A 56313-nucleotide genomic window follows, 5' to 3' on the forward strand; every position below is an offset into this window, starting at 1 on the left:
TCGGCCAGGTGCGCACCGGCCACGGTGATGGCGCCCGCATCGATGCTTTCCAGTCCGTTGATGCAACGTAGCAGCGTGCTCTTGCCCGAGCCACTCTTGCCGATAATGGCGATGACTTCGCCAGGTTCGACAGAGAGCGAGACGCCCTTCAGCACCTCGTTGCTGCCAAACGACTTGCGAACCTGATCAATGGCGATAAGCGGCATGGAATTTCCTCTCCAGCATCTTGCTGTATTGCGAAAGCGGCCAGCACAGCGCGAAGTACATCAGCGCCACGGCGGCATATACGGTAAAGGGTTGGAATGTGGCGTTCACAATCATCGTGCCCGCCTTGGACAGCTCGGTGAAGCCGATGATCGACGCCAGCGCCGTGCCCTTGATGACCTGGACGCCAAAGCCAACGGTCGGTGCCACGGCAATGCGCAAGGCCTGCGGCAGGATCACGTAACGCATCTGCTGCACGTAGTTCATGGCCAGGCTGCCTGAGGCTTCCCACTGGCCGCGCGGTATGGCTTCCACGCAGCCACGCCAGATTTCGGCCAGGAAGGCCGCTGTCCACAGCGTCAGCGCAAGCCCGGCGGCCAGCCACGCTGGCACCTCGATGCCAAACAGTGCCAGTCCGAAGAATGCGAGGAACAACTGCATCAGGAGCGGCGTACCCTGGAACAGCTCGATATACGCCTGCGCCAGGCGTCTTGCTGCCGGGCGCTTGCCGGTACGTATCAACAGCACGAGGAGGCCAACGACGCCACCACCGACAAACGCAACCAATGACAGCAGCACCGTCCAGCGTGCTGCCAACAGCAGGTTGCGGACGATATCCCACAACGTGAACTCGATCATCCCGCCCTCCGCGCAAAAAGCTGCCGGCCAATGCCGCGCAGCAACTGCCGCAGCACGAGAGCCAGAAGAAGATAGATCGCTGTGCTGACGAGATAGACCTCAAAAGCGCGGAAGTTTCGCCCCTGGATGAAATTGGCCGCATACGTCAGGTCTTGCGCCGCGATCTGCGAACAGACAGCCGATCCGAGCATCACGATCACAATCTGGCTCGACAGCGCGGGCCAGATCCTTTGCAATGCCGGGCGCAGCACGACGTGCCGGAACACCTGGAATGGTGACATGGCCAGGCTCGCGCCGGCTTCGAACTGCCCGCGCGGGGTGGCAGCCAGACCGGCGCGAACGATCTCTGTACCGTAGGCGCCCAGGTTGATCACCATGGCCAGCGATGCCGCCACCATTTCAGGGAGATGCACACCAAGGCTGGGCAGCCCGAAGAAGATGAAGAACAGCTGGATCAGGAACGGCGTGTTCCGGATCAGCTCCACATAGGTGCTGACCACGGGGCGAAGCCAGGCGGGTCCCTGGGTCTTGGCCCAGGCACCCGCCAACGCCACGGCCACGCCAAGCACACCGCCCGTCAGCGTGAGCTGCGCCGTGACCGCGATGCCCTTGAGCAGCACGTCGGTGTAATCCAGCACCGACACGAAATCGAACGCGTAAGCCATGCTTCTGCCTCGGCGGTGCGTATCAGAGCTGCGCCGGCAGCGGACGCAGCAGCCACTTGATCGACAGCGTGTTCAGTGAGCCGTCCTTCTTGGCTTCGGCCAGGATGGCGTTGACCTTGTCCTGCAGCGCCTTCTCACCCTTGTTCATGCCGATGAAGCACGGCGAATTCTTGATCAGGAACTTGGTCTCGGGCGCCTTGGGCGGATGCTTGGCGATCAGCGTCGAGGCCACCACGTTGCCGGTGGCAATCAGTTGCACCTGTCCCGACAGAAAAGCCGAGATCGTGGCGTTGTTGTCTTCATAGCGCTTGATGTTCGCGCTGGCCGGAGCGATCTTGCTCAGTTCCAGGTCTTCCACGGCACCGCGCGTGACGCCAACAGTCTTGCCTGCCAGATCGGCCGCGCTTTTCACGGCAAGATCCGCCGGCCCGAACACGCCATTGAAGAACGGCGCATAGGCCTCGGAGAAATCGAGCACCTTTTCGCGCTCGGGATTCTTGCCCAGGCTCGAAATCACCAGGTCTACCTTGCGCGTCTGCAGATACGGCACCCGGTTGGTGCTGGTCACCGGCACCAACTGCAGCTTTACGCCCATCTTCTTGGCCATCAGCGCGGCCACGTCGATATCGAGACCCTGCGGAGCCATATCGGCGCCCACCGAGCCGAACGGCGGGAAATCCTGTGGCACGGCCACGCGCAGTACGCCGGCCTTGGTGATATCGGCGAGCGTATCNGCCTGCGCCGGCAGCACGGCCGCGCAAAGACCGGCCAGCAATGCACACATCAGGCCGCGGCGGGACAATCTGGATTGGGACAGGGCTTGGAACATCGCGTGTTTCCTCAGGTTGGGGATGGAAATGGGTTGTCCGCGGAATTCTCCGCGGCGGGTGATGCGGAATGCGGAACGCGTGCAGGACCTACCGGTGTCAGCGCCTGGCGCAGGTGTGCGAGCGGGTCGGCGGGGCCAACGGCATCAAGACTCGTATGCACCTCGCTAAGGTGTTCGGCCATCAGGCGCGCGGCCAGCACGCCATCGCCTTGCGCAAGCGCGTTGACGATACCTTCGTGCTGGCCGCACGAACGACCAGCATCGGCAGCGGACTGGTTTCGACTGGCGACCAGTGTCGTGCGCGCGGTCAGGTCGCGCAGCGTATCCACCAGCAGGCCATACCCCAGTGATGCGCACAGGCAAACGTGAAAATCGCCCAGCAGGAAACTGCGCATGCTGGCGTCGTCGCCCTCGAGCGCGGCCTTTTCGCGTGCGATATGGAGCTTGAGCGAATGAATGGCCTGCGCATTCGCCGGCCGATCCGGGCTGACCTCACGTAGCAACCCAGTTTCGATAATGCGGCGGGCGTCGAACGCTGAGCGGATGTCGTCAGTGCCGGGTTCCACAAGGAACCAGCCGCGTCGCGCGCTGACGGTTACCATGCCGCGCGCCGCCAGCCGCGACAATGCCTCACGCACCAGCGTGCGGCTCACGCCGAACAATGTGGCAAGTTCCTGCTCGCCCAGTCGGGAGCCGGGAAGCAGCTTCTGGCCAAGCATGGCCTCGGTGATGCGATTGGCAATGTCAGCGGGGGAGTTTTCGGTCGTTGCGTTCACGGCAACCAGTTGAGCAATTGGTATGCCATGCTTGTATGCAAGATTTGTCGCCAAAAAGTGGCGGGAACGCTAGGCGAGGGTGGCAACTGCGCCGAGCGACTCCCCGAAACGGGGCATGTCGCGCGACGATGGTGCGCGATGATGGGCTCAGCCTAGTCGCACTGAAACCGCTTCACCGCACTCTCGTCCCACTCAATGCCTGAGCCGGGCCTGTTCGGCACCACCAGTTGTCCCTCTACAAGCGCAAAGGGCTCCTTCAGCACGGGATAGGCCCAGTCCTGCCATTCCAGCCAGTGCGCGGTTTCGGTGATGCGCAACAGGTGTGCGCAGAATTCCGGATACAGATGCGTGGAGACAGGGATTCCCGCCGCCGAAGCAATCGGCGCCGACCTCAACCACCCCGACACGCCGCCGATCCGCATCATGTCCAGCATGACGCAGTCACACGCCCCGGCCTGCACTGCCTTCAATAACTCGCGCGGACCATAGAAGTTCTCGCCAAGCTGGATCGGCGTCCTGATCTCGCGGGCCAGTTCCGCATGGCCGCGCGTGTTGTTGTATGCGAGCGGCTCCTCAAACCAGTACAGCCGCTCGTTGTCGAGGGCATGGCAGCGGCGCAGACCGTCATCAAACGACAGCCCCTGGTTGAAATCCACCATTAGCTTGATCTCGTCGCCAGCCGCTTCGCGCACCGCGCGAAGGGCATCGAGGTCGTCTTGCAGCTTTTCGCGGCCCAGCCGCAACTTCAGCGCGCTGAAGGCTCCCTCTGCAACGAGCGAACCAGCTTCTTCGGCAAGTCCATCCACGTGGCTCAGCCACAGCCCATTACTGTTGTACGCCTGCACGCTGCCCACTGTTCCGCCAAGCAATTCGGCAAGAGGCAGGCCCGCGGCCTTGCCGAGCGCATCCCACGCCGCCATGTCGAGCCCTGCGATGGCGATCATCGTGATGCCTTCGTAGCCCAGGAGATGCGTTGAACCTCTGGCGTTCTGGAAGTCGTCCAGCGGTGCGAGCCTGCTACCGGCCCGTGAGGCTGCAAGATCCCGGATCGCGGGCACGATGTACCTCGGCGCCTGGATCAGATATGGTTCAAGATAACTTCGACCGACAATGCCTTCCCGAGTGTGAAGGTCGATCCGGATCAGCGGCCACTGGTCGAATGCGCCGACCTTCGAAATGATGGGTCGCCTTAACGGGATGAGAACCGCACGGGCCTCAACGCTTTGGTAAGTGAGCGGTTCGAAATCCATGGCGGCACCTCCCTGACGGCCAGGACAACCTGCACGCACCGGACAAAGAACCGCTTACCGGAGCTCCTCGAGTCTGGCCAGCACGTCGAACAGCACCGCAACGCCTTGGGCGCCGAGCGCATGCTCCACGCGTCGTTGCGCCTGTGTCCAAAGCGGAGCCGCCTGCTCCAGCAGCCGGCACGCCCGCGGCGACAGCAATACGGTGTGCTCGCGCAGGTCGTTACCCTCTGACAAGCGGACCAAGCCTTTGCGCTGAAGCACGCCGACGTTACGCCCGAGCGTGGAGCGGTCTAGCGCCATTTCGCGAGCCAGCTCGGTCAGGCTGGGCGACCCCATTCGCGCGATGGTCCGCAGCAGCGAAAACTGCGTGACTTTCAGGCCGATGGGCTTCAGCGAGTCATCGTACACATCGGTAAGGGCGCGCGCTGCACGGCGCAGCCTGGTGCAGGCGCAATGCGTGTGGATCATGTCGATTGCGGGTATATACCCCCAATATAGTTCGCGCCGCGGCAGTTGCAACATGGAAGCGGCGTCTGGAAATCCGGTCTCGCGCCGGCGAAGACATGTCATCGCCGCAAGGACGCTTTGCCCTGCAGGCGCAGCGCCAACAGGAGGAACCCGAGGCAGAAGTCCGCCTGCTCCAGGGTGACCACTGTGTACGTCAAATGACACACATGACACCTTGCCTTGCGGGTCCCGCGGAAGTTGTATAGCATTGCAACTACGATATATCAAGTCTTAGTATGCTATGTCCCAAATCAGTACAGGCGTTGAATACAGCCTCCACTGCCTGCTGTACCTGACACATTCGCAGGCGGCCGTGGAAGAAGCGAGTGTCCGTGATCTGGCTGAGCTTCAGGGCGTTCCACACGACTTCCTGGCCAAGCTGTTCACCAAATTGGCCAAGGCCAAGCTGGTGGTAGCCACGGAGGGCATCAAGGGCGGATTCCGGCTCGCGCGGTCCGCCAAGCACATTACCGTTCATGATGTCGTGGTCGCGATCGATGGCGATAAGCCGCTCTTCGACTGCCTCGAGATCCGCGGGCGCTGTGCTGTCTTCAATGATGACGCGCCGGGCTGGGCGACGCGTGGCGTTTGCTCGGTTCACGCTGTCATGCAGGCTGCAGAAAAGGCCATGCGAGCGGAGCTGAAACGGCATACCCTGGCCGACCTTTCTCAGCGCGTGAATGATAAGACGCCGGCCAGCTATGGCGTGCAGGTTGTCAACTGGCTGTCGGATCGTGCGGCCAATCGACGAGGCGAAAGAACTGCGCCTACGCGCTCGGGTTCACGCAAGAGCGCCTGAGGTCGGTGGCGGGCTGCGCCCCTGGGGCGCCGGGTTCGGGCCTATTGCTCCCGTTGTGCTGGTTCGGCCAGCGGCGGATACGGGACCAGCTTTAGTGCCTGTTCCGATTCGAGCGGAAGAATTGCGGGGGGGCGGATGCGATCCGGTGCACTTTGTGCGAAAGCCGTCATGCAGAGTAGGGCAGCCGCGTAGACTGACACGTGTCTCAGGGCATGATTTTTCTCCTTTCCTTTTGGAGAAGGGTTTCGGCGACGCGCGAGGCGGTGTCGGTCCGTGCGTAGGTACAGAGCAGTCGCTTGCTCAGCCGGCGACAGTACTTGCACTGCACGCCGCGATTGGTTGAATCCGTAATCGCAATCAGTCGCCACCCATACGCTGACGAGACGCCGTTCGCTGCCGAAATCCGCTTGGGTCCACACCATGCTGTTTGTGGAACGCCTGCGAGAAATTGCTGCGACTGGAGAAACCAACGGCGTGCGCCACCTGGGAAATCTGCAGGCTTGTAGTCGCCAGCAATTCCGCGGCCTTGTGCAACCGCACCGCTCGCAGCATGGCCATCGGCGTCTGGCCGAACGCTCGTTCGAAGTGAGAAGCGAACGCTGAACGGCTCATTCCAGCCAGATCGGCCAACCGCTGCACCGACAGTGGCGCTTCGGGTTGTTCGAAGAGCTTCTCCAACGCGAGCAGCAGCCGCGGATCGGCAACGGCCGCCGTCCACGACAGTTCCGCGTCATCGCTTTCCATCTGACGCCGCAGCAGCATGACGAGGCATTGTTTGAGCAATGCCTCGATCAGCACTCTGGAACCCAGGCCGGGCTGTGCGGATTCCGCCAACAGCATGACGAACTGGTCTTTCAGTCCCGCGGGGCCGTCGAACCGCGTCACGATCGGATGCCGCAGCATCCTGAAGGGATCGGCGGTGCGCGTCGCAAAGCGCAACTCCCCACACGCCATCTCAACCCCCACAGCCGCCTCGCCCACCTTCACCGTCGGCGCCGTTTCGCGCGCGGACCATGAGCCAAGCCTAGCCCGATCCACCGACATGGCCGGCGACCCGAACGCGCATTCCAGCCGGTAGGAAACGCCCGGCGGCATCAGGACGAAACTGTGCGGCTGCAAGGCGATGCGGTGGCCGTTGCCGGGGTCTAGGGTTCCGCGGCCGTCCAGGCAGTAGTGAAGGCTGGCCGTCTCGCACGCTTCGAAGCGCACGCTCCACCCATCGCGAATGTCGCATCGTGTGATGTGCGTGACACCAATGTCGAGCGTGGCAAGGAAATGCTCGAGCACGCGATGTGCGGAAGGGGAGGATGCCATCGTTGGACGAATTGAAACCAAACTGAGACCAAGTGGAACCTTGCCATTCCTATCATACGTACTCCAATCCCAACCTTGATGGAGTTTTCCATGTTCGATATGAAGGATCTTGCCCGTTTGAAGAAGCTGGACGAAAACGCTCCTGAAGCAATGCAGAGCTTCCGTGCCTTTGACCGCGCAGCATTTGTGGATGGCGCGCTTTCGGTGCAGCAGAAGCAGATTATTGCGGTGGCTGTGGCGCTGACGACGCAGTGCCCATATTGCATCGCCCTGCATACCAAGGCCGCCCACGATGCCGGCGCCAGCAATGCGCAACTTGCGGAAGCCGCGCTCGTGGCCGCCGCAATCCGGGCGGGCGGTGCCGTAACGCATGCCACGCACCTGTTCCGCGACTGAACGCCATCCAACGCACCTTGCCGCGTGCCGCGAGCCGCGAAGTCAGTAGGGCGATTGTCCATTCCTGTAAGGACGCGCCTGATACGCCCCGGGTGCAAGCATTGTCTTCGATTCGCCGGTTCCGGCACAGCAGGAGCCGGTCGCGCCGGAACGCGCGCATGCGCATCGTCGCGATGACAGGAAAGGAGGTCTGCGCCACCCGGGCGTGCTCCTCCACCACAGCACATATCCGTTGAGGAGTAACTATGCAACCCATCACACCCGTCGCCACAACGCGGATCAGCGAAGCCATCCCCAATCACGAGGCGTTGCTGCGCTGGTCTCTGGTTGTCGTCTTTCTCTGGTTCGGCGGCATGAAATTTACCGGCTACGAAGCGCACGGTATTGCGCCGTTCATCGAGAATAGCCCCTTCATGGCTTGGCTTATCGATGCGTTGGGTGTACGTGGCGCCAGCGCTGTCATTGGCGTGCTGGAACTGTCCACCGCGGTAACACTGACCGTCGGCGCATTCCATCACCGGGTGTCGGTACTTGGTGCAGCCATGTCATGCGCAACATACGCCATCACGCTGACGTTCTTTGTCACCACGCCCGGCGTTGCAGAGCCGACTGCAGGCGGGTTCCCGGCGATCTCTGCGCCGATCGGCCAGTTCCTGCTGAAGGACCTCGTACTGTTGGCTGCGTCGGCTTCCCTGCTGCGCACGTCGCTGGCACGTTGCCAGGCATCGCGTTCCTGACTTTTCGGGAGCTTGTGGTGCCGGCTTTGCCGGCATGTGGTGAACGAGGGCGATCCGATGGATCGCCCTCGTTGCATCTGACGGATGCGATGCACGGGCCGCTATTCGCCAGGGGATTCGCCGAACAGTTCCTGGGTAACCGATCGCAGCCAGCGATTGCCCGGGTCGTCATGCTGACAGCGGTGCCAATGCTGCCTGAGATCAAAGGCGGGAATCGGGAACGGCGGCTCAAGGACCTGTACATCGGCGATGCGCGCGAACAACTCGCCCACGGGCAGCGGCACCGTGACGACCAGATCGGTCGATGCGACCACGAGCGGAATACTGAGGAAATGCGGAGAACGCAGCATCTCGCACCGCGCGATCCCGTGCTGGCGCAGATACGCCTCGACCAGTTCCTGGCTGCGGCTTTCGCTCTGAATCACCGCATGAGGCAGTTCACGGAACTGTTCCACGGTGATGCGGCCGCGTGCGACCGGATGATTCTTGCGCGCCAGGCACACGAAGCCGTGCCGGAACAGGCGCTGCTGGAATACATCCGAGCCGCCGAGGTCCGGATAGTAGCCAATGGCCAGATCGATCCGCACCTGGTGCGCCGGCGAGATGCTGCTGCTGTCAGGGCGCATGCTGACCGGACGCGATGCCGCGCACAAGCGGATCGACGACATGCTTGCGCGTGGCGAGCCCTTGCCGGTGGACTTCCGCAATCGCATGATCTATTACGTCGGGCCCGTCGATCCTGTGCGTGACGAGGTCGTAGGCCCTTGTGGCCCGACCACATCCACACGAATGGACAAGTTTGCCGGGCGCATGCTGGCTTTCACCGGCTTGCTCGGCATGATCGGCAAGGCCGAACGCGGGCCGGCTGCGATCAGCGCCATCGTGAAGAACGGCTGCGTCTACCTGGCGGCTACCGGTGGGGCCGCCTATCTGATCTCCAAGGCGGTCCGGTCATCCCGCGTCCTGGCGTTTGGCGACCTCGGCATGGAAGCCATCTACGAGTTCGATGTGGAGAATCTGCCCGTGGTTGTCGCCGTGGATGCCGGCGGCAACAGTGTCCACGAAACCGGTCCGCGCACCTGGCGCATCGCGGCGGCATGATGCTGAGCGGCGACACCACACTACGCATCTGCAGCGGCGGATAGTCTTGGCCTGGCCGCTCAGCAGCTGGCGTCGAAGGTGTCCCAGTGGCGTCTCGAAATCGGCGTCGGCGAGGCAGGGCCAGTGAGCTGGCCTTGTCCCGCGACGGATGGCCCGGTCATGCGTCGCTCTGGTTCTCGACTTGCGGCGCACGGCGGAAGCTGATGGCGAGGCGGTTGAATGCATTCATCAGGCTGATCGCCATGGTCAGGTCAGCGAGTTCTTTTTCACTGAAGGCGGCAGATGCCGCTCGAAAAGCGTCATCCGGGACATGTGTCTCGGAAACGCGGGTCACGGTCTCGGCCCACGCCAGTGCGGCCTTCTCGCGGTCGCTGAAGAGGGCGCCCGCTTCGTGCCAGACCTGCACGAGCGCGAGCTTGCCGACCGACACGCCCCTCTTCACCAGGTCTCGCGTGTGCATGTCAAGGCAGTAGGCGCAGCCGTTGATCTGGCTGACACGCAGGTAGACCAGTTCCACCAGGACATCATCGAGTCCGGACTGCATGATGTAGCCGTAGACACTGCCGAATGCCTTCACGCCCCCCGGGGCAGCCTTGGTGTAGTCCAGTCTCATTTCGCGTTCCTTTCATAAGTGGTCAGGTCCTTTTCGCCGCTGTCCACGATAAACACGGCCAGCAGCTTGGCGGGCTGTGACTTGCTCGCGTTGCGGCTGACGGAATGGTGCGAGCCCGGCTCTTCATGGAAGCTCTCGCCCGCCTTGTAGACCCGTTCCGGTCCGTCATCGACCTTGCTGGCGATACTGCCCGAGACGACATAGGCATAGATGAATGCCGACTTGGCGTGGTAGTGAGGCAAGGACGAGGCGCCGGGCGCGTAATCCACTTCCAGCGCGATAAGCGACTTACCGGGGAGGTTGGGGATGGCCCGGGAGAAGTTCTCCATGACCATGTCATCGGTTCCATGTGCGGCTGCGGCGACGGGAAATGCCATCACGGTGGCGGCGAGAAAGGGCAAAAGAAGGTGTAGGGCTTTCATGTCTGTTTCCTTGCAAAGCGCGTGAAGCGGGTAGAGCGTGGATGCCGGTCTGCGGTTTCCAGTAGGGAACGCGTTTTCGTCACGAGAGGCACAGCCTCAGGCGAGCCGTGGCAGCGATTTGTTGGGTGGCCCCGAAGCCTTGCTGGCTTCAACCCCCGCGCCGGTTTCGCCGGCGCGGCTTGGCGTGGCGGAGACGCCGCTCAGGTCCTCGCCGGCGATCAGCGTATCGCGGAGGCCGCGGCTGTGACCCGGTTGCGCCGATACGCTTTTCAGGTCGTGCCCGGCAGTCATGGGGCGGCTGGCCGCCCAGGCCAGGTCGGAAGCGAATGCCCATGCCGTCACGCCGGTGGACAGGATCGCGGTGGCGCAAAGTGCGCTGATCCATTGGATCGGTTTCATAGTGAACTCCGGTTGCTTTAACTACGATCATTGTAGTCGTAGTAAAGATAGTCGATCATCCATCGAAGTGCAAGCGAGCACATGGACTGCGCCGAAACAAGCATCGGGAAAAGATCTTGCAGCTCTGCCTCCCGTCAAGTGCCAGTCATGAACAGTCCACGGTTTGCTCCAAGGTCTCCACCGATACCTACGACTTGATAAGTCGCCGTTCACGCCTATACCAGCAGGAATGCGCGCGCGTAGATGCCGGGCGCCACGTGGCCTTGCACGAAGACAAGGTCGCCACCGTGATCCGCTGTGGGCGCGCGCCAGAAATGGTTGAAGCCGACGTCATAGAGTGTGGCCGCGGAGGCAAACGAGGCGATATGCCCGCCGACATTCGAAGTCTTGGCGGCCCGCACCACCATCGCCATGGCATTCCACCGGGTATAGGCGCGAATGCGTCGCTCGATCTCGCGGTCGCCTGGCATGCGTGGTTGCTGGTCGACGGTAATGGTGTTGACGTAAGGCGTGCCGCAAGAGTGCGGCTGCAATTGCCCGCGCAGCCGCGCATGGGCGATCTGCCGCTCGATGAGATAGTGCGCACGTGCCGGCCCGACGTTGCCGAGGACGCCCTCCAGGGCTTCCAGCCATTCGGCTGTCTCCTGCGGGTCGTCGTCCCGCGGATCCATTGTCAATGCGATTTCGTCGGGTTGCGTGGCGGTCACGGCAAGTCTCCGTTAAGGAATTCGGTGAAAACCAGTGTCGACTCGATGCCAGGCAACTCGACAACTATCGGCGTGAAGTCGGCGGGGAAGGACTGTCCTCCTACCCCCACCCGTGGCTGATGCCCGATTTCTGGCAGTTTCCCACCGTTTCGATGGGCCTCGGCCCCTTGATGGCGATCTACCAGACCCGTTTCATGAAGTACCTGCAGGCGCGCGACATCGCGAAGACCGATGACCGGAAGGTATGGGTCTTCCTTGGCGACGGCGAAATGGACGAGCCCGAGTCCCTGGCGCGATCGGCATGGCGGCCAGGGAGCGCCTGGGCAACCTTGTGTTCGTCGTCAACACCAATCTTCAGCGCCTGGACGGACCGGTGCGCGGCAACGGAAAGATCGTGCAGGAACTGGAAAGCATCTTCCTGGGCGCCGGCTGGCGGGTGATCAAGGTGCTATGGGGTGGCCGCTGGGACGACCTGTTCGCACGCGACAAGAGTGGGGCGCTGGCACGGCGTATGATGGAGGTCGTCGACGGCGAATACCAGACCTACCGATCGAAATCCGGGGCATACCTGCGCGAGCATTTCTTCAATACGCCTGAGTTGAAGGCGCTGGTGGCCGACTACACCGACGACGACCTCTGGAGCCTGGACCGCGGCGGCCACGATCCGGTGAAGGTCTTTACCGCGTTCGCTGAGGCCGCGAGCGGCAGCGACGTGCCGACCGTGATCCTGGGCAAGACCATCAAGGGCTATGGCATGGGCGACCAGGACCAGGCCTCCAACGTCAACCACCAGCAGAAGAAGGTGCAGCGGGAGGCCCTGCTGGCCTTGCGCGACAAGTATGCATTTCCCGTTGCGGATGCGGAAATCGAAGACGTCCCGTATATCAGCTTGCCCGAGGGATCGAAAGAGCTCACCTACATGCGCGGACGCCGCGAGGCGCTGGGCGGCTACCTGCCCGCGCGACGCCAGAAAGCCGCATCGCTGCCGGCGCCCGCCTTGTCGGCATTCGACGCGCTGCTCAGGGCCACGCCCGAAGGGCGCGGCATGTCTACCACGATGGCCTTCGTCCGCATCCTGGGCACGCTGCTGAGGGACAAGGAACTGGGCCGGCGCATCGTGCCGATCGTACCGGACGAGTCCCACACGTTTGGCATGGAAGGCCTGTTCCGGCAGATCGGCATCTGGAACCAGGACGGCCAGCGCTACACCCCGCAGGATGCCGAGACGCTGACATCCTACAAGGAGTTGACGACCGGCCAATTCCTGCAGGAGGGTATCAATGAAGCGGGAGGCATGGCCGACTGGATCGCTGCCGCGACATCGTACTCCACGCATGGCGAGCCCATGGTGCCGTTCTATATCTTCTACTCCATGTTCGGCTTCCAGCGCGTGGGCGATCTTGCCTGGGCGGCGGCCGATATGCGGGCGCGCGGTTTTCTGCTGGGCGGAATCTCCGGACGGACCACGATCAACGGCGAAGGCCTGCAGCACGAGGATGGCCATTCGCTGCTGTGGGCCTCGTCAGTGCCGAACTGCATCAGCTATGACCCGTCGTTTGCGTACGAGTTGGCTGTGATCGTGCAGGACGGCCTGCGCCGCATGGTGCAGGAGCAGGAAGACGTCTACTACTACGTCACCGTCATGAACGAGACCTATGCGCAGCCGGCCATGCCGACCGGCCCGACCGTCGCGCAGGATATCCTCAAGGGCATGTACGCCTTCAGCAAGGCAGAATCTGCCGAATCCTGTCCGCGCGTGCAACTGATGGGCGCTGGCACCATCTTCAATGAGGTCATCGCCGCAGCTGCATTGCTGCAGCAGGACTGGGACGTCGCTGCGGATGTGTGGGGCGTGCCAGGCCTGACGGAACTCGCACGCGACGGCCGTGCGGCCGAACGGCACAACCTGCTGCACCCCGAGGCGCCGCCGCGCGTTCCGCACGTGACCCGGCTGCTGCGGGATGCGCCGGGTGCATGCCTGAACGAATGGACGATCGGGCACGCCGCCGGCTCGATAGCCGGCCGGCGGCCGCGCAATACTGCCGCCGTCAGAGCTGCGAGGCAAGCAGCGAAACCATCCGGTCGCGCGGTTCTTGGTCGAGGGACGGCCGACTCGCTGCACGGATCGAACCTTATCGGGTGCGATCGCTTCAAGTTCTCGAAGATCCGGCTTTTGCTGCAAATCCGGCCTTCTTTTGCCCGCAGCAGCACTGGGCGATTTGAAGCCTGCTCCTGAAGCCGACTTCGGGAGGCCTGCTCCTATCTCGGTCACAGCACCACGAACTCACGTTCGTGTTCGCGACACACTGCGCTTCGCTACGTTGGCTGTGATCAACTTACGAAGGGACTTGCATACGCAAGAGTGCGCCTATGCTGGGCGCACAAAGGCAGAAAGGGCGATCCCGCAGATCGCCCCATCCTTTTTGCGTCGCGCCCTCAGGCCACGACGATGAACCGTGGGTCAGCCAAGGCAAGCGCTTCTTCACGATTCGCGCTCGGAGGATAAATCCACTCGGTATTGATCCGCGTCTTCAGCGCCTTGGCCACGCCGCCCGTCATCTTCACCTGGCGGTTCCAGCCCTCCGTGTAGACAGCGCCCCAGGGCCCAAGGTCCAGGCAGGTCACGTACTTCGGCTGGCTGTAAGGGATTGGCGCCGCGCCCACCAAGTCTGCTGCCACGTTGTGGCCGGCCGAGCGGCCCAGATTCATGGCGTGCTGGCAAGACATGGCGGCGAAGTTGCCTTCGTCATCGGTCGCGGCATACGCGCAGTCGCCGGTGGCGAACACTGCCTCGACCCCCTTGACCTTCAGGTTGCGGTCAACATGCAGCCGGCCAAGGTTGTCCCGCTCTGCCGGGATCTGTGCGGTGAGTTCGCTGGCCCGGGCACCCGCCGTCCAGATCACGGTCTCTGCCTCGATGCGCTCACCGTTCTCGAGCGTGACGCCTTTCGCATCGACAGCAGCGACACCCGCGCCCAGCTTCCAAGTCACCCCAAGCTCGGTCAGCGCCTGCGTGATGACCGGCCGCGGACCCTCGCCCAGGTCAGGGCCGATCGCCGCATTTCGCTCGACCATGATCACGCTCACGGCAGCGTCCTCGCCGAGGACTTCGCGCAGGCGAGCCGGCATTTCGGCAGCCGTCTCGATACCGGTAAAGCCGGCACCCGCGATGACCACCGTATTGCGGCCGGCGCTCTCCCGGCGGTCGGCCAGGCCATGGATATGGGCTTCAAGCTCCGCGGCGTCAGCGACCTGGTCGACATTGAAGGCATGCTGGTCCAGCCCTGGAATCTGCGGCCGGAACAGGCGGCTTCCTGCAGCAAGCACCAGACGGTCATAGCTGATGAGCTGGCGCGGCGTATCAGCGCCAACGCCTGCAACGCTCACCGCCTGGTTTGCGACATCGATGTGCTCCACCTTGCCCTGAATGAACCTGACACCAACGGCCTGGAAGATGTCCTGCAACGGTGCCTTCATCCCGTTCGGATTCTGCTCGTAGAGGCGAGGGCGGACGTGCAGTTCCGGCTTCGGTGCGACAAGGGCGATCTCCACATCGGTGCGCCCAACCTGGTCAAGCAAACGGGCCGAAGCCAGCGCGCTCCACATGCCGGCAAAGCCGGCGCCAATGACAAGAATCCGTTTGGACATCTTTTATGCTCCTGAACCAAATCTCAAGTAACAGGCCGACTCCGCTGCGGCGTAGCGCGCCCGATCGAAACAGCGAGCGCTCGTTCGCATCGCTTAACTACGATCATAGGAGTCGTAGTTAAGCGATGCAAGCTTTTTTTTGCCAACTGGGCCAGATCAATGGCTGCGCGTACTGCCAGGACAATGGTCCGCAACTTTATGGACCAATCAAGCCATTGGTTCGGGCAACCGCGGAACCCGGGTCGTCGGCGCTTTGATCCATGAGCGAAGAGGAAGCGCCGTGCGCTTATGAATGTTCGCCGTCGTGCGGCGGTCGATCATGAGACTGGAATCAAAAAAAATGATGCCGCTAGTATTTCGGCAGACCACGGGCAATGTCCATGATGGCGTCAGCACCCGCCTCGCCTAGCAACGTCCTCGCTGTTGCTTGGGCGGAAGCCCACGCGGGCGCGGCATTGCGAAGCAGGGCCTGACCAGCCTTCGTGATGGCCAGCGGCCGCGTCCGGCCATCGTCGTCCGGCGCAGCTTCGGCTATCCAGCCATGTGTCAGTAGCGGCTGCAGGTTTCGGGTCAATGTCGAACGATCATGATGGTTATGTCGGCCAAGGGCCGCACGGCCTATTGGACCGAGTTCCTGGATCATCACAAGCAGGGTGAGCTGGGGCGCGTTGATCCCGAATGGCCGCAGCGCATCGTCATAGATCGCTGTCAGCACACGGGAGATTTGTCGGGTACGGGTAATAACGCAGCTCCGCAGGATTTCACTGCCTGCACTGTCTTTCCTGGCGGTGCTGGAGTCGGATGTCTTCATAGTGGAAGGCTGCATATGCAACCATTCGGCGGCCAGCCTGCCGATATGCGTTGCATTTCAGCACACTTCGAACTGCGCGCTGTGGGACAGTTTGGATGCCAACGTGTCGATGACCGCTGCAGATACAAACGCATACATTTGGGCTCGCCATTCACTACAGTGCAGATACAAAGCCGTTCTTCAATGCTGCATATGCAACAGACGCCCGCCGCGTTGGTTCGGGTACTTGCGGTCAGGGAAATGGAGGGAAACATGACGACGAAAACCACAGTTCGCAGCGCGCTTCGATTGGTAGGTGCTACGGCTTCTACAGCCGCACTGGCAGCCACACTCCTCACAGGCAACGCTCACGCGGCAACGCCGGACTCGACACCCGAGATCGGTTGCGTGCAGGTCAATCCGGACATCAAGGTGAGGCGGCTTGTTGTGCACAATGCGCGCCACAAGGGTACGGTTTTGTTTTTGCACGGATTTCCTGAAACGCTTTATGCGTGGAAAGACGTGGCATCGTCCCTGGGCCAGGACTACGAGGTCCATGCATTTGACTGGCCGGGCTATGGCGAATCATCTAGACCCGCCGTGGAAAGATTTTCCTATGCACCGCGGGACTATGCCAAGGTGCTGGCGGACTACATTTCGGCGACCGGGATCGACAAGAAACGACTGGTGATCTACGCAACCGATATTGGGGCGCTGCCAGCGCTAATAGCAGCCATCAACGACCCAGCCATCGCCAAGCGGATCATTGTTGGCGATTTCGCCCCATTCAATCGTCCGCAGTTCATGCAGGAGCGACTGCAAGGTCTGAAGGATCCCGCCACCGCCGATGCAGTGCATGCGGCGTTGAACCGGACGCGCGACGAAATCCTGCAGAACGCATTCACGCGCGGCCTCCCCGCATCCTCACACTATGAAGTCTCGCCGGCGTTCAAGGCCGACATGGCCCGTGGATGGCAAAACGGTGCGCTGACTTCTGCCGATGCGTTTTACCAGTATTACGCGCTGTTCACACGAGACCAAGACTATTTCGAAGCGAATCTCGCCAATTTGAAGACGCCCGTTACGGTGATCTGGGGTGAGAAGGACATCTACATTCGCAAGGAGATGGGCGAGGAACTGGCAAGCCGCGCTCGACTGGCACTGAAGCTGCTGCCCGGCATTGGCCATTACCCGCATTTGCAGGACAAGTCCGCCACGATTTCAGAGGTGCGCACTGCGTTGGAAGCGGAATAGGCAAAGCTCTTCCGGCCGTACAAGCAAGGAAAGGGAAATGAATATCGTCTGAATCTCGATGGGTGTCGCGGACGAGATAGAGGGCGAAAAACCGGCGTCGCGGGCAATAATTCGGCGGTAAAAGAGGATCACCCGTGCATAGCGGCAGCATTACGGCTTGAGGAGAGCCCGTGCTTGTCAGTTCCGCCATAGCCCCGGAGCCACCATCAACCCGCTTGGGGTTCTGTCTCAGACCAAGGACGTGGCCAGCAGCATTTGCGGCCGTTGGCGCGAAGGATTTTTATCCAGAGGCGCATCGATGACACCGATACGCCGTGCGCCACAAGCATATAGAACGGTTCGGCATCGATCGTGAGCTCTTTCACGCCCGTGGCAGCGGCCAGGCCAGACGCATGCCGCTGCAGTGTCCGGGCCGATGCCCCGGCCCATGCAGTCCGGCACAATCCACAGATGCTCAAGCGGCCAGCCCGACATCGCGTCCGTCGCGCGGACTGTATAGAACCCAGCGATCCTTCCATTGATTTCCGCAACGAAGGTGAAGGTTTGCGCGACATATGCGGCAGAGACCGTAAGACCTTCGCGCCATGCATCGAGTTGGGCCGCGGTGTATGGGCCGGTGCGCCTTGGCCTGGAACGCTATGGCTGTGAGGATGGAGGCGTCGGTTTCGAGGCCGCGTCGGATGTTCATGGGTGGATATGAGAAAGACCGTGCTTGTGCTGGCCATGACCAACTTATTCTTCACGGCCCCGTCCGCCTTGGGAACAAGCCTTGCCGGTATTTCATGATGTTCAAGACGATTCCAAAACGCGTCGCGCCACGGCCATTTCAGTTGGCCGTGCAGTCTGCCGGGGGTTCCGCAGTCTGTGGACCCCGGGGCTGACAAAGTGCGGAAGCAATGCGACGACTTCTGAAAAATACTGACATTGCCGGAGAGACCGGGGAGGGGAGGGCGTCGAAGCACTACGCCGCCTACTCGCCCGCACGGTTCCAGCTCATGGCCCACCCGTACAGCCCAATGCACCCGGCGATCATCACGGTCGGTCCGAGTACGAAGGACAGCAACGGCATCATCAGCAACGAACAGCTTGAAAGGATGTACAGATTCAGCGCCATCTGCAACGGCATGGCGACCACCGCGAACGCCAGTCTCAGCAGCGTCAACGATACCTTTTTCCATCACGCAAAGCCGAAGATGTAGTACGTCAGCGCGTGCGCTCACGGCAACAGCCAGAGCAGGCCGCACGAGGTCCTGAGGCCGTTGTCCGGGTAGCTACTCCCGCTATACGGATAACTGTCCGGTGCCACCGCAAAGAACAGCAGCGCGGTAAGCCGGCAGCCATCATCAGCCGTCGGACCGTTTCCTTCGCCACAGTGAGCCCGTGTGCTTCGCGCAGCTTCTCGGCCGCCAGGGTCGGGCCGAAGTCGGCGTAGGAATCGCGGACCAGGTCACGCACCCGGGATTCCAGGCCGGCGGTAATTGCCGGTTACTCGGGCGACCACGCTTGCGAGAAACTAATCCGCTGGGCCCGTCCTCCAACAGTCGCAGAACAAGCCGCCTGACGTGCCTAGCGCTGATGCCCAGGCGCTCGGCCGCTCCCCAGCGCGCCAAATGGCCATCGGCCACTGCCTGGATCACCTTCATGCGGTCAACTTCGCGCATGCTCATGGTCACCAATCCCTGGTCGTGCATGGCTGCCTCCCGTAGCATCCACCGCCGAACGGTGAGAATACGGGGCCGCAGCATGAGGCGACATCTCTAATCATCCCAAAGGTGACATTACTAATAAACCCCAACATGTGCTGTCTAGGCTAAATTCAAATGTCCGAGGCTCAGCTAAGCTGAAATGTCCGATTTGGAGGGTGTTGGTGTTGAGGTTCGGTCTTTGTCTTTCTATAGTTTCCCGTAAGGCAGTGGTGCATTGAAGGTCTTTTCGATGGCCGCCTGCAGGTCTGCGGGGCTGAGCTGTCTCTGAGGTTTTTTGCCCGGTGCTGCCTTGCTAGGCCGCGGTGGCGTGCCGGCAGTGGTCCGGGCGGGTGCGCCGGCGCTGCGCCGGCTATCGCGCTTGGCCTGCATCTCCTGTGCCACGCGCAGACGTGACCGAGCCGCTTGTTGTCGACGATCGCGCCCTGGTCGATTTCGGCCAGACGGTCATAGGTGGTGTAGGGCAGGGAAGCGCCATCGGCCCATAGCTCAATCCGCCCGTTCGGATATTCGGCGACCTCGATGTAGCGGTGAATCACAGCGCGATGCTCGGGCTGGTCTGCCAGCAGGTATAGCGTCTTGTCGTACTGTAGCGTGAGGCTGGCCGACACCTTGCGCCATTCGCGCCAGGTGAAGATCCGCGCGAGGTCCTCATCGGCTCGCACTGGGCGATGCGCGTTAAAATCGCTCCTGGGCGTTTTGGCAAAGCGGCCGTTGAAGTCCGCCACAAAGACCGCCACGAAGGCGTTGGCGTCGGCCTGAGACGAGATCCCGCGCAGCCGCAGCTCCTTAACCAGCCGGTCCTGCAGCGTGCCGTTCATCCGCTCGATGCGGCCCTTGGCCGGGCTCGAATTGGCGCACAGGCTGTCGATATTGAGCTCGTACAGCGCGCGCCCGAACTGGGTGTAGCCGTCGCCGCCGGTGGCATTGGGCCGGTTGACCCGGAACACACTGGCCTTGTCGCTATAGAACGCGATCGGCTTGCCGTGGCACTCAAGGTAAGCCCGTGTCGCCTCGAAATACGCAAAAGCGGATTCAGTCGGCACGAAGCGCAATGCCATCAGCCGGCTGGTGGCGTCATCGACAAAGACCAGCAACGTGCACGCCGGCGCCCGGTCCTCGAACCACGCGTGGTCGGATCCGTCGATCTGCACCAGCTCGCCCAGGCAGGCGCGGCGGTTCCTCGGCTGGTGCACCTTGGGCGGACGCTGCTTACGCGGCACCCAGAAGCCGGCGTCGATCATGAGCCGGCGCACCGTCTCCTTGGCCAGATCGATGCCATGNCGCTCGCGCAGNTTCTCGGCGGCCAGCGTCGGGCCGAAGTCGGCATAGTTGTCGCGGATCAGCCCGAGCACCCGCGCTGCAAGGCCTGGTGGTGTCCGGTTGTTGGCTGGCTGACCCTGGTGACGATGGGCGTTAGTCCCAGCCTGGATGCGGCAATCCCGGTCTTGAGATGGCCGTCTGCCAGCGCTTGAACGACCTTGAGCCGGTCGATCTGCCGCATCGTCATGGTAATGGCTCCTGCTGGCATGACGGGCTCCCGCGCGCTGGAAGCCGCCAAGCTTACGCCAGCCAAACTCGGACATTTGAACTTAGCCAGAACCGGACATTACCGCTTAGCTGCTACATGTGCGTTTCGCATAATGTATATTATGTCAAATCGTGGGCGTCTTTGGCTGGCGCTACAGAAGGCGCTCGGAGCAATCCAGGCACGCCCGGACGGGCTGCAAGTCCAGCACCTCTCGCTTCGAAACGCTTGCATCCAACAGGCGTTTTTTCTGCACTGGGCGCGAACGCTCTAATTGCAGGGCGTACCAGGGAGCGGCGTTCCGTAGCTGGTTATCCCATGACAGGTATCGCCTGGCTTGAGGGGGCCGTCCCCGCTCGCTTCCGGGTCGATGGGGAATTTACCGACCTTGGTGCAGCAGAAACGGAATTCCGTCGCAGGCGCCGGGGAATTCACCACTGCGGGGGGAGCCAAGGCGGATCGCTCAGCCGGCATAGCGTGCTCAGGGGCTGGAACGCTTTTCGTCATTTGCGCAGCCTTGGGAGGCGGCACGGGCGGCGGAACGTTTCTTGTTGCCGGGGAAATCCGGGTGGGCTGTTCAGATTTAGGGATGCTCTTTGGGGCCGCAGGAGGCTTGATGCCTGGATCGACGATCCGGTCCTGTGTGCCGGGAGAAACACACTGACTGTTCTCGCAGATGCGCTCCCCTTTGCACTGCATATCGTATTGGCAACCGACAGCTCCGGCGTAAGGCGCAAATCCGGCCGCCATCGATATGCCCAGAAGCACGCGTAGCGCTTTCATCTGGCTGTGGCTCCTTAGCGGTTTGGGCGCCCTTCCCGCTTGCCCAGCTCGGGCGCACTCGCGCGGGCCTGAGCCCCCGATCCAAGAGAGAGCACCAATTCTAGTATGGGAGGCGCGCGTGCTGAACGCCACCCTGGGTACCGTTTATTACCAACCCGATCGGAGCAGTCATCGCCGGCGTTGCGCCGTCCGGTGCCGGATCCGGCATCGCTGAAACCCGCTCAGCCGGCGCTGCGCTCGATTGTCACGGGGCCGCCGTCAGCGGGAGCCGCGCAGCAAGTCGGCGGCCTCTCTGCGGTTTGAGCCGGCCCGACGGTATGGAGAAAAGCCGGCCTGTCTTTCTGGCAGGTTCGGCATGCCACTATCGGATCCGCTTCAGTTCATCGATGCGCAGACGATAGCTTTGTAGCAGGCAAGCCTTATCGCTACACTTGTTGCGGGAATTACGCAGCCATGCGCGCTGATCCTCCCGTAAGCGCTTCTTGTCGGCCGATGCTTGTAGCTTCTGATCATAGATTCCTGCCAGTGTCTTATCGACCCGGGCAAGCTCTGTGTCCCCGCAAATAAGTTGCGCCTGAACGGATATGAGCTTGCTGCAGTCGTAGCTGTGCATCAGCGCAGCCTTGGTATCGTACCGGCCTTCGAGCAGGCCTGGCCGGCACAGGCCTTCCAATGACTTGCAGGCGACCTCGCGCCCGACCCATGCCATGTCTCGCGCACCATATTGCTTGACGAAGCGATTGATGGCTGCATGGCTGACTCCCCTTTGCATTGCGTTTGCGGCGATGATCTCGTTGCACAGCGAGTCCGCGGCGTATCTCTGGCCACCGCCGCGCCGGTAGCAGCTGTGAAAGCCGAGCATGCCAGTGCCAACGACGCTGCGGCGCTCGCCTGAAGCGAACAGGATCGAGGCACAAGCGGACGCGCACCTGGCGTTGTCCGGAACGGCCGTATAGACGCGAACCTTGTCCATGGCGTCGACAACCCGGAAAGCGGCCTCGACATTTCCGCCTGGACTGTTCAGGACAAGGATGACGAGCCCCTCCTTATCGCGGTCGGCCAGCCGGGCGATCGCCTGGAACTTCCTTGCATCTCCGTCCTGAATGGTGCCCTCCCCGATCACCATTCTCAGATTGGTTTGCGGCTGGTGGTAGATCTTGAAGTCCATCCCGAGCAACGCGCCGGGATAAAGGAGCACCGTGAAACCAAGCCACAACATCACCCCCCGTTGTCTCAGGCTTCGCGCCGCATCGAGGCGCTGAAGCCAAAACGGCGCCACGGGTGCGAGTCCGCCCGGCGAGGCAATGACCTTGCCGTCAGAATGCGGTCGGGGACAGATCCAGGCCGCCACTCGAATCGATGGAAATGCGATAACGGACCGTCGAAGCCGGGGGAAGCCTTACCTCCCGCTCCTTCAAGCCACCGAGGCACATTGCCGAAGTCTGGGCGCCAAGAATGATCGCTCCCGGTTTGGCGTAGAACCGGGCGACCTCCCCGGATCTGAGCCGGCCCACTTCCTTGCCGTCAACCGACAGCACGGTATCGCAGGCGCTGCCGTAAAAGCCCTCATCGCGGGTCACGACCAGCGTGGCAAACTCGCCAGGTGGCGGCGTTTGCAATCCGCTAAGTCTCTCCGAAGGTGTTGGCGCTGCCTTGCTCGCCGGTACGGGCGTGCTTGAACATGCGCAAACCAGCATCGTCATCACGCAGGAAGAAAGGATTTTTCTCTGGATTAGCACGTGGCCCTCCGGAAGGCTTCAATGCAATGAATACACAGGGCGATGATTGCGAGGCGGCTCAGAACTTGTGCCGGACTCCCAAGGCAACGCCGAACATGTTGCTCTGCCCGTTGCCCAGGACATAGCTGTTACCCAGCGACAGGCTGTTGGCAAAGACGGTCGCCAGCGAATCGAGCATCAGCCCGGCGTTCTTGGCATAGGCAGTGGTCACGTAGACGTCGGTACGCTTGGACAGCGAGTAATCGGCCACGAAGGAGACCTGCCACGGATTGGCCACGCTCGTGTTGCCGTAAAGGTTCTTGAGGTTGTCGTAGTTGTACTCGAGCGTGAGTGCCAGCGCCGGCGTGACCTGGTAATTGGCGCCAATCCAGTAGAAGTCATCGCGCTGGATCAGCGCATCGGCCGCATTCCTGTTCTGGCCCCAACGGTAGCCGCCCATGATCTTCGCCGGGCCGAAGGCATAGCTGGCGCCTACCACGGCCTTCTTGACGGTGCCGGTGCCGGTGCCGATGGTGGGATTCCACTGGTCATAGCCGGCTGTCGCGGCGAACGGGCCGAACGTGTAAGCCAGCGCCCCGCCATAGGCGGTGTCGCGCCGGAACTGCCCCGGGACTTCGCCATTGCCGCCGATCGGAATGGGGAAGCCTACCGAGGCGGGCAAGGCCACCCCGACGCCGAAGGACCAGTGCGCAATCGCCGTCAGTCCGCCGAACTTGCCTGAGTACTTGACGGTGTTGTCCGCGCGGTAGTTGGGGCCGGATTGCATGACGACGGGCTCGTACTGCGTGGCATAGGCGGTCGGAGAGAAATTGGCCAGCGCCTCGAACATCGAGGTGTATTGCCGGCCAAGGCTGACCTGGCCAAAGCGGTCGCTTTGGATGCCCACGTATGCCTGCCGGCCGAACAGACGGCCGCTTTGCTGCGACAAGCCATTGTCGATGCCGAAGCCGCTTTCCAGCACGAACAGAGCCTTGAGGCCGCCCCCCAGGTCCTCGTTGCCGCGCAAACCCCAGCGGGAGCCGGAAAGCCCTCCCGAAGTCAGCCGGAAAACATCATTGCCCGGTCCCGGATTAAAGCCGTTGGCGGCCGTCGGCACCACACCCGCATGGTTGACGTATTCCACGTTGGCGTCGATCACGCCGTACAACGTGACGCTTGACTGCGCAACGGCTGCCAGCGGCCATCCCAGCAGTGATGCCAAGGTCATTCCTTTCAGTGCCATGCCCGCTCTCCTCTTTTCTTTTTTTTGGTGGTTCAACCAGGGCTTCGTTCGTTGCATGGCTGGCCTTACAGCATGTCTGCCAGGCAGCAACCTGTTCGAGCATAGGAGCGTAGCGCGTTCGCCGCCAACAACCGGTGACGGGAAGCGCTCGAAACGCAAAACAGTGTCGGCAGGTCGCAACAGTCGCCAGCGAAGCGCTCTCCGTATGTAGCGCCTAGAATGCTGGTGAGCGAAGGCTCACCGGAGTTTGATCAGCAGTCGTTTTCGTGTCTGAAATCCAAACACACATAACGTATCGAGGAGAGCGACATGTCCGCATGCAAATTGCCCGCATTTGGTTTCGCAGTCCTGATGGCACTGACTTCCATAGGCGCGGCCGCCCAGACGCCCAAGGGATCCCAACCGGCGGCGGCGCCATCCGACGTTCCGGCAGCGCCCCCGACTACGGCGCAGGCCAAGGCATTTATCGCGGAGCGCTTCAAGGCCGCCGATGCCAACCATAATGGCAAGCTGACTCGTGACGAAGCGCAGGCGGGCATGCCAAAAGTCTACGAAAACTTCGACAAGATCGACGTAAAGAAACAGGGTTACGTCACCGAGCGCCAGATCGGTGCCTACTGGACGAAGAAAACCAAGGACCAGATGCAGAAGGAAGATCCGATCTGGAACTGAAGGCGCTGCGAATTCGTTGCCCCATCATAAATGGGCGGAGCGGGAGAATCCGAGCCGTGTCTCCCGCCCCAGTGGTCCCGCAAGCATCGGGTCGATACGATCAGGTTCGCGAGACCACGCAGAATTATCCCTTCCAGCAATTCCCTTCTTCGCGCCCCGCCGCGAATCATCGCTTCCCCTGCCTGCGGACGCGAAATGACCGCAGCCACCCCCGGCTGACGTTCACCGCGCAAGAATAATGCTGTGACCACTCACGCGTCCGTGTGCGGTGGCACACAGCGCTTCCAAATCTCCCTGTTGCGAAGCTTCCCCTTGACCTGCTTTCCCTCAGCGTCTATAAATTCACCATCCAGATGGATGGTGTGTGGATGTCATACGGAAGGTTTGACTCCAAACGATCACATCGACGCAGATTCTTGGCAATAACAAAACCGATGAGCAAACCAAAGCCCGGTGACACGGAAAAAATCACGATCAACCTCGGCCCGGTGGACCTGGGGCAGATCGACCTGCTGGTGGAAGAAGGCTTTTATTCGAATCGGACCGACCTGATCCGGACCGCCATTCGCAACCAGTTGGCCACGCACGCCCAGGCCATACAGGAAACGGTGACGCGCCGGGCCCTTGTCCTAGGGCTCCAGCATTTCACCCGCCGCGACCTGGAGGTCGCGCGCGCGGCCAACGAGAAGCTCGACATCCATGTCCTCGGACTGGCGAGCATCGCCTCGGATGTCAGCCCGGAACTGGCCCTGGCAACGATTGAATCGATTGTGGTGCTCGGCGCCTTTCATGCCCCCGCGGCAGTCAAGGCTGCGCTCGCCGGGCGAATACGGTAGTAACGCGCACTAGTAACGCGCGGTAGTAACGCGGCAATGCCGCCGCGCCCTGGCTCGCCAGGTTTGCCTGGAAACAAATATGAGAATGAATGATGCCTTCCTCGCTTCGATGCGAGAAGCCATGCACTTGCTGCAGACCGCGGGCCCGCTCGAGGCCACCGAGGCTATCCAGCGTGCACTGCGCGAGCAAGCGTCGATGGGCGCGGCGGTCGCTCCGGCGTCCCCCTCCGCTCCCATGCCCGCACAGGTGGTCGAACGCCTGCTCACCGATGCCCGCGTGCAGGCCCGCCCGGCCAATGCCCCCGGCAGCGCCGACAACGCAACCTCCCCGGCATCCGCGCGCGGCACTCAATCGCTACGCCCGGACGGCAGGCAAGCGTCCCGGCAGGAGGTCGGACATTTCAGCCAGCACACGTTCGTGAACCGGGCGGGATCCCGCGCGTACAAGCTTTACGTGCCCGCTGGCCGTCGGGCCGAGCCGATGCCGTTGGTCGTGATGCTGCACGGTTGCACGCAGGATGCCGACGATTTCGCGGCCGGCACCCAGATGAACACCCTTGCCGACATGCTTGGCTTCGTGGTGCTGTATCCGGTCCAGGCCACCGCGGACAATCCGTCGAAATGCTGGAACTGGTTCCGGCCCGGCGACCAGCAGGCCGGCAAGGGAGAACCGTCGATCATTGCCGGCATGGTGCGCGAGGTGATCGCCAGCCACGGCATCGACGCAAGGCGCGTCTATGTTGCCGGCCTGTCCGCAGGCGGCGCGATGGCCGCGGTGCTGATCCAGCGCTATCCGGAGTTGTTTGCGGCGGCCGGCGTGCATTCCGGCCTGCCCGCCGGGTCCGCGCATGACCTGCCCTCGGCGCTGGGCGCGATGAAGGGCGGCAAGGGGCTAGGCCGGTCAAGGTCAGGCGCGGTGCCGTCTGCCTCCACCGCGCGGCCTCTCATCGTGTTCCACGGCGATGCGGACCATACGGTGCATCCGTCGAACGGCGACCGTCTTGTTGCGCCGTTCAGGAGCGATCACGCGCGCCAGCTGACCGAACGCAGGAACGTCGCCGGCGGCCATGACTACACGCGGCAAAGGATCACCACGCCCGCTGGCGTCAATGTTGAATACTGGGTCATCCATGGCGCCGGGCACGCCTGGGCGGGCGGTAGCCCCCAGGGCAGCTATACCGATCCGAAGGGGCCGGATGCCAGTGCGGAAATGCTGCGGTTCTTTCTCGCCAATCCGCTGCCGGGCTGAGCCGGCGCAAGCCAGCGCGCCGGTTGCCCGGCCGGCCTGTACCTGAACCGGCGTCAGTCGGCCGGCATTCGTGCATTTCTCCGATGCCGGCAATAACCTCAAGGCGGTCATCGACCAAGCCATAAACGATCACGACGCTGTTAATCACGCGCCGTGACGCGCCCAATGCCGTCATCCTGTCTCACGAGCAGTACGACGGTTGGAAAAATCGGCCCGCTCCGAGCTGTCCCGGCACGCATCGAACATGCCCCTGCTAACCTGTAGCGCGCCCACAAGTCCGGCCCTTCTCGCTTAGGGATGCGATCTTGCGGTATTAGCACCGCAAGATCTCAGGACAAAAAACGCCTGCTCGAAGTCCACCATGCTGATGGTGATGTCGGTGTAGCCGGGCGTGCGGTCTTGTTCCTGGGCTAGAGTTGCTCATGCTGCGCTGTGGCATTTGTCGGCGTTGGCGCATGCCGCTCCGGCCGCCAGTCGACCCAGGCCGCCACCCGTTCCATGCGCCCAGCGCGCCGGACGTGAGATCAGCGGCAATCACGCGTACAGCGGCCGCGATGCCGTCTCCGCGCAGCGGGGCGCCCGCACACTGCAGGATCTGCGCTCGCCACGCTCACAACTCCCTACAGCGAGCGGGAGGCAACTCATCGCCATCTCTTGCAGAGCCGTGCCGATTCTGCAGACGGTCATGCATTGACTCGCAGCGGATCAACATCAATCTCGCCGCTTCTTCATCAGCGTTGGACACGCCAGCCGCTGCGGCACTCCGTAGATATACTTGCCGGGAAACGATGGCGGCGACCACGATGAGGCCGCCAACGCCGAAAGTCAGGGCCGCAAATCGAAGGTATCGTGCCATGGAACTTCGCACTGGACTGGAGATGATTTGGTGGCAAGACTACACAAAGGTGCCACGTACCGTAGCTACGCCCATTGCAAAATTGACCCCGCCCTTGGTTTCGCAGTAACGAGGGTTACACTGCGCTCCCGTAACACCACACCGGGCCTGATAAGCATGCCAAAGACAATCGCGCCCCTCCCCCTCGGCCAGTACTGGGCCACGCCACGCGCGCCCTTCCCGCTGGACGGTGCCAACGCTCTTCGTTTTCTATTCGTGAAAATAGGAGTTTCCTGACATCGCTGTCGCATTTCGCGACCTAATATAGACGCACAACCACGGCCGTAGCTAGCCACATATCAAATAAGGGTGTTGAAGAAGTTTTCATCAACCAACCAATCACGATGTCTGACAGTCCCATGAGCAGCTTGTTACCTATGCACGTCGCTACGCATCCATTGTCACAGGTGTCGATACAGCGATGACAGAGGCCGCGGTTCTGATGATCCACAGCGTTTCTGAACTCGCCGAGCAAGTTTCCCGAGACTGCGACGCGGAGGACCGCAGAACTGCTAAGGTGCCATGATCTTCACGCTCATCATCGGACTTCCAGTCGCAATCGGCAATGAGCCGAGAGCGACATGACCAAATGAAGCTTTGGAGACGGCAATGAAATCCCTAGCCCTACTTGCCACCCTCTCGCTAACCGTCGCGGCTTGGGCACAGGGAGGGCGCTACGGCTCTCCCCCAACGCCTGGGACGGACACTGGCAAGCGTGCGGAGAGGCCGAGTCAAGCTGCGGGAGGTGCCTCCGGCGAAAGTGCCAAAAGGGCGAATGGCAAGCTTGACAACAATAAGGGGCATGCCGGCGGCGAAGGGGCATCTGCAGCTGCAACGCAAAGCAGCCCTGCTTCAGCGCCAAAGAGCCGGCCTTGATGTGCTTTTGCATTGCACACCGGCCATGCGCCGGAGCTTGCGTCTAAGCGCTATGGCATACGGCTGCAGCGGCATGTCGACTGAGCCTGATAGATGGATGGACTCAATACGGCTTGTGTTGGCGGAACCGTTGAGTCCGTCGAATGCCGTCGTTGCAACGTTCCTGACCAGGTCGGAATGCTGCCCCATTTACCGCTAGCAACATGAGCGACGTAGCAGCATCCCAAAGCCGCAAGCCTCACGAGTCGAACCACGCGGCAGTACCGAACGTGTTGCAATGCACGAGCCGAGCCAGGCGCCTGAGTGAAAAGTTGTTGGCGGAAGTCACAACAGGTGCTGCCGCCAATCGCGGATGTGCCCTTGGGTACGTGTCGTCCAACGATGACTTTGCGCTTGGCCTCGGCGCCTCCCACTTTGGCGCCATCGTTTGAAGAGGCGAGCAAGCAGTTGCATTGCGCCTGGAATTCAAAGTCGTGTTCCGGAACGAGCGGTCATTTCCGTCGTCCTCAGTTCCGGCAGGGCCTTGGTGATCGCGGTCCCTAATCGCCGTCCACGTATTTCGCATACTTCTTCGGCCATTCCGCCGGCAGGTTGTTCAGGCCCGACGGATTGGCGTCATACCATTACCCTTGATAGACCGCTCGCGAAGAATCAGGTTTAAAGTGATGCACAATTCATTTTCATCGCAACCTGCCCGGCTTCATTTTGGGGGCGGCGCTTGTCGGCCGTTTGAGCCGTTGTATTTCCGATGATGAGCGAATTGGCCGATGAACTGCCGTTCGATCTGTGAGGAAATGACGGCGTTCCGAACCCTGAACTGGCTGCTGAACTGGCACTACTGCACGAGAACTTTATAGAGCCGCCATTTCGAAGTCGGCCTGCGAGCGTCGCCCGGAGACAGGAAAGTGTTTGTCCTCCGGATCCTTATGCGCATATGCTGAAACCACCACTCGCAAGCAACTTCCTGGAGTTCCTCCATGGCCAATGGCCAGTTGCGCGGCAGCGGCGCAGCCAGAAATCCCACCATGCGCTGGATCAAGAACCCGGCTTGGGACCTGGTTTGGGTACTGAATGCGCTGTGGTTAGCCCCCCTGGTCCTTCTGCTGGCCTGGGGCCATGACGACGTGCGCGCCAGCCCTGTGGACGGACTGTTTTTTGCCTTTGCGGTCCCTCTATGGTTCGGCCACCGCGTCTCGTCGGCCTGGTTGGCCTACGCAACCCCGGCCTACCGTCCTCTGCTCACGACTCAGCGGCTACGCTTCGTAGTGGCCCCGTTGACCATCGCCGTGGCCTGCTTCGCCCTGCTTCTGGCGCCTGAGAGGGTGCTGCCGATCCCGGTGACTGAGCGCGTGGTCTGGCTGGCCGTGCTGGACTACCTGCTGGTGAGTCACCATTTCGCCGCGCAGCATTTTGGGCTACTTAGCCTCTACCGCTCGCGCGCGGGACGAGCATCCGACGCGGTCACGCGACGGCTTGACCGGTGGTTCGCGCTCGTCGTGGGCGGCGGCTTGGTTGTGCTGGCAGACGCCTTGGCTGGATTGATAGCCTTCCAGGATCGCTGGGTCGACCCGTTGCTGGGGGTGGGCTGGTCGGACGTGTTCGCGCGCACACTGCACGATGGCGGCATTGCCTTCGTCATGATCCTGACTGGCCTGATGCTATACGTCGAACTGCGCTCGCAGCGTGCATCGTTGCCGCGCGTGGCCTACATCGTCAGCGTCTCGTCCATGGTGCTCTTCGCCTTCCTCGCGCGCGACCCGTTCCTGTTCATCGTGCTGTGGAGCGTACAACATTGGAGCGCGGCAATGGGACTCACCTCGCTCGCAGCTTCCGGTAGGGCTCAGGCGCCCGGCACACATTGGCAGCAACTGCTCGCACCCATCAATCGACGCGGCTGGGCAGTGCTGCTCGTCCTCGCCGTCATCTCCACCTTGCTGCTACCCGTGCTAGAGGTGGAAGCCGTGACCGACGAATACGCCTACGCCGATCGCATCTTCGGCGAGGCGGCGCGCTGGCTGCGCTCCTCGCCTTACGCGCCGGCGCTGCTGGCACTGGGCTTCGCGACAGGCTTCATCCACTACTTGCTGGATCGCGCCGTCTTCCGCTTCTCCTCGCCCGACGTCAGGCAGGCCGCCCGCGGGCTGATCGAATGATCATGCCGCAACCTGCCATTCATCCCTCGCCATTGATCAGCATTGCGCCGGCCGAACGGGCAGCTTCCGATATCAGGCCGCCCGCCAGATGCGGCGGGTAGGCAATGCGGTGGGATGGTATTGGAACGAATCCAGCTCGCGCAGCCGCGCGCCGATCCGATAGGCAAGCACCAGGGGCGATGATCTGCCGCGCAAAGGTCGGCGGCGAGCAAACGCGCAATCGCTGCCTGCGCCGGTCGCGGGGTCGATGCAAGGGTACCGCCGCCAGCATGCGAAGCGGGCCGATCACCTGCTGGAGATAGGCCTTGCCGGCGTCGGGAGCACAGCGTCCTTCCGCCTCTGTCCACCAGTTGAAACGCCAAGCATCTGCTCGACCGCGGCCACCCGCTTGGCGACCGCACTGCCGGTGACGCAGAGGGCTTCGGCGGCGCGCTCGAACGTGCCGTAGCGGGCCGCGGCCTCGAATGCCAACAGCCCATCGAGAGAAGCGACTCGAAGACGAGAAGGCGTCATATTCGATAACGTGATTGGAACGTACCGAAGGTATAGGTCCCATGTGGGACGAATCGCGCGCTCGCCCGGCACATTGGTTCGTCTCCAACCTCGCCTGCGAAGCGGTTCCCAGCAAATCATCACCCGGGTTGCCTGGCTCGCATCCGCGACCGCATTGCGAACCCGGAGCCCGATGGAGGCGCGTTCAGGCTTCGGTGGCCTGGCCGCATACCAGCCGTGCCATCTGCACCTTGCTTGTAATACCGAGCTTGGCGTAGGCCTGCCGCAGATGGTGGCGCACGGTGGCTGGCGAGCTGCCCAGCGCTCGCGCCACTGCCTTGTAACTCTGGCCCATGCCGAAAAGGCGCGCAACCTCGGCCTCGCGCGGGCTGAGCAACGCCAGCGCAGCGTCCTTGGGGCGCCGCAGGTCGAGCGCCGACGCATGCGGCGTTAGCAATTCCAGCAGCGCCTGGTCGCGCGCGCAGTAGGCCGCGGGCTCGCGGCGGTACAGGGCCAGGTGAGTCCACCATGGCGACGCGGATGTGTGCAGCACCACCCCCAGAACACCACCGATGCGGTGGTCCTCGCCGAAAGCCCGCAACGAGGACAGCGGGAGTTCGTCTATCTTCATTGCGATGCCACAGCCGGGGCGCCGCATCGCCGCAGGCGCCACCGGGTCGACATGGCGCACGCGGCGCCAGTCGGCTACGAAATCGGGATCCAGGCCGCGGATGTGGCTATCGTGCGGCGCGAGCAGTCCGGCCTCCAGTGTCGAACGGCCGAACCACGCGGCGTCGAAGCAAATATGGCCGGCTAGCCAACCCAGCAACCGATCGCCTGCTCTCCGCACCTCGGCGTCGGCCGCCAACGCGTAGAGCTCCAGCAGCGATGAGGGCGTCTGCGTGTTGTGCATGTTAGGATCGCGTCAGGAGGTTCCGCATGGCATCGCACACCGATTTGTCCCCGTCCCGTATCTCGGCCGAGCAGCTCGGTGCGCTGTCATGATGGGTGTCTCCGTGTTGTGTCGTTGTGGGAATGCTGCGTAGCCTAGGCCGCGACGCCTTGCGGGAACAGTCGTTCAAATGAACGAACCTGGCCGAGTACAGCAGCCACGACGCGACCGCACTGGCTGAACGCATCCGACGGAAGGAGATCAGCGCCGCTGAGGCACAGCAATGCGCACGCGAAGCCGCGGCCGCGCTTAACCCGCGCATCAATGCCATCATCGAAATGATGCAGGGCCGCTCCGCCGGCTCGGCGCCGGGAAACTGCGTGGCCACCGCGATCCGCAGCTGCCGCGGCGGCGACTGGCAGGGACCGGAGCCCGGCGACCCCTTCCTGATGGCGGCGCCCCCGCAGCCCTATGCGCAGGCCATCCGAGCCACCACCATCGTTGGCATGTGCGATCGGCACGATGCCGGCCGCCACTGCAGCGGCTGCGCCGCCACTGGAGCCCCCCGCGCTATGCGCCGGGTTCCATGGGTTGCGGGTGGCGCCGCCAAACGCGCTCTCGGTGGTGGCACTGAAGCCGAACTCAGGCGTGTGGGTGCGTCCCATCGTGGCGAAGCCGGCGCGGCGAAAACGCCTCATCAGCGCACTGTCGGCTGGCGCAACGATCCGTGTCCCGGCTGCCGCCTGCGGCCTGGTCGGCCTCAAGCCCAGCCGCGGCCGCGTCAGCGCCGGTCCTGACTACGGCCAGCCACTGATGGGCCTGGGCATCGAAGGCGTGGTGTGCCGCAGCGTGCGCGATGCCGCTGCCGCGCTCGATGCGATGCGATGCCGGCAGCCAGATGGCTACCGATCTCGCTGCGCACGCCCTCGGCGTGCAGCACCACGTCCTTGATCAGGAAGGGAACGCCGGCGAAGGCACCCTGCGCGTCATGCGCCAGCGGCGCGTCAAACTGATGCGGTCGAGGCCTCTGCACGCACGCTGGCCGGACTTGGGCATGCAGTGGAATGGGCCACCCCGTCGTACGCACACGAGGCCTTCCTCTCGGCCACGCGCACGCTATGGTCGACCTTCCTGGCCGCCGGCCTGGTTGGGCTGGCGCAGATGCGGCAGATGTCGCTGGACAAGGCCCTGGCCGAAGTGCAGGCTTGCACCCGCGCCACGGTAGAGCACGGACTGCGGCTTAGCGCGCTCGATGTGGAACTGGCAATGGCGCAAATGAACGCCGTGTCGCGCTCCGTCGCACCCTTCTTCGCGCGCTACGACATCCTGATCACGCCCACCTTGCGTACACCCACCGCGCCGCTGGGCTACTTTAACCAAGACGATCCGTCACTCGACGCGCAGAGTTACTTCGACCACTTGTTCGCATACGTCCCCTACCCAGCGCTCTTCAACTTCACCGGCCAGCCCGCAATCTCCCTGCCGTTGGCGATGGCGGGCGATCTGCCGCTCGGCGTGCATTGCGCCGCGCCGATGGGTGACGAAGCCACCTTGCTGCAGTTGGCCGCACAGCTCGAGCAGGCGATGCCGTGGGCCGCGCGGCGCCCCGGGCTGCACGCAGCGGCGATGCTGTAGCAGCGGCTGCGCCACGCGCACGGGGATCATGACCGCTTCGCGTGACTGTCCCCGCGTGCCAATCCCGCCTGCTCGATCAATCGGCCCGGTAGCTCCACCGCAGGGCCGATCCCTCGCTGTTGGCCAAACATGAAGTCCTCCGCCGGCACGCTTCGTACCACGTACCGATCGCCTACCCAAACGCGAATCTTTGGGTCGATAAGCTGCTAAGGGAACCAGGGCACTACCCTTCATTTCCCGACGGTTGGAAATTATCGGGCGATGCACGCCAGCACAAATGCACGTCGGAATATCAAGCTCTTAGGCAGATAATAAGCACTGCTTTTTTTAAAAAAAAGCAGCGAGAGGCGACAAGGATGAAAAGTACGGTGATTCCGTCCATGGCCGCACTGGCTGTCATGGCCCAGTTCTCCGCGGCTTGCTGGGCGCAGTCGAGCGTGACCCTTTACGGCGTGGTGGATCTCAACATTGAGTATGTCAACCATGTCGGGAAAATACCAACGGCTGCAAACCATTTCAATCCAGGGCCGTCCAACAGCGCTTATCGCATTAACTCGGGCGGTGTTGCGGGTTCCCGCTGGGGGATACGTGGTGAAGAGGAAATCCGCAATGGCCTGAAAGTCATCTTTGCGCTTGAAAGCGGCTTCAACCTTGATAACAGCACCATGGCGATGCCAGGGCGAATGTTTGATCGCCAGGCGTTCTTGGGGGTACAGAGCGCGAATTACGGCCGCCTCACCTTTGGACGGCAATATACGTCGCTCATGCTAGCCCTGGCGAACTTTACGCCAATGGCGTTCGCGCCCCAGTACGATCCGGTTCTGGCGATGGTTGGTCCTAACCTTCGCGAGGACAATACTGTCGCGTACAGTGGCACGTTCGGTCCATTGACAGCCATGGCTCACTGGTCATTCGGTACCGGGGTAGCCGTTCCCCCGGCAGACCTCAACGGCATAGCGGTAGGTGGTGATGGTGAAGTCGCCGGGCAGTTTCGTCGCGACACGGGTTACGGCGCGGGATTTAACTACTTCGCCGGAAAGCTAGGCTTATCCGTTGCGTATGACCAGTTCAATCCCTCCACCGGCACCACTGGTGGCACGGTCGGAACTGGCGCCTTCAAGAGGGCAGCGGTTGCAGCAAGTTATGCGATCGGTCCGGTCACTGTGATGGGAAGCTACCGGTGGGGCGAAAACAAGAGCGCCGACGGTCACGTGTTGCAGCGGGATGATCTGTACTCCCTCGGTGCGGTTTGCCACGTTGCTCCTGCCTGGGACCTGGCAGTTGCCTACAACTATCAGGATCTCAAGAACTTCCTGGGGGATACCAGCCGCCCCAATCCCTGGCAGCTTGCGCTGCGCGCGGACTACGCACTTTCGAAACGCACCTCTCTTTACCTGACAACCGCTTACGCAAGGAATGCCGGTTTGATGATGGAATCTGGTCCGGCTGCCTCTTTCATAAGCTCTCTCTATCTTGGCAGCAGTTATGCACTCGGTAATGGCCAGAAGACGATGGCGGGTGTCGGTTTAGGGCTGCGCCACACGTTCTGAGCATCACAGCGCCTTTCATCCCCGGTGCAGCTACCCGGCGCCTGTCACGGACTTCCGCGTGAGCCGGTAAAACTCCACCGACTGCCCCACATTGACCGCCCGCCGCAGCCAGTCCGGTATGTCGCCCTGCCCCTCCCCGTCATCGGCTAAACGAAGCCACACGTCTCCTATCCGTAAGCCTCATCAGGTTGTCTTTCTCCCTCAGATCGGCGTCGAACCCAAATCCCCCGTGCCTCCACGAACAGAACGAAGGCACCTTATACATCATTGCCGAGTAGACGATTGAGGTCCGCGATCTATCGAGGATTACAGATCCTGTCGTAGTCACGAATGCCGATATGGACCTGAATCGCCCAGCCCGTTCCAGCACCATTGGAAGGGGCGCCATGTGCTGCATGCGCGAACGCTACTGCGGGGAACAGGGGGACGGCTGCGATCCTGGGTCGCCCTAGGTCCAGCCATTTGCGAGTGTGCGCGATGAATTCGTGGCTGCTTGGAGGCCATCGGCGAAGGCCGCCTGACTTTAGCAAGTGGGTGTCCAGGCGCCGCGAGCGCCGCACGATTGCCAAAATCGGATACCCATGGCGGCGGCCGCGAGGCCCGATCAGGCCGCACGGGCGCCAACAATGCCTACCCTGGCCCCGCTCGCCACCGCCGGCCCGTCGCACGTACGCCCCGACTCAGTAGATTTCCCGGTACGCCGGTTGCCGATTCCGGCTAACGCTCCGGCCCCGACGCTTCATAGACTGCCTCCATCCCGCTTCCCACAGGAGACAGTCGTGACGCACCCAAGCAGGAACGCACGCCGCACCAACCCGGCGCGGCAGCTTCCACGTTCGGCCACCCCGGCGCTACGCGCAGGGTGCCTTGTCATATCGCTCGCAGCGGTCGCGCTTGGCGCGGGCAGCGCCGCGGCCGAACTGCCGCCCGAGACGTTGACCATGGCCAGGCTGGCGCCGGCCGATGAAAACCGCCTCTACATCTCCGACGTCGCGTTCCGCCACATGGTGGACGGCCGCCTGCACGTGGTCGACGGCAAGCAGATGAAGTACCTCGGGCTGGTGCCGACCGGCTTCGGCGGACAGTCGCTGCTGTCGCCGGACAAGCGCACCATCTATGTGGTGTCTACCTTCTACCCGCGCCTGTCGCGCGGCGAACGGACCGACGTGGTCAGCCTGTACGACGCCGACACGCTGGCCTACCGCAGCGAGATCGTGATCCCGCCGCGCCACGCGCAGTCGCTCAACTACCGGGGCATTATCGCCACGTCCGCGGATGGCCGTTTCCTGTATGTGCAGAATGCCACGCCGGCGACCTCGGTCAGCATCGTCGACCTGAAAGAGAACAAGCTTGCGTCCGAGGTCCAGACACCGGGTTGCTGGGGCATCTTTGCCAGCGCCGCGTCGAGCCAGCGCTTTCACTCGCTGTGCAGCGACGGCGCCATGCTGACCGTCACGCATGATGCCAGCGGCCAGCCTGCCGGCCAGAAGCGCAGCGCGCGCATGTTCGATCCGCAGGAAGACCCGGTCTTCCTGCATGCGGAGCGCATCGGCAACACGCTGTACTTCGTGTCCTTCAACGGCAATGTCTATACCGCCGACCTGTCGGGCGAAGCGCCGTCCTTCGGCAAGCCCTGGCCCATGGTCGATGCCGCCGACGCCCGCGGAGGCTGGAAGCCCGGCGGCTATCAGCTGTTCGCGCTGCACGCCGCCACGCAGCGGCTCTATGTCGGCATGCATCCGAGGAGCCGCGAGGGCTCCCACAAGACGCCCGCGGCGGAGATCTGGACCATCGACCTGGCCCGCCAGAAGCGCGTCGCGCGCGCGCCGGGGCAGAACGCGCTGGCACTGACCGTTACGCAAGGCGCCAGGCCAACGCTGTATGCGCTCGATGCGATGAAGGCCGGCGTGGTCGCGCTGGATCCCGCGGCACGCCTGAAGCCGGTGGCGCGGCTGGACAACGTGACCGAGAACGCCGTGCAGGTGGAGGCCCACCAATGACCGCCGCCATGCTGCTTGCCGATCCGCTCGTCACCGCGGCCTGCAGTGCCGCCGCGGCGCTGGTGCTGCTGATGTCGGTGCTGTCCAAGCTGCGCGACTTCGAGCGTTTCCACGCGGCCTTCGACGCCTACCGGCTGGTGCCCGCCGCGTGGAGCCGTGCCGCGGCCATGGCTTTCGTTGCCGCCGAGGCGGGCGCGGCGGCGTTGCTGGTGGCACGGCCGCTGCACGCGAGTTCGGCGCTCGCCGGCCTTGCCGTCGTCGGCCTGGCCACCGCTGCCATCGGCATCAACCTGGCGCGCGGCCGCCGCGATATCCGCTGCGGCTGCGATGCCGAGGACGTGCCGCTGTCGGGCGGCCTGGCATGGCGCAATGCCGCCTTGCTCGCGGTACTGGGCGCAGCGGCCGCATCCGCCGCTGCCGCTCCGGTGCGCGCGCTGGCACCGCTTGACTTTGCCGCCGCCGGCTTCTGCGCCCTGGCGTTGCTGCTGATGTGGCTGGGCAGCACGCAATTGCTGGCCAACGCGGCCCGGGCCCGCGGCTGAACCCACCATCCCCTGATTTCCTTCTGACCGAGACCGAAATGACTGCTCTTGTGATTGCCAATGTCGTGCTGTGGATCGCCGTGCTGGCGCTGCTGTTCGGCCTGTATGCGCTGGCCCGCCAGGTCGGCATCCTCTATGAACGCGTGGCCCCGATGGGCGCGCTGGTGATCGACGCCGGCCCGCGCGTGGGCCAGCCGTTGCAGCCGTTCGCACTGCAGGACGTGCGTGGCGGCGCGGTCGCTGTGGGCGGCCCGCAAGCCGACGCCACGCTGATGTTCTTCCTGTCGCCGACCTGCCCGATCTGCAAGAAGCTGATTCCGGTGCTGAAGTCGATCCGCGCCAGCGAACGCAGCTGGCTGCGCATCGTCCTGGCGTCTGACGGCGAGCAGCCGGAGCATCTGGCCTTCCTGAAGCAGGCCGGCCTGGGTGAATTCGAATACGTGCTGTCGAAAGAGCTCGGCATGCACCTGCAGATCGGCAAGCTGCCGTATGGCGTGCTGCTGGACCGGCAAGGCACGCTGCGCGCCAAGGGCCTGGTCAATTCGCGCGAGCAGCTCGAAAGCCTGTTCACCGCCATGGACCTGAACGTGGCGTCGGTCCAGCAGTTCCTCGAAACCCACGCCTGAGCGCAAGGAGAACGTGTGATGTGGTTCGACAACCTCTTCGAGCGCCAGGCGCGCCGGGCCGCGCAGCGTGTCGGCCGCCGCAGCGTGCTGTCCACGCTGGGCAAGGCCATGGTCGGCGGCATGGTGCTGCCGGTGCTTCCCTTCGACCGCAGCGCCCATGCCGCCGCCGCGCACGGCGCCCGCACCGGCAAGCCGGCCGACGAGACCGCGTGCGACTACTGGAAATACTGCGCAGTCGACGGCTTCCTGTGCTCTTGCTGCGGCGGCACCTCGACCACGTGTCCGCCCGGCACCGAACCGTCGAAAGTGTCGTGGGTCGGCACCTGCCGCAACCCCGCTGACGGCAAGGACTACATGGTCAGCTACAACGACTGCTGCGGCAAAACCACCTGCGGCCGCTGCGAATGCAATACCAACGAGCGCGAGCGCCCGGGCTACAAGCTCGGCGTTCACAACGACGTCAACTGGTGCATGAGCAACACCAGCACGATGTTCCACTGCACCACCTCGATCATTCTGGGAGTTCAGGAATGAAGCCGTCGCTGCTGATCGCCGCCGCGGGTGCGGCACTGCTGGCCAACCTGCCCGCCGCCGCGGCCGACCTTGCCGCGCAAGGCAAGGACCTGTTCGCCGCCAATTGCGCGGCTTGCCACAACGCCGACGCGTCCGGCATTGCCGGGGTCGCGCCGCCGCTGGCCAATGCGCTGCGCGAGCGGTTGCGCGGGCCGGCCGGCCAGGCCTACCTCGCCAACGTGCTGGTGCATGGACTGGCAGGGCCCATCGAATCGCAGGGGCAGTCCTTCAACGGCGTCATGCCGCCCTTTGCCGCGCTCCCGGACACCTCGCTGCTGGCGGTGATGGCGTGGCTCAACGCGCAGAACGGGCAGCCCGGGTCCGTCGGCGGCGCCGAGGCGCTGGCCGCGGCGCGTGCCGAGCGCAAGACCCCCGGTGCCGTGCGCAAGCTGCGCGAGGCACGCTGACATGGCCCGCGCCGCGCCGCGCCGCGTCGCGCGAGTCGCCGCTACCCTGGCCTGCTGCCTGGTTGCCGCAGCGGCGCATGCCGAGGGCAGGCTGCAGCGCGGCCAGGCCAGCTACATGCTGCACTGCTCGGGCTGCCACCTGCCGGATGGCTCGGGCAAGCCCGCCGCCGGCATTCCCGACATGCGCCTCACCGTGCCGCAGCTGCTGCGCTCCGCCGCGGGCCGCGCGTACCTGGTGCAGGTGCCCGGCACGTCCGGCTCGGACCTGACCGACGTCCAGATCGCCGAGCTGATGAACTGGATGCTGCCCGCGCTGACCGCGCAGCGCGACGCGGCGCCTTACACGCCGCAGGAAGTGACCCGCTACCGCAACGACCGGCTCGACGATGTCGCCGCGCACCGCGCCGCGATCCTGCCAGGCCGCTGAACCCGAAACCGCCATACAAACAACGATCCGACGAGGAGACCCATGAACATCCGCACCGACCTGCTTCTGCCCGCTACCCGCGCCTTCCTGCAACGCCCCAAACGCATGCTGATCGGCGGCCAGTGGGTTGCCGCGGCGGATGGCGCCGTCTTCGTCAGCGAAGACCCCGCCACCGAATCGCCGCTGGCCGAGGTGCCTGCCGGCAAGTCCGCCGACATCGACGCCGCCGTGCAGGCCGCGCGCCATGCCTTCGCACAGGGGCCGTGGGCCGCGATGCGCCCGTCCGATCGCGAACGGCTGCTGTTGCGCCTGGCCGACCTGGTCGAGGCCAATGCCGACGAACTGGCGCAGATCGAAGCGCTCGACAACGGCAAGCCGGCCAGCATGGCGCGCGCCGTCGACGTGGCCACCGCCGCCAGCTTCCTGCGCTACATGGGCGGCTGGGCGACCAAGCTGCACGGCGAGAGCCTGGACGTGTCGGTGCCGCTGGTGCGCGAGCGCGAGTTCGTCACCTTCACCCGCCAGGAGGCGGTGGGCGTGGTCGGCGCCATCATCCCGTGGAACTTCCCGCTGCTGATGGCGGCGTGGAAGCTCGGTCCGGCGCTGGCGTCCGGCTGCACGGTCGTGCTCAAGCCGGCCGAGGAAACGCCACTGTCCGCGCTGCGCCTGGGCGAGCTGATCGTCGAAGCCGGCTATCCCGCCGGCGTGGTCAATATCGTCACGGGCGGCGGCGCGGACTGCGGCGCGGCGCTGGTGGCGCACCCGGACGTCGACAAGGTAACCTTCACCGGCTCGACCGAGGTCGGCAAGCGGGTCGGCACCGCCGCCATGCAGCGGCTGGCGCGCGTCACGCTGGAACTGGGCGGCAAGTCGCCGGTGATCATGCTCGACGACATGTCGCCCGAGGCCGCCGCGGCCGGCGCGGCGCAGGCCATCTTCTTCAACCAGGGGCAAGTCTGCACCGCGGGTTCGCGGCTGTACCTGCCGCGCCGGCATTTCGACGCCACGGTGGAGGCGCTCGCCGGCATCGCCAACGGCTTCCGGCTGGGCGCGGGCATCGAGCCCGATACCACCATGGGGCCGCTGGTCTCGGCACGCCAGCGCCAGCGCGTGGCCGGCTATGTGCAGGCCGGCGTGGAGGACGGCGCGACGCTCGTATGCGGCGGCCCGGCGGACACTTCGCGCGGACACTTCTTCCGTCCGACCGTGCTTGCCGGCGCGCCGGACAGCGCCAGCGTGGTGCAGGAGGAAATCTTCGGGCCGGTCGTGGTGGCCCTGCCCTACGACGAGATCGACGAGGTGGTCGGCCGCGCCAACGGCACACCGTTCGGGCTGGCGGCATCGGTGTGGTCGAACGACCTGTCGCGCGTGCACCGGCTGGTGCCGCGCATCAAGGCCGGCACGGTATGGGTCAACTGCCATAACCTGCTCGACAACGCCATGCCGTTCGGCGGCTTCAAGCAATCGGGGATCGGACGGGAGATGGGCCGCGCCGTGTTCGAACACTACACCGAGACCAAGTCGGTGATGATCGCGGTCTGAGCCGCGGATCGGCCGCAATGAGTACGACCATGAAGACGACCTCTCCCTCCCCCGACGCCGCTGCTGTCTTGCAGTCGGGCCGCCGCCGATGGCTCGGCCGCTTGGCCGGCACCGCCCTGACCACGGCCGCGGCCGGCGCCGCGCTGGCGCGCCCCGCCGCTGCCGCAAGCCCCGGCGTCGATGCGGCAAGCCTGGTGGCAGGCGGCGCGCCCGACGCGATCGTGATGATGCCGGCCTGGAAACTGTCGCGCGAGATCCATGCGCGCCGCGTCTCGTGCCGCGAGGTCATGGCCGCTTACCTGACGCATATCGACCGCGTCAACCCGGCTTCCAACGCCATCGTCGCGCTGCGCGAGCGCGACGTGCTGCTGCGGGAAGCCGAGGCCGCCGACCAGGCGCTGGCTGCCGGCAAGTCGGCCGGCTGGATGCACGGCATGCCGCAGGCGCCCAAGGATCTGGCGCTGACGCGCGGCATCCGCACCACTTTCGGCTCGCCGATCTTCAAGGACAACGTTCCAGCGTCCGACGCAATCATCGTCGAGCGCGTGCGCAAGGCCGGCGCCATCCTGGTCGGCAAGACCAATACGCCGGAGTTCGGGCTGGGCTCGCAGACCTTCAACCCGGTCTATGGCGCCACCCGCAACCCCTATGACGCCACCCGTTGCGCCGGCGGCAGCAGCGGCGGCGCGGCCGCGGCGCTGGCGCTGCGGATGCTGCCGGTGGCCGACGGCAGCGACTTCGGCGGTTCGCTGCGCAATCCGGCCGGCTATTGCAATGTGTATGGCTTCCGCCCTTCCATGGGCCGGGTACCCTATGGCCCGACCGCCGAGGTCTTCCTGCAGCAACTCGGCTACGAAGGTCCGATGGGTCGCACCGTCGCCGACGTCGCGTTGCTGCTGGCCACGCAGTCGGGACCCGATCCGCGTACCCCGCTGGCGCTCGCGCGCGACGAGGTGCTGGCCGGGCTCACGCCAGACAACGTGATGGCCACGCTGCACGCCAACCTGAAAGGCAAACGCGTGGCGTGGCTCGGCAACTGGGACGGGTACCTGCCGATGGAAGACGGCATCCTGCCGCTGTGCGAAGAGGCGCTGCAGGCGTTTCCGGCCTTCGGCGTATCGGTCGAGGCGATCAGGCCGCCCTTCGCGCCGGAACGCCTGTGGAAGACCTGGCTGGTGCACCGGCATTTCCTGGTCGGCAACGGCATGCTGCCGTTCTATCGCGACCCGGCCAAGCGCGCCCTGCTCAAGCCCGAAGCGGTGTGGGAAATCGAAGGCGCGCTCAGGCTCGATGCCGCCGACATCTATGCCGCCAGCGCCGAGCGCAGCGCCTGGGCACAGGCGCTGCAGCAGGTCTTCGCCAACCATGACTTCATCGCGGTGCCAACCGCGCAGGTATTCCCGTTCGACGTGCGCGAGCCGTGGCCGAAGCAGATTGCCGGCCGGCAGATGGACACCTATCACCGCTGGATGGAAGTGGTTTTCCCGTGGACGCTGTCGGGTTGCCCGGTGATCAGCGTGCCGGTGGGCTTCAGCCACGACGGCTTGCCGATGGGCCTGCAGCTGATCGGCCGTCCGCGCGACGACCTGGGCGTGCTGCGGCTGGCGCGCGCCTACGAGCAGGAACGCGACTGGGTGGGCCGCCACCTGCCGCGCGCGATGATGGCCTAGGCCGTGCCGCGGCGCCGTGCCAGCGTCTGCGACGGCAGTTCGCCGAAGAAGGCGCGGTATTGCGCCGCGAAACGCGGTAGATGATGAAAGCCGAACCGCGCCGCCACGGCGCCGACCGGCTCCGCCGGGCCGGCGCGCAGCGCCAGGCGCACGCCGTTCATGCGCACCGCACGCACGAAGTCCAGCGGCGCCAGGCCGGTGACTTCGTTGAAGCTGTATTGCAGCGTGCGGCGCGACACGCCCAGGCGCTCGCACAGCGCCAGGACGCTCCAGCCGTGGTCCGGCGCGGTACGCACCAGCGCATAGGCATCGGCCACCAGCTGGCGGCGCGCCCCTGCCGTTGGCAGCGGTTCGCGCGAGCGGTCGTCGTCCGCGGTCAGCGCGGTCGCGGCGGCCAGCAGCAAGGCGTCACGCATCGCGCTCTCCACGAAGCGGTTGCTGAACACCTCCGCTTCGATGGCCGCGGTCGCCAGCACCGACAGCAACGCGGCGCGCAGTTCATTGCCGACCGCCGGCCGCAGCTGGCGCACGCCGGCCAGCTGGTCAAGGCGGCGTGGTTCGCCGCTCGCCAGCGCGACGGCGCGGTCCAGCGCCGGCAGCGGCATGGTCAGTCCGGTCAGGTCAAGTTCGCGTGGGGTGCGCATCGCCAGCGCCTGGCCGTTGCCTGCGCACAGGAGCGAATATCCGTGCATGCGATATCCGTGGAACCAGCCATCCTCGCATTGCACATGCGGCAAGGCGAGCGAGACATAGCCTCGCGCCGCTTCCCCCTCTTCCAGCAGCGCCTGCGTAGTCTGTTCGCGAAACACGTGGACATCGCCGTAAGTGACCTGCGAGACCTCGGCCCGGAACACACCGGGCGTCAGCTGCTGGTAGCGCTGCTGCCAGCCGTTCAGTTCGGCGGCGGCTGCCTGCGCCTCATCGGCAATGACATGACGCAGCGTCCGCGGCGCGGGCGCGGCCCCGGACAGGGCAGCAGACATGGCAGCGGGCGGGTCGGTCGGAGGCGGTTGGTTCTGGGGCATGGATGCGCTTGCCATTTGCGCCGCGTTTGGGGCCAGACGTGGGTGTGTTTCGGGATGGCACCCGTTGTGGCGTCCCGCCGGCCGATGGAGGCAGGTCAGTGTAGCGAACGGAGGGAACCTGATGTGAGGGGGAGAACCCTGACCCCTCGTCCCATGATCCGTGCAGCACAAATTGCCGGTGCGGAAAGTAAGAACTGTCGTACGCGTCGTATAGAACGTCGTCGCTAAGGTGTTCTCGTCGCAATCGGGGAAATCGTATGACGCCACGCTTGCGTCGGTAATCAGCTTTGGCGGGATGATAATCCCATGGACGGTGAGACCTTGTCTCTTGCGTGTCGTTCGAACTTACCCATCGGCGTTTATGTGATGCAAGGTTGGGGGGATTGCCCGTATGTGATGCAAGGTTGGGGGGATTGCCCGTCGTCGTCCCTCCGCGCCTGGATCCATCGGATCGCGTTCGCCCGCTCAGTCTTTGCTGTCATCGCTGCCGTTACTGCTGTCGTTGCCTTCGTCCTGATTGCTGGGTAGCGCCGCCCCCGGCTCGTCGCCCTGTTTTTCGCCCAGCTCATCCTGCTGAGCTTCCCCCTGACCCGTCGCCCTGCTCTTCCGGCGCGGTCGCCGCCGAACTGCCGCCCTTGCGCCGCCTTCCACCACCGCCACCGCCACCGCCACCGCCACCGCCGTCGCGTTCGCGCGGCGCGACGCGCAGGGTGGCCAGCAACTGGCGCGCGAGCGCTGCTTCCGCTTCGCCGCGCTCGGCCCGGCGCAGTGCCGCGGCGAGCTCCGCCTGCACGGCCTCCAGGTCGCCCGCCGCCTTGCGTTGCGCATGCTCGGCTACCGCGAGCCGATCGGCCAGCGCCGCGACCTGCGCTTCGCGCTTGGCGCGGCCCTCCGCGTGCGCCACGGCCGCATCGCGCGCTTCGCTGCGTGCCGCCGCCAGTTCAGCGCGCAGGTCTTCGGCCGTGCGCTCGCTCTTCTGGCGCGCGGTGCGCTCCTGGTCCAGTTCGCGCAAGCTGCGCCGCTCGCTGGCCTCGGCCCGTTCCTGCGCGAGCGTCACCGCCTCGCGCGCCCGCTCCAGCTCCGTCGAGAATTGGGTGCGCAGTTCCGCCAGTTGCCGCCCCGCGGCCTCCAGCTCCGCCCGCCCCGCTTCGAGCCGCGCCTGGGTCGCCGCGTGCGCCTGCCGCTCCGCGGCCAGCGTCGCCTGACCCTCCTCGATGGTTTGGCGCGCGGCGTCCAGTTGCGCGACGAGCGCCGCGGCTTCCTCGCGCGCCAGCGCGGTCTCGGCGTGCGCGGCGTCGCGCTCGGCCTCGGCAGCGGTGGCGGCAGCGCGGGCCTCGGCGCGCAGCGTGCCCAGCTCGCCGGTGGCGGCCTCGTTGGCCGCGTGCCAGATGGTCTGCACCGCCTCCGCCGCGATGTCCTTCAACGCCTCCGGCAGGTCGGGATGGTCGATGGTGACGCGCGTGCGCCCGCGCAGTTCCTGCCAGAACGCCTGCAACACCTCGGCGGGCGTGCCCATGCTGCCCTTGCGCACCAGGCTGTAGAGCTTGTTGGCGGTGGGCGTGACGCCGTAGCGAAAGAACAGCAGACCGCAAACCTCGCGGTAGAGCGCGCGGGTTTCGGGGAAGCGCGCGCGCAGCTCGGCAAGGTCGGCTTGTAGCGCGGCGTCGGTCAGATCCAGGGCGGCATGGGCCATCGGCAGAACAAATGATAATGTGGTTATCAATAATACTACGTAATACGTATTGTTTGTGATTCTGGTGGTGAAACTTTAGACATAACTGCGCTTATGTCTAGTAATGACGACGATCCGTCCCCCGCGCAGCGGCTCGGGATTCGCCCATCCTTGTGCTAGCATTGCAGTCAGTGCAAGCAGGAGACATTTATGGCGACGCTTACCATCCGAAACCTAGATGACGAGTTAAAAGCACGGCTGCGGATCGAAGCCGCCCAGCACGGGCGTTCCATGGAGGAGGAGGTGCGTGAGATTCTTCGGCGCGCACTCAGCAAACCGCCCGCCCATGGCGGCTTGGGCAGCCGTTTGCGCCAGCGCTTTGCCACGCTTTCCGATCCGGGGCTGGAATTACCGCAACGTGTGGAGCGACCTCGGTCACCGGATTTGCCGGCATGATCGTGCTCGATACCAATGTCCTGTCGGAGGTGATGCGGGCCGAGGCAGAGCCAACCGTCATCGATTGGCTCGACCGACAAGATCAGGATGCCCTTGCCATTACCGCTGTGACGGTTGCTGAACTGTTGTATGGTATTGCGCGACTTCCCGACGGGCGCCGCAAAACTATTCTGCGGCAAGCTGCGCTACAAATGCTCGAAGAGGAATTCGCGGATCGGGTGTTGCCGTTCGACGAAGACTCCGCCGTGCACTACGCCGCGCTCGTGTCCCAGCGTGAACGCTCGGGTCGTCCAATAAGCATGGCCGATGCACAGATCGCAGCCATCTGTCGCCACCACACCGCCGTCCTGGCCACGCGCAACGGCAAGGACTTCGAAGGGGTCGGCATTGTTTTGGCGAATCCCTGGCTCGATTGATGTGGGGAGAGCTGGGTCGCCATTGACGAACCGACGAACCGCCCTTGCGTGAAGGACGTTGTCGATGCGAGCACGCCGGGGGGCCTCGTAACCGAGGACGAGCTCCAGCCGCCCTAGGCGCGAAATGGTTTCACGATCACGAAATTATGTTCGCGAGGAATTCTTCGACTTCGTCATTCGCGTGTAGGGTCCAGAAATTCGGCAACGACGGCAAGGCAGCCGAAGGCGGCCCGATTCGACTACTTCCCCGCTTCGCCGCTGCTTGAAATAGATATGGCCGCGTACTTATGGAACTGCTTGCGCTTCCGCCTGCGGACGGCCCGGCCGCCCCGCTCCCGACCCCGCTTGAGCGCTTGCGCCTGTCTCCGGCACTGTCCGGCGCCGCCGGCAGCAACCGCGCTCCGGCCAACGCCACTCGCATCGCCGCTGCCGACGATGTTGCCGCCGTCACAGCCTGGCTCGCCCGCTATGCCGACAGCGCGGCGACCCTGACTGCCTACCGGCGGGAAGTCGAGCGATTGATCCTGTGGACGGTCCTGCAGCTCGGCAAACCACTGTCCTCGCTGACGCACGAAGACCTGCTCACGTACGAGCGCTTCCTCGCGGATCCACAACCGGCCATGCGCTGGGTGCTGACTGGCAACAAGAAGCTCGCGCGCAGCCATCCGGGCTGGCGCCCGTTTGCCGGGCCGCTGGCCCCAGGCAGCGTGCGCCAGGCCATGGTGATCCTGAACGCGCTGTTCGCCTGGCTGACCGAGGCGGGCTACCTGGCCGGCAACCCGCTCGCCCTCGCCCGTCGCCGGCGCGCACCAGCCAGGCCGCGGATCACGCGCTACCTCAGTCACGAACTGTGGGCGACCGTCAAGGAAACCGTCGAAGCGATGCCAACCGAAAGCGCGCGAGAACGCTTGCATGCGGCGCGCTGCCGCTGGGTGCTGAGCGTGCTCTATCTGGGCGGCTTGCGGGCGTCGGAGCTGACATCGACCACGATGGGCTCGTTCTTCTGCCGGCGCGATGCCCAGAGCACTGAGCGCTGGTGGCTGGAGGTGACCGGCAAAGGCAGCAAGATCCGGCTGGTGCCGGCGACCGACGAGCTCATTGCAGAACTGGCGCGCTACCGTCGCGCCCACGCACTGCCGCCGACTCCGCAGTTCGGTGAGACGCGTCCCCTGGTGCTGCCGGTGATCGGAAAAGCTGGCAGCGAGAAGCCGCTGTCACGCGGCGCGCTGCACCTAATCCTAAAAGAGGTGTTCGGCATGGCCGCGGCGCGCCTGCGGGCGCGCGGACCCGAGTGGGAGGGGCAGGCAGCCGTGCTGGCCAGCGCTTCGGCGCACTGGCTGCGCCACACCGCCGGCTCGCACATGACCGACCAGCAGGTAGACCTGCGCTTTGTGCGCGACAACTTTGGGCATAGCTCGTTGTCGACGACCAGCGGCTACCTGCATAGCGAAGACGATGCGCGACATGAGGCCACGCAGGAGCGGCACAGGATCGACTGGAAAAAATAGAGGTGAAATTCACGGCAAGACAACGCGGATCAATAGCAACGCAACAGTTGCCGCGTTGGGGCGGTCCATCCCAACGTTTGCGCCAATGACGCGTCCTTGTCGATACGTCGTGGTTGATGCTTAGCCATGGCGGGGCCAATGGGGCGTCGCTCACGTCATCAACCAGCTACAAAGCGGCCAGCGTGTGATCAATCTGCACAATGTCCATCGGACACAGTGCGCCACAAGATGGCCTGGAGGATCTCAGGCGATCGAGGTTGCGAGAGAATGGCGCCGCGGTCGGGACCGCGGCGTAGCCGCACGCGCTGCGTTTCTCGCCTTACATTTTTTCGCTTGGGCCGAGAACGGGTGTCGCCTGGCTACGCCGGCGGAACTTCGGCGCCTCCCAGGAGCGACGTCCCAACCAGCACCAGTCAGCCCCCGGCACCAAACCGCACCACCGCCTGACCAAACGCCTGCGGCAACTCCCAGTTCGATAGATGCGCAGCATCGAGCGAAAGGTATTCCGCCTGCGGCACCGCCCGGGCGACTTCCCGCGCCTGCGCAGGCGTGGTAGCAGCATCCTGCTCACCAGCAATAACCAGTACCTTGGCCTCGACCCCGGAAAGCAGGCCCCGCAGGTCCGCATCCCGCACCGCTGCGCAGTTGGCCGTGTAGCCAGCCGGATCGCAAGCCAGCAGCATGTCTCGCACCGGCTCCATCCCCTGTGCGTGCGAGGCGCGATAGGACGGCGAGAACCAGCGTTCCAGCACGCCAGGCACGATGGCCGCCATGCCATCACGGCGCACGGTGGCGATGCGGTTGTCCCATACCGATGCGGGACCGATCAGCGCGGCCGTATTGGCCAGCACGAAACGGCCGAAGCGATCGGCATGATGCCGCGCCAGCCATAGGCCAGTCATGCCGCCCATCGACAGGCCACAGAAATGCGCCCGCGCGACGCCGGCATGGTCCATCACGGCTAGCACGTCGCGGCCGAGCTCAGCCATGCCGAACGGTTTCATGGGCACCGACGAACGGCCGTGGCCGCGCGTGTCATAGCGCAGCACGCGGAAATGCCTGAGCAACGCCGGCATCTGCGGCGCCCACATCTGCAGCGTGGTCCCCAGTGAGTTGGACATGACCAGCACCGGCGCACCGACGTCGCCTTCGATCGTGTAGTGGATAGACACACCGGCGCTGGTCGCCGTGCCAGTGCAGGCATGGTGAGCGAAGTTGGTCATGTGAGGCTGCCCGCCAGCGCGGGAATGGTTGGATTCAGTCAGCGTGGATTCCACGCTGACGAATCAGCGCCCCCCACTTCTCGGTTTCCTTTGCCAGGTGGTCGCGCAGCACGGCGGGCGTGCTGCCGATCGGTTCGGCACCGATCAGCGCTAGACGTTTCTGCACGGCCGGCTTGCGCAGGGCATCCAGCATCGCGCGGTTCAGCGTGTCAATGACGGGCTGCGGCGTCCTGGCGGGCACGAAGGCCGCGAACCACGGCGACAGCTCGTAGCCTGGCAGTCCCGCTTCGGCGACGGTCGGCACATTGGGCAGGGCACTGGAGCGCCTGGCGGTCGTGACGGCGATCGGTGTCAGCTTGCCCGCGTCGATCTGCGGCTTGGCCGAGGTGATGCTGTCGAACATGTAGTCCACTTGCCCGCCGAGCAGGTCGGTCATGGCCGGGCCACTGCCCTTGTACGGAATATGCAGCATGTCTACGCCCGCCATGGACGTGAACAATTCCGCCGCCAGGTGAATTGACGTGCCATTGCCGGCCGAGGCATAGGTAAACTTGCCCGGCGACGCCTTGGCGTGGGCGATCACGTCCTTGACCGTGGTCTCGCTCCGGCGCGTCTTGTTGGCAACCAGCACGTTGGGCACGACCGCCAGCAGCGATACCGGTGCGAAGTCCTTGATCGGGTCGTACGAAAGCTTGCCGTACAGCGCCGGGTTCACGGCCATGCCATTGGCGACGATGATCATCGTATAGCCGTCGGCCGGCGAACGTGCCACGAGTTCGGCCCCGATATTGCCGCCGGCGCCGGGCCGGTTCTCGACCACGATCGACTGGCCGAGCGTGCGCGACATGTCCTCGCCCAGCGTGCGAGCGATGTTGTCCATCGCACCGCCCGATGGGAACGGCACAATCCAGCGGATAGGATGATCGGGATACGCCGCATGCGCGGCGGGTGCGGCAAACGAAAGGCTTGCCGCCAGGGCAAGCGCGCCCGCGCGGCCGGTACCGGCCAGCCACTGGAACAACGTCTTCATGGTTTTGTCTCCACTTGCCCGCACGATGCGGGTTGTACTTGCCGTGCGCCGCGCTTTAGCGGATCGACGACGGATGCCTGGCCAGCGGCGTCACCTCGATCCTCATATACGGGAACAGCGGCAAGCCCGACAGCAGCGCGTGCAGCTCGTCGTGCGAGGCCACATCGAAGATGCTGTAGTTGGCGTACTCGCCGACCACGCGGTAAAGCTGCTGCCATTTGCCTTCGTGCTGGAGTTGCTGGGCATAGGCCTTTTCGCGCGCCTTGATGTCATCGGCCTGCGCGGCGGGCAGGTCATGCGGCAGGTTCACATCCATCCGGACCAGGTAAAGCATGGCATTCCTCCTGGAGAATCAAGTTGTTCAGGCGCGATCGCGCCGGTAGTGCGCGAGCTTGTCTTCGTCGAGCGCAAGACCCAGGCCCGGCCCTTCGGGAAGATGCAGGCTGAAGTCGCGATACTCGGGCCGCTGCGCGACCACGTCATCCTTGAGCAGCAGCGGGCCGAACAGCTCCGTGCCCCATGCAAGCTGCTGCAGCGTGCAGAAGCCATGCGCGGCGGCAATGGTGCCAACGCTGCCCTCCAGCATCGTGCCGCCGTACAGCGCGATGCCCGCGGCGTCACCCACGGCGGCCGTGCGCAGCATGCCGAAGATGCCGCCTGACTTGGCAATCTTCAGCGCGAGCACATCGGCGCCGCCGATCCGTGCGAGCTCCATTGCGTCCTCAGGGCCGCACACGGCCTCGTCCGCCATGACCGGCACCACGAAGCGTGCCGCCAGGCGCGCGAGCGCCGTGCGCTGTTCGCGCGGCGTGGGCTGCTCGATCAGGTCGATACCCGCGGCTTCGAGCATCGCGATGCCGCCTGCGGCATCGGCCTCGTTCCAGGCCTGATTGATGTCCACCGTGACCCGCGCCCTGTCACCGAGCGCGCGCTTGATTGCCGACACGTGCGCCACGTCGTCGCGCACGCTGCGCCGGCCGATCTTGAGCTTGAACGTGTTGTGGCGGCGTTCGGCAAGCAGCCGCTCGGCTTCATCGATGTCCTTCACGGTGTCGCCACTGGCCAGTGTCCACAGCACAGGCAGGGTGGTACGCACCGCACCGCCGAGCAGCGTGGCCAGCGGCACGCCGAGGCGCTTGCCCTGCGCATCGAGCAGCGCGGTTTCCAGCGCCGACTTGGCGAAGCGGTTGCCGCGCGCAACCTTGTTCAGGCGCGCCATCGCGGCGTGGATATTGGTAGCGTCTTCCCCGGCCAGCGCGGGCGCGAGGTAAGTGTCGATGGTCAGCTTGATGCCCTCAGGGCTTTCATCGCCATACGACAGGCCGCCGATTGTCGTGGCTTCGCCGATGCCTTCGATGCCGTCGCTGCAGCGCAGCCTCACGATCACCAGCGTCTGCTGTTGCATGGTGGCCATGGCCAGTTGGTGAGCCCGAATGGTGGGCAGGTCGACCAGGAGGGCTTCGACCGAGGTGATCGTGGCTGTCATACCTTTGTGCTTGCAATAGGAATCGTTGTGGAAGTATGAAGCTTGACTTGATTGGCGTCCAAGACCGATGATGTCTCGATTGATACCCTACAGGTATGCCAATGGAACTCCGACACCTGCGCTATTTCCACGTTGTGGCCCAGGAACTCAATGTCACGCGGGCCGCCGAACGCCTGCACATGGCGCAGCCGCCGCTTTCGCGCCAGATCCGGCAGCTTGAGGACGAGGTAGGGGTGGCGCTGTTCGATCGCGTCGGACGGGGGCTGCGCCTGACCGAGGCGGGCCGCTTCCTGCTCGAACAGACCACGCAGTTGACCCAGCGCCTCGAGGAAACGATCGAAAGCACGCGACGTATCGGCCGGCAGGACAAGCGCTGGTTCGGCATCGGCTTTGTGCCGTCAGTGCTGTACGGGGTGCTGCCGGAGTTGATCCGCGAACTGCGGGGATCGGCGCAGCAGGTGGAAGTCGGACTGGCGGAGATGATCACCGTCGAGCAGGTCGAAGCGCTCAAGTCCGGCCGCATCGACCTGGGTTTCGGTCGTATCGCGATCAAGGACCCGGCGATCCGCCAGGAGGTGGTGATGACCGAGCCGCTGGTGGCTGCGGTGGCAGCCAGCCAGCCGGCGCCGGACCGGGTCACCCTGACACCGCAGAACCTGGCCACGCGCCCGTTCATCCTGTACCCGGCGCGGCCACGGCCGAGCTATGCGGATCATCTGCTATCCCTGTTCCACGCACAGGGGCTGCAGTTGCGCGTGGCGCAGGAGGCCAACGAACTGCAGACCGCACTGGGGCTGGTCGCCGCCGGAATCGGCATCACGCTGGTGCCGGCCTCAATCCAGCGCCTGCATCGCGACGATGTCAGCTACTGCCCGATCGACGCTCCGGGGTTCGTCTCCCCGGTCATCATGAGCTATCGCGTCGGCGACAGCTCGCCCTTCCTGGCCCAGGCGGTCGCCTGGGTGATGCGGCAAAACCAGTAAAGTCCGGCGGCAGGCGCAGATGCATAACGGGGGATCCTGCCGAAGGACAATGGGTTCACTTCCGGCCATGGATCTTTGACGACAGCTCTTCGGCGCTTCGATTCAGCCCACTCAACCATGCGTTTCGCTGTCTAGATGGCGCGTGGAAGCTCTCACGTTAACGGACGGAGACGTGTTCATCGTTCCGCTCCCGCAAAACTGCGGCGGCCAATCTTCCTTCAACGTCGGTACTAATGAAAGTGTAGGCCGCTAGGCCCGGCATCCCGATGGGAATGATTACTGAGCATTCTGGCTCTTGTATGGATGTCCGCCCTTACCGTGGGACATTCATCACCAGCCTTTCACCGATGGCTGCGTAATCGCCGCGGTATCCGGCGCGCAATACCGGCCGAGCGAGAAACGTATCGAAGAGCCCATTCCTCAAGAATTCCTTGCGGATGATCACGCCGACCACCTGTCCCAATACCAACCAGTTCCGGATTCTGCTTCCGTTCAGCGCTCGCAATTGCACGGCTTGCAGCACACGACACTCGAGCGCTGCAGGGGATTCACCAACGTGCGGAGCGCTGACGGCATGGCCTGGCACCGCCGTCAGTCCCGCAAGTTCAAATTCATCCACGCCATGCGGCGCGGGAGTGGAAGTGACGTTCATTCGGCCGGCCAAGTCCTGGCTCGCCAGGTTCCAGACAAACTCACCGGTCTCGCGAACATTGCGCAATGTGTCCTTCTCTCCCTCACTCGAGAAGCCAATGACGTAAGGGTCTGAAGCAAAGGCACCAAAGAAACTGTATGGCGCCAGATTCGCTCGTCCGTTGACATCGCGAGTGGAGATCCATCCAATGACTCTTGGCGCGACGATCGCCTTGAAGGGATCATGCGGGAGGCCGTGGCCCTCGTGCGGCCGATAAAAGTACTCGCCTTCTGAACGGTTCATGTATTGCATGGGTGAGTGCCTGCGCGGCCTACCTTTTTTGTGACGCACATACCGTCGACTTAGGCTTTCGTCCCGGACTGCGCCAACCCTGTTCCACTCCTGGCGTTAATGATCGCCAACAGCAGGCGCGGATTATGTTGCGCTGTCATAGCGGCTGGCGGGCGTGGCTTCGGCCTCGCTCAGCGCGTCCTGCAAGCGAAAATCGAAGCGAACGCGGGTAAAGGGCCCAGTCACGCCAAGCGATTCATAACCAGCTGCGCTAGGCACCGGCTCCAGCTCCACCACCAGGCCGTCCCGGGTCGCAAACGCAAAATCGTCATCCAGAAACGTGTCGCCCGGAATGTTGATCTGCGTGGTCAACGCACGCTTGCCCGAGCCGGAAACTATGAAATGAATATGGGCCGGGCGGTTCCCATGGCGGCCGAGCAGTGCAAACAGTTCGGAGACGGGGCTGTTCGGCGGAATCGCGTAGCCCGGCGGCAGGAAGCTGCGGAATCGGTAGGCGCCATCGGCGTTGGTTTGGATGCGTCGGCGCAGGTTGTAGTCCGGCTGGTCCGGGTCGAAATGCGAATAACGGCCCAGCTCGTTGCAATGCCAGACATCGACCAGCGCGTTCGCGACAGGATTGCCGTGAACGTCAAGCACGCGGCCTTCCATCACCAGCGGCTGCCCCTTCCCTTCGTTGCCCTCATCAAGCTTCACCTCATGCTGGTGCAGCGGCGCGCCGCCAATATAGAGCGGGCCTTCGATCGCGCGCGGCGTACCCTGCGCGCGCCGGGCTGCGCGATCGGCCTCGTCCTCGCGGATATCGAGCAGCCGGTCAAAGCCCAGGCCAGCGCTGACGAGGCCCCACATGTCGGCCTGGCCCAGCCGGGTCAGCCACTTTATGGCGGCCCAGAATTCGTCCGGCTTCACGTCAAACTGGTCAATGGTCTGGAACAGGTCTCCGACGATGCGTGCGGTGATGGCACGCACGCGTTCGTCGCCGGGTTCCACCTGGCGGGTGTTCACCAGATCGAGTAGTTGATGAATATCGAGTTCGGACATCGTTGTCTCCTGGTCTGTGTTGTCGGTGAACAGTTGTGCGGCATCCGGCCGCGCGGTCAGAATTTATGCCGGATGCCGGCGACAAGCACGGTTTGCCTGTCGCCGGAGGATGGCGCAAACAGGTAGATATCCGCGTTGGATGCCGACGCTTTCTGGTAGACGCCATACACGTAGACATCGGTGCGTTTGGACAGGTAGTAATCCAGGCTCAGCTGCCCCATGTGCCATTTGGGCCTGCGGTCGATGCCGGCGTACCCGCCATCCGTGAACACGTAGGCCGCGCCGAGCACGAGCGACGGGGTCAGGTTGTAGGTGGCGTTGAGGTCGTAGTTGGTCAAGCGCAGGCCGGTGCCGTCCTGGTAGTCGAATCGCGACTGCGTGACCATGGCGTTCGCGCGCCACGCGTCGTTGCCATACCCGGCGGCGAAGCCGCCCACGCGCTGGCGTGCGACACCCGCCGACGGGTTGATCGGACTGGCATGGAACAGCACGAAAGGGGCACCGGCGTAGTCGTCGGTCACCGCCCCGTTGGCGTTGCCGCTGGCGACCAGGCCGGGGCGGTCTAGTTGCATAAACGCGGACGCCAGGCGCAGGGCCCCGCGGTCGTAGGTAGCGCCGAAGCTGAAGGAGCGATTGTTCGCGCCGGCGGCGCTGTCCGACAGCGCATAGGAGGCCTGCGCCCGCAGCCCGCCCCAGTTTGGGCTGACGTACTTGAGCGCATTGTTGTGCCGGAAGCTTCCGAAGGCATTGTCGTTGTCGCCGATGTGCGCCGCCAGCCCGTTGGCCGCCACCGGTGCGGACATGATATCCAGCGTGTCATAGATTGCGTCGTACTGGCGGCCCAGCGTCAGCGTGCCCAGCGTGGTGCTGCCCAGCCCGACATAGGCCTGGCGCCCGAACATGCGCCCGCCCTGCTGGAACTTGCCGTCGTCGAGGGCGAAGCCGTTTTCGAGTACGAACACGCCGCGCATGCCGCCGCCGAGGTCCTCCGTGCCGCGTAGGCCCCATCGGCTGTTCTGCATGGTGCCGGGTACCATCCTGGCGGTACCATGACCGCCTTCGTTACTGACATAGGCAATGCCGGTCGACAGCACGCCGTACAGGACGGCCGAGGTCTGGGCCTGGGCCCCGGCGGGCTGCATGATTGCCGCGCATGCGCAAAACGCTGCCATGCCGACCTTGCACATCGACTTCATTTTTGCTCCTTTTGCTCTCTTGGTCCCGGAACCGGGCGCATCAACGGGACCGGTGCAATTGCCCGTGCCCCGGGGGTTCAACACGCCAGCAGCCACTGCTGCAGCAGCACGGGGTCGCGGGTCTGCGTCAACGCCAGCATCAGCAGGATGCGCAGCTTCTGCGGTGACAGATCGCCGCCAGCCAGAACGCCGGCGGCGCGCAGGAAAGCCTGCGGTGGCACCATACCGCGCGCTGCGCGGGTGGACTGGACCACGGTGACACCGGCGCGCACGGC

Annotated in this window: 51 protein-coding genes and 9 pseudogenes (1 of these 60 only partly in view); 25 read left to right on the forward strand and 35 right to left on the reverse strand. The window is 64.0% G+C overall.

Annotated features, from left to right (window positions below):
* The 7 genes from A3AG_RS31370 to A3AG_RS0105055 all read right to left on the reverse strand — a co-directional run.
* Positions 1–206: ATP-binding cassette domain-containing protein (locus A3AG_RS31370; protein WP_035847906.1), on the reverse strand; the 206-nt coding region annotated here is incomplete at its 3' end.
* Positions 187–843, reverse strand: a complete 657-nt coding sequence (locus tag A3AG_RS0105030; protein WP_018004200.1) for an amino acid ABC transporter permease — start codon at positions 841–843, stop codon at positions 187–189. The genes A3AG_RS31370 and A3AG_RS0105030, both read right to left, overlap by 20 nt.
* Entirely contained in the window at positions 840–1508 is a 669-nt protein-coding gene (locus A3AG_RS0105035) for an amino acid ABC transporter permease (protein ID WP_018004372.1), read from the reverse strand. Before A3AG_RS0105035 ends, A3AG_RS0105030 begins: the two co-directional genes overlap by 4 nt.
* Positions 1509–1530: 22 nt before the next feature.
* Complete coding sequence (locus tag A3AG_RS0105040) at positions 1531–2337, reverse strand: transporter substrate-binding domain-containing protein (protein ID WP_420866466.1); 807 nt, start codon at positions 2335–2337, stop codon at positions 1531–1533.
* Between the two features lie 11 nt (positions 2338–2348).
* Positions 2349–3113: a GntR family transcriptional regulator gene (locus A3AG_RS0105045; protein WP_018004374.1), complete on the reverse strand. Its 765-nt coding sequence runs from the start codon at positions 3111–3113 to the stop codon at positions 2349–2351.
* Between the two features lie 152 nt (positions 3114–3265).
* Positions 3266–4363: an enolase C-terminal domain-like protein gene (locus A3AG_RS0105050; protein ID WP_018004375.1), complete on the reverse strand. Its 1098-nt coding sequence runs from the start codon at positions 4361–4363 to the stop codon at positions 3266–3268.
* A gap of 54 nt (positions 4364–4417) precedes the next feature.
* Positions 4418–4831: a MarR family winged helix-turn-helix transcriptional regulator gene (locus A3AG_RS0105055; RefSeq protein ID WP_018004376.1), complete on the reverse strand. Its 414-nt coding sequence runs from the start codon at positions 4829–4831 to the stop codon at positions 4418–4420.
* Between the two features lie 280 nt (positions 4832–5111).
* Here A3AG_RS0105055 and A3AG_RS0105065 point away from each other — a divergent pair, with 280 nt between their 5' ends.
* Positions 5112–5669, forward strand: a complete 558-nt coding sequence (locus A3AG_RS0105065; protein WP_018004378.1) for an RrF2 family transcriptional regulator — start codon at positions 5112–5114, stop codon at positions 5667–5669.
* A gap of 41 nt (positions 5670–5710) precedes the next feature.
* Here A3AG_RS0105065 and A3AG_RS34700 read toward each other — a convergent pair whose 3' ends face one another.
* Positions 5711–6091: a DUF6130 family protein gene (locus tag A3AG_RS34700; protein WP_276307881.1), complete on the reverse strand. Its 381-nt coding sequence runs from the start codon at positions 6089–6091 to the stop codon at positions 5711–5713.
* Positions 6027–6956 carry a helix-turn-helix domain-containing protein gene (locus tag A3AG_RS0105070; RefSeq protein ID WP_018004379.1) on the reverse strand — a complete coding sequence of 310 codons (930 nt, stop codon included), beginning with the start codon at positions 6954–6956 and terminating at the stop codon, positions 6027–6029. The genes A3AG_RS34700 and A3AG_RS0105070 overlap by 65 nt, the downstream gene beginning before the upstream one ends.
* Positions 6957–7073: 117 nt before the next feature.
* Here A3AG_RS0105070 and A3AG_RS0105075 point away from each other — a divergent pair, with 117 nt between their 5' ends.
* Entirely contained in the window at positions 7074–7379 is a 306-nt protein-coding gene (locus tag A3AG_RS0105075) for a carboxymuconolactone decarboxylase family protein (protein WP_018004380.1), read from the forward strand.
* Positions 7380–7624: 245 nt separating this feature from the next.
* On the forward strand, positions 7625–8116 hold the full coding sequence (locus A3AG_RS0105080) for a YkgB family protein (protein ID WP_018004381.1): 492 nt from the start codon (positions 7625–7627) through the stop codon (positions 8114–8116).
* 101 nt (positions 8117–8217) lie between these two features.
* On the opposite strand, the gene A3AG_RS31375 is transcribed toward A3AG_RS0105080, so the two are convergent.
* Entirely contained in the window at positions 8218–8703 is a 486-nt protein-coding gene (locus A3AG_RS31375) for a LysR substrate-binding domain-containing protein (RefSeq protein ID WP_240619793.1), read from the reverse strand.
* A gap of 10 nt (positions 8704–8713) precedes the next feature.
* Between A3AG_RS31375 and A3AG_RS0105090 the strand changes: the two are divergent.
* A pseudogene (locus A3AG_RS0105090) lies at positions 8714–9217 on the forward strand (fumarate hydratase C-terminal domain-containing protein); the annotation flags it as partial.
* A gap of 157 nt (positions 9218–9374) precedes the next feature.
* Here A3AG_RS0105090 and A3AG_RS0105095 read toward each other — a convergent pair.
* The 4 genes and pseudogenes from A3AG_RS0105095 to aceE (A3AG_RS0105110) form a co-directional block, all read right to left on the reverse strand.
* Positions 9375–9830: a carboxymuconolactone decarboxylase family protein gene (locus tag A3AG_RS0105095; RefSeq protein ID WP_018004384.1), complete on the reverse strand. Its 456-nt coding sequence runs from the start codon at positions 9828–9830 to the stop codon at positions 9375–9377.
* A complete protein-coding gene (locus A3AG_RS0105100) occupies positions 9827–10252 on the reverse strand; it encodes a cupin domain-containing protein (RefSeq protein ID WP_026163956.1) in 426 nt (141 codons plus the stop codon). Before A3AG_RS0105100 ends, A3AG_RS0105095 begins: the two co-directional genes overlap by 4 nt.
* Before the next feature lie 96 nt (positions 10253–10348).
* Positions 10349–10651 (reverse strand): hypothetical protein, encoded by a 303-nt coding sequence (locus A3AG_RS0105105; protein WP_018004386.1) that lies wholly within the window; start codon positions 10649–10651, stop codon positions 10349–10351.
* A 221-nt stretch (positions 10652–10872) separates the two neighbouring features.
* Positions 10873–11322 (reverse strand): annotated as a pseudogene (gene aceE / locus A3AG_RS0105110) (pyruvate dehydrogenase (acetyl-transferring), homodimeric type); the annotation flags it as partial.
* Between the two features lie 74 nt (positions 11323–11396).
* Between aceE (A3AG_RS0105110) and aceE (A3AG_RS31380) the strand changes: the two are divergent.
* Positions 11397–13330, forward strand: a pseudogene (gene aceE, locus A3AG_RS31380) (pyruvate dehydrogenase (acetyl-transferring), homodimeric type); the annotation flags it as partial.
* Positions 13331–13794: 464 nt separating this feature from the next.
* On the opposite strand, the gene A3AG_RS0105120 reads toward aceE (A3AG_RS31380), so the two are convergent.
* Positions 13795–15006, reverse strand: coding sequence for an NAD(P)/FAD-dependent oxidoreductase (locus A3AG_RS0105120; protein ID WP_018004388.1), 1212 nt, complete (start codon positions 15004–15006; stop codon positions 13795–13797).
* A 349-nt stretch (positions 15007–15355) separates the two neighbouring features.
* The gene (locus A3AG_RS0105125; RefSeq protein ID WP_026163957.1) at positions 15356–15817 is read right to left on the reverse strand and encodes a MarR family winged helix-turn-helix transcriptional regulator; all 462 of its coding nucleotides are present in this window, start codon (positions 15815–15817) and stop codon (positions 15356–15358) included.
* Between the two features lie 252 nt (positions 15818–16069).
* On the opposite strand from A3AG_RS0105125, the gene A3AG_RS0105130 reads away from it, so the two are divergent.
* On the forward strand, positions 16070–17050 hold the full coding sequence (locus A3AG_RS0105130; protein ID WP_081610689.1) for an alpha/beta fold hydrolase: 981 nt from the start codon (positions 16070–16072) through the stop codon (positions 17048–17050).
* 896 nt (positions 17051–17946) lie between these two features.
* On the forward strand, positions 17947–18249 hold the full coding sequence (locus A3AG_RS33910) for a hypothetical protein (protein ID WP_115678379.1): 303 nt from the start codon (positions 17947–17949) through the stop codon (positions 18247–18249).
* A 127-nt stretch (positions 18250–18376) separates the two neighbouring features.
* Here the strand turns inward: A3AG_RS33910 and A3AG_RS33170 are convergent.
* From A3AG_RS33170 to A3AG_RS0105155, 5 genes and pseudogenes are all read right to left on the reverse strand, one after another.
* A pseudogene (locus tag A3AG_RS33170) lies at positions 18377–18741 on the reverse strand (helix-turn-helix domain-containing protein); the annotation flags it as partial.
* A gap of 201 nt (positions 18742–18942) precedes the next feature.
* Positions 18943–20284, reverse strand: a pseudogene (locus tag A3AG_RS31390) (ISNCY family transposase).
* 1141 nt (positions 20285–21425) lie between these two features.
* Entirely contained in the window at positions 21426–22343 is a 918-nt protein-coding gene (locus A3AG_RS0105145) for a lysozyme inhibitor LprI family protein (RefSeq protein ID WP_026163959.1), read from the reverse strand.
* Positions 22344–22380: 37 nt separating this feature from the next.
* Entirely contained in the window at positions 22381–22803 is a 423-nt protein-coding gene (locus A3AG_RS0105150) for a hypothetical protein (protein ID WP_147310021.1), read from the reverse strand.
* A 58-nt stretch (positions 22804–22861) separates the two neighbouring features.
* Positions 22862–24025 carry a porin gene (locus A3AG_RS0105155; protein ID WP_018004394.1) on the reverse strand — a complete coding sequence of 388 codons (1164 nt, stop codon included), beginning with the start codon at positions 24023–24025 and terminating at the stop codon, positions 22862–22864.
* A gap of 309 nt (positions 24026–24334) precedes the next feature.
* Here A3AG_RS0105155 and A3AG_RS0105160 point away from each other — a divergent pair, with 309 nt between their 5' ends.
* From A3AG_RS0105160 to A3AG_RS0105175, 4 genes are all read left to right on the forward strand, one after another.
* Positions 24335–24697 carry a CREC-EF hand family protein gene (locus A3AG_RS0105160; RefSeq protein WP_018004395.1) on the forward strand — a complete coding sequence of 121 codons (363 nt, stop codon included), beginning with the start codon at positions 24335–24337 and terminating at the stop codon, positions 24695–24697.
* Between the two features lie 434 nt (positions 24698–25131).
* Complete coding sequence (locus tag A3AG_RS0105165; RefSeq protein ID WP_018004396.1) at positions 25132–25533, forward strand: CopG family transcriptional regulator; 402 nt, start codon at positions 25132–25134, stop codon at positions 25531–25533.
* A gap of 79 nt (positions 25534–25612) precedes the next feature.
* The gene (locus tag A3AG_RS0105170) at positions 25613–26782 is read left to right on the forward strand and encodes an extracellular catalytic domain type 1 short-chain-length polyhydroxyalkanoate depolymerase (protein ID WP_018004397.1); all 1170 of its coding nucleotides are present in this window, start codon (positions 25613–25615) and stop codon (positions 26780–26782) included.
* Between the two features lie 2748 nt (positions 26783–29530).
* Entirely contained in the window at positions 29531–30706 is a 1176-nt protein-coding gene (locus A3AG_RS0105175) for a hypothetical protein (protein ID WP_018004399.1), read from the forward strand.
* 22 nt (positions 30707–30728) lie between these two features.
* On the opposite strand, the pseudogene A3AG_RS34505 reads toward A3AG_RS0105175, so the two are convergent.
* The 4 genes and pseudogenes from A3AG_RS34505 to A3AG_RS33705 all read right to left on the reverse strand — a co-directional run.
* A pseudogene (locus A3AG_RS34505) lies at positions 30729–30880 on the reverse strand (FAD-binding protein); the annotation flags it as partial.
* 4 nt (positions 30881–30884) lie between these two features.
* A pseudogene (locus tag A3AG_RS34755) lies at positions 30885–31219 on the reverse strand (LysR family transcriptional regulator); the annotation flags it as partial.
* A gap of 184 nt (positions 31220–31403) precedes the next feature.
* Positions 31404–32111, reverse strand: coding sequence for a helix-turn-helix transcriptional regulator (locus A3AG_RS0105185; protein ID WP_018004400.1), 708 nt, complete (start codon positions 32109–32111; stop codon positions 31404–31406).
* Positions 32112–32575: 464 nt separating this feature from the next.
* Positions 32576–32815, reverse strand: a pseudogene (locus tag A3AG_RS33705) (amidase family protein); the annotation flags it as partial.
* On the opposite strand from A3AG_RS33705, the pseudogene A3AG_RS34510 reads away from it, so the two are divergent.
* The 10 genes and pseudogenes from A3AG_RS34510 to A3AG_RS0105240 all read left to right on the forward strand — a co-directional run bounded on the left by A3AG_RS34510 (position 32757) and on the right by A3AG_RS0105240 (position 43062).
* Positions 32757–33725, forward strand: a pseudogene (locus tag A3AG_RS34510) (amidase family protein). The pseudogenes A3AG_RS33705 and A3AG_RS34510 overlap by 59 nt on opposite strands.
* A gap of 356 nt (positions 33726–34081) precedes the next feature.
* Entirely contained in the window at positions 34082–35275 is a 1194-nt protein-coding gene (locus A3AG_RS0105195) for a porin (RefSeq protein ID WP_018004402.1), read from the forward strand.
* Positions 35276–36054: 779 nt separating this feature from the next.
* Positions 36055–37275 carry an amine dehydrogenase large subunit gene (locus tag A3AG_RS0105205; protein ID WP_240619794.1) on the forward strand — a complete coding sequence of 407 codons (1221 nt, stop codon included), beginning with the start codon at positions 36055–36057 and terminating at the stop codon, positions 37273–37275.
* The gene (locus tag A3AG_RS0105210; protein WP_018004405.1) at positions 37272–37817 is read left to right on the forward strand and encodes a MauE/DoxX family redox-associated membrane protein; all 546 of its coding nucleotides are present in this window, start codon (positions 37272–37274) and stop codon (positions 37815–37817) included. Before A3AG_RS0105205 ends, A3AG_RS0105210 begins: the two co-directional genes overlap by 4 nt.
* Positions 37818–37855: 38 nt before the next feature.
* Positions 37856–38443 carry a methylamine dehydrogenase accessory protein MauD gene (gene mauD, locus A3AG_RS0105215; protein ID WP_026163963.1) on the forward strand — a complete coding sequence of 196 codons (588 nt, stop codon included), beginning with the start codon at positions 37856–37858 and terminating at the stop codon, positions 38441–38443.
* A gap of 18 nt (positions 38444–38461) precedes the next feature.
* On the forward strand, positions 38462–38977 hold the full coding sequence (locus A3AG_RS0105220; RefSeq protein WP_018004407.1) for a methylamine dehydrogenase light chain: 516 nt from the start codon (positions 38462–38464) through the stop codon (positions 38975–38977).
* Entirely contained in the window at positions 38974–39423 is a 450-nt protein-coding gene (locus tag A3AG_RS0105225) for a c-type cytochrome (protein WP_018004408.1), read from the forward strand. Before A3AG_RS0105220 ends, A3AG_RS0105225 begins: the two co-directional genes overlap by 4 nt.
* A 1-nt stretch (position 39424) precedes the next feature.
* Positions 39425–39850 carry a c-type cytochrome gene (locus A3AG_RS0105230; RefSeq protein WP_018004409.1) on the forward strand — a complete coding sequence of 142 codons (426 nt, stop codon included), beginning with the start codon at positions 39425–39427 and terminating at the stop codon, positions 39848–39850.
* Between the two features lie 42 nt (positions 39851–39892).
* Positions 39893–41392: an aldehyde dehydrogenase family protein gene (locus A3AG_RS0105235; RefSeq protein WP_018004410.1), complete on the forward strand. Its 1500-nt coding sequence runs from the start codon at positions 39893–39895 to the stop codon at positions 41390–41392.
* Positions 41393–41421: 29 nt separating this feature from the next.
* On the forward strand, positions 41422–43062 hold the full coding sequence (locus A3AG_RS0105240) for an amidase (protein ID WP_276307882.1): 1641 nt from the start codon (positions 41422–41424) through the stop codon (positions 43060–43062).
* Here A3AG_RS0105240 and A3AG_RS0105245 read toward each other — a convergent pair.
* A complete protein-coding gene (locus tag A3AG_RS0105245; RefSeq protein WP_035847931.1) occupies positions 43059–44045 on the reverse strand; it encodes a helix-turn-helix domain-containing protein in 987 nt (328 codons plus the stop codon). The genes A3AG_RS0105240 and A3AG_RS0105245 overlap by 4 nt on opposite strands.
* A gap of 607 nt (positions 44046–44652) precedes the next feature.
* Positions 44653–45780, reverse strand: coding sequence for a DNA-binding protein (locus tag A3AG_RS31400; protein ID WP_035847919.1), 1128 nt, complete (start codon positions 45778–45780; stop codon positions 44653–44655).
* Positions 45781–45969: 189 nt separating this feature from the next.
* Between A3AG_RS31400 and A3AG_RS33205 the strand changes: the two genes are divergently transcribed.
* The 3 genes from A3AG_RS33205 to A3AG_RS0105260 all read left to right on the forward strand — a co-directional run bounded on the left by A3AG_RS33205 (position 45970) and on the right by A3AG_RS0105260 (position 48139).
* Entirely contained in the window at positions 45970–46215 is a 246-nt protein-coding gene (locus A3AG_RS33205) for a FitA-like ribbon-helix-helix domain-containing protein (protein WP_018004413.1), read from the forward strand.
* A complete protein-coding gene (locus A3AG_RS0105255; RefSeq protein WP_018004414.1) occupies positions 46212–46631 on the forward strand; it encodes a type II toxin-antitoxin system VapC family toxin in 420 nt (139 codons plus the stop codon). The genes A3AG_RS33205 and A3AG_RS0105255 overlap by 4 nt, the downstream gene beginning before the upstream one ends.
* 287 nt (positions 46632–46918) lie before the next feature.
* The gene (locus A3AG_RS0105260; protein WP_018004415.1) at positions 46919–48139 is read left to right on the forward strand and encodes a tyrosine-type recombinase/integrase; all 1221 of its coding nucleotides are present in this window, start codon (positions 46919–46921) and stop codon (positions 48137–48139) included.
* A 413-nt stretch (positions 48140–48552) separates the two neighbouring features.
* Here A3AG_RS0105260 and pcaD read toward each other — a convergent pair whose 3' ends face one another.
* From pcaD to A3AG_RS0105280, 4 genes are read right to left on the reverse strand one after another with little or no spacing between them, the layout of a single operon-like run.
* Positions 48553–49362, reverse strand: a complete 810-nt coding sequence (pcaD, locus tag A3AG_RS0105265; RefSeq protein WP_018004416.1) for a 3-oxoadipate enol-lactonase — start codon at positions 49360–49362, stop codon at positions 48553–48555.
* A gap of 34 nt (positions 49363–49396) precedes the next feature.
* Positions 49397–50392: a tripartite tricarboxylate transporter substrate binding protein gene (locus A3AG_RS0105270; protein WP_018004417.1), complete on the reverse strand. Its 996-nt coding sequence runs from the start codon at positions 50390–50392 to the stop codon at positions 49397–49399.
* A 55-nt stretch (positions 50393–50447) separates the two neighbouring features.
* The gene (gene catC / locus A3AG_RS0105275; protein WP_018004418.1) at positions 50448–50726 is read right to left on the reverse strand and encodes a muconolactone Delta-isomerase; all 279 of its coding nucleotides are present in this window, start codon (positions 50724–50726) and stop codon (positions 50448–50450) included.
* 27 nt (positions 50727–50753) lie between these two features.
* Complete coding sequence (locus tag A3AG_RS0105280) at positions 50754–51878, reverse strand: muconate/chloromuconate family cycloisomerase (protein WP_018004419.1); 1125 nt, start codon at positions 51876–51878, stop codon at positions 50754–50756.
* Between the two features lie 101 nt (positions 51879–51979).
* Between A3AG_RS0105280 and A3AG_RS0105285 the strand changes: the two genes are divergently transcribed.
* Entirely contained in the window at positions 51980–52861 is an 882-nt protein-coding gene (locus tag A3AG_RS0105285) for a LysR family transcriptional regulator (protein WP_018004420.1), read from the forward strand.
* Positions 52862–53174: 313 nt separating this feature from the next.
* Here A3AG_RS0105285 and A3AG_RS0105290 read toward each other — a convergent pair whose 3' ends face one another.
* From A3AG_RS0105290 to A3AG_RS0105305, 4 genes are all read right to left on the reverse strand, one after another.
* Positions 53175–53804 (reverse strand): flavin reductase family protein, encoded by a 630-nt coding sequence (locus A3AG_RS0105290; RefSeq protein ID WP_018004421.1) that lies wholly within the window; start codon positions 53802–53804, stop codon positions 53175–53177.
* 123 nt (positions 53805–53927) lie between these two features.
* Complete coding sequence (locus A3AG_RS0105295; RefSeq protein ID WP_018004422.1) at positions 53928–54842, reverse strand: dioxygenase family protein; 915 nt, start codon at positions 54840–54842, stop codon at positions 53928–53930.
* A 56-nt stretch (positions 54843–54898) separates the two neighbouring features.
* Positions 54899–56038, reverse strand: coding sequence for a porin (locus tag A3AG_RS0105300; protein WP_018004423.1), 1140 nt, complete (start codon positions 56036–56038; stop codon positions 54899–54901).
* Positions 56039–56115: 77 nt separating this feature from the next.
* Positions 56116–56313: the final stretch of an asparaginase gene (locus A3AG_RS0105305; RefSeq protein WP_018004424.1), read on the reverse strand. 852 nt of this gene lie beyond the right edge of the window; only the last 198 of its 1050 coding nucleotides appear in the window; the start codon falls outside the window, past its right edge; its stop codon occupies positions 56116–56118.

This window comes from Cupriavidus neocaledonicus, from assembly GCF_000372525.1.
GTDB lineage: Bacteria > Pseudomonadota > Gammaproteobacteria > Burkholderiales > Burkholderiaceae > Cupriavidus > Cupriavidus neocaledonicus.

Coding starts and splice junctions, on each gene's coding strand:
- A3AG_RS0105030 (WP_018004200.1), bottom strand. CDS start 843: ATGATCGAGTTCACGTTGTGGGATATCGTCCGCAACCTGCTGTTGGCA.
- A3AG_RS0105035 (WP_018004372.1), bottom strand. CDS start 1,508: ATGGCTTACGCGTTCGATTTCGTGTCGGTGCTGGATTACACCGACGTG.
- A3AG_RS0105050 (WP_018004375.1), bottom strand. CDS start 4,363: ATGGATTTCGAACCGCTCACTTACCAAAGCGTTGAGGCCCGTGCGGTT.
- A3AG_RS0105055 (WP_018004376.1), bottom strand. CDS start 4,831: ATGATCCACACGCATTGCGCCTGCACCAGGCTGCGCCGTGCAGCGCGC.
- A3AG_RS0105065 (WP_018004378.1), top strand. CDS start 5,112: ATGTCCCAAATCAGTACAGGCGTTGAATACAGCCTCCACTGCCTGCTG.
- A3AG_RS34700 (WP_276307881.1), bottom strand. CDS start 6,091: ATGGTGTGGACCCAAGCGGATTTCGGCAGCGAACGGCGTCTCGTCAGC.
- A3AG_RS0105075 (WP_018004380.1), top strand. CDS start 7,074: ATGTTCGATATGAAGGATCTTGCCCGTTTGAAGAAGCTGGACGAAAAC.
- A3AG_RS0105080 (WP_018004381.1), top strand. CDS start 7,625: ATGCAACCCATCACACCCGTCGCCACAACGCGGATCAGCGAAGCCATC.
- A3AG_RS0105095 (WP_018004384.1), bottom strand. CDS start 9,830: ATGAGACTGGACTACACCAAGGCTGCCCCGGGGGGCGTGAAGGCATTC.
- A3AG_RS0105100 (WP_026163956.1), bottom strand. CDS start 10,252: ATGAAAGCCCTACACCTTCTTTTGCCCTTTCTCGCCGCCACCGTGATG.
- A3AG_RS0105105 (WP_018004386.1), bottom strand. CDS start 10,651: ATGAAACCGATCCAATGGATCAGCGCACTTTGCGCCACCGCGATCCTG.
- A3AG_RS0105120 (WP_018004388.1), bottom strand. CDS start 15,006: ATGTCCAAACGGATTCTTGTCATTGGCGCCGGCTTTGCCGGCATGTGG.
- A3AG_RS0105125 (WP_026163957.1), bottom strand. CDS start 15,817: ATGAAGACATCCGACTCCAGCACCGCCAGGAAAGACAGTGCAGGCAGT.
- A3AG_RS0105130 (WP_081610689.1), top strand. CDS start 16,070: ATGACGACGAAAACCACAGTTCGCAGCGCGCTTCGATTGGTAGGTGCT.
- A3AG_RS33910 (WP_115678379.1), top strand. CDS start 17,947: ATGCGACGACTTCTGAAAAATACTGACATTGCCGGAGAGACCGGGGAG.
- A3AG_RS0105155 (WP_018004394.1), bottom strand. CDS start 24,025: ATGGCACTGAAAGGAATGACCTTGGCATCACTGCTGGGATGGCCGCTG.
- A3AG_RS0105160 (WP_018004395.1), top strand. CDS start 24,335: ATGTCCGCATGCAAATTGCCCGCATTTGGTTTCGCAGTCCTGATGGCA.
- A3AG_RS0105165 (WP_018004396.1), top strand. CDS start 25,132: ATGAGCAAACCAAAGCCCGGTGACACGGAAAAAATCACGATCAACCTC.
- A3AG_RS0105170 (WP_018004397.1), top strand. CDS start 25,613: ATGAGAATGAATGATGCCTTCCTCGCTTCGATGCGAGAAGCCATGCAC.
- A3AG_RS0105175 (WP_018004399.1), top strand. CDS start 29,531: ATGGCCAATGGCCAGTTGCGCGGCAGCGGCGCAGCCAGAAATCCCACC.
- A3AG_RS0105185 (WP_018004400.1), bottom strand. CDS start 32,111: ATGCACAACACGCAGACGCCCTCATCGCTGCTGGAGCTCTACGCGTTG.
- A3AG_RS0105195 (WP_018004402.1), top strand. CDS start 34,082: ATGAAAAGTACGGTGATTCCGTCCATGGCCGCACTGGCTGTCATGGCC.
- A3AG_RS0105210 (WP_018004405.1), top strand. CDS start 37,272: ATGACCGCCGCCATGCTGCTTGCCGATCCGCTCGTCACCGCGGCCTGC.
- mauD (WP_026163963.1), top strand. CDS start 37,856: ATGACTGCTCTTGTGATTGCCAATGTCGTGCTGTGGATCGCCGTGCTG.
- A3AG_RS0105220 (WP_018004407.1), top strand. CDS start 38,462: ATGTGGTTCGACAACCTCTTCGAGCGCCAGGCGCGCCGGGCCGCGCAG.
- A3AG_RS0105225 (WP_018004408.1), top strand. CDS start 38,974: ATGAAGCCGTCGCTGCTGATCGCCGCCGCGGGTGCGGCACTGCTGGCC.
- A3AG_RS0105230 (WP_018004409.1), top strand. CDS start 39,425: ATGGCCCGCGCCGCGCCGCGCCGCGTCGCGCGAGTCGCCGCTACCCTG.
- A3AG_RS0105235 (WP_018004410.1), top strand. CDS start 39,893: ATGAACATCCGCACCGACCTGCTTCTGCCCGCTACCCGCGCCTTCCTG.
- A3AG_RS0105240 (WP_276307882.1), top strand. CDS start 41,422: ATGAAGACGACCTCTCCCTCCCCCGACGCCGCTGCTGTCTTGCAGTCG.
- A3AG_RS0105245 (WP_035847931.1), bottom strand. CDS start 44,045: ATGTCTGCTGCCCTGTCCGGGGCCGCGCCCGCGCCGCGGACGCTGCGT.
- A3AG_RS31400 (WP_035847919.1), bottom strand. CDS start 45,780: ATGGCCCATGCCGCCCTGGATCTGACCGACGCCGCGCTACAAGCCGAC.
- A3AG_RS33205 (WP_018004413.1), top strand. CDS start 45,970: ATGGCGACGCTTACCATCCGAAACCTAGATGACGAGTTAAAAGCACGG.
- A3AG_RS0105255 (WP_018004414.1), top strand. CDS start 46,212: ATGATCGTGCTCGATACCAATGTCCTGTCGGAGGTGATGCGGGCCGAG.
- A3AG_RS0105260 (WP_018004415.1), top strand. CDS start 46,919: ATGGAACTGCTTGCGCTTCCGCCTGCGGACGGCCCGGCCGCCCCGCTC.
- pcaD (WP_018004416.1), bottom strand. CDS start 49,362: ATGACCAACTTCGCTCACCATGCCTGCACTGGCACGGCGACCAGCGCC.
- A3AG_RS0105270 (WP_018004417.1), bottom strand. CDS start 50,392: ATGAAGACGTTGTTCCAGTGGCTGGCCGGTACCGGCCGCGCGGGCGCG.
- catC (WP_018004418.1), bottom strand. CDS start 50,726: ATGCTTTACCTGGTCCGGATGGATGTGAACCTGCCGCATGACCTGCCC.
- A3AG_RS0105280 (WP_018004419.1), bottom strand. CDS start 51,878: ATGACAGCCACGATCACCTCGGTCGAAGCCCTCCTGGTCGACCTGCCC.
- A3AG_RS0105285 (WP_018004420.1), top strand. CDS start 51,980: ATGGAACTCCGACACCTGCGCTATTTCCACGTTGTGGCCCAGGAACTC.
- A3AG_RS0105290 (WP_018004421.1), bottom strand. CDS start 53,804: ATGCAATACATGAACCGTTCAGAAGGCGAGTACTTTTATCGGCCGCAC.
- A3AG_RS0105295 (WP_018004422.1), bottom strand. CDS start 54,842: ATGTCCGAACTCGATATTCATCAACTACTCGATCTGGTGAACACCCGC.
- A3AG_RS0105300 (WP_018004423.1), bottom strand. CDS start 56,038: ATGAAGTCGATGTGCAAGGTCGGCATGGCAGCGTTTTGCGCATGCGCG.